Below are 57,671 nucleotides of genomic sequence, written 5' to 3'. Positions count from 1 at the left end.
TCAACTTTTTGATTTAAAACAGGTAGACTTTTTTGGACTTCCTTTTTACGAAATTCCTTATGAAAGACGTGCCGACTCAAGCAAAAAACCGGAATTTTTAAACTTTAAAACAAATATTTTTGAATTTTTAAGTTTAGATACAAAAAATGAAATTCTAAAAAATGAAACATTAAGAAAAGATTTAGAAACTGTAATAGATTCAAAATTTATTGCTGAATTTGTATTGTATAATAACTCAACACCTTTAATTGCAAAAGAACAATTACTTTCAGAAAAACTAGCAAAATTGAAAGAAGAAGTAGAAGGAATTATAAACTCTTCAAAATTACAAGAAAAAATAATAACATTAAAATATAATGGAACAAAATTATCTGAAAGAGTTTTAGCCTCTCTTTCAAAAGAGTGGATTGACAAATACAAAATAAAAGTTAGTATAAAAAATGAAGGAGAAAGTGCAGTTACTCATTCAACATTTAACATTGGAACAACTGATGAAACAGATATAAAATATTATATAAATCATTATTACCAAAATGATGATTTTTCAAAAATGTATGAATCAGTTGAGGACTTACAAAAAGAAAATTTCATTTTCCCACTATATAAACGTTCATTTTCCGTTTTAGTTCACAATAATATACAAGGACTTTATGTAAGCCCAAACGGAACATTACTGATAAAAAATTTATTAAAACAATAATTTTTACATTAAACAAACTTATACGTCATTTTGAGCAAAAAAGAACATAAGTGAATTGCTGTCAATATAGTCCTACTCCTTTATCCACAAATTTTTTCACATTATACATTTAAGTAAAAACATTGTATTTTTTATATTTGTGGTTTATAATATAGCTGATAAAAAAATAAAAAACAGGGGCTTGTTATGAAAAAAATTTTATTAATTTCAACCGGTGGAACAATCGCATCAATGCCAACTGATGAAGGTTTAACACCAAAAATCGACTCAAAAAAATTACTTGAATATTTAAACTTTACAACACTTGATTTTGAAGTTGAAACTATCAATTTATTAAATGTAGATTCAACTGATATGAGACCTGAACATTGGTTAAAGATAAAAGATGAAATAAAAAATAATTATGAAAAATATGACGGTTTTGTTATAACACATGGAACAGATACTATGGCTTATACAGCATCTGCCCTATCATATTTGATACAAAACAGTCAAAAACCTATCGTGTTGACCGGCGCACAAAAATCAATAGATATGCATATAACAGATGCAAAAAATAATCTGTTAAATAGTCTTTTATACGCATCAAAAAGCAAATCAAAAGGTGTAAGTATTGTTTTTGACGGAAAAGTAATTGCAGGAACCAGAGCAAGAAAAGAAAGAACAAAGAGCTTTGATGCATTCGCATCTGTAAACTTCCCCTTCTTAGCAATTATGCAAGATGAAAAGATTTACAGATATATAAACAATGAAGAAACAGAAAAAGAAGTAAAATTTTATGATTTTCTTAACACAAATGTATTTGTCTTAAAGCTAATACCTTCAATGACTGCAAAAATTTTACCTGAAATTTTTAAAAATTATGATGCAATAATAATTGAAAGTTTCGGTGTTGGTGGTATTCCAAAGACAATAGAAACCGAATTAAAAAAGTTAATTGTAGAGTATGACAACAAAAAGACTATCATAATGACAACACAAGTACCACAAGAAGGCTCCGACGTTGGTGTTTATGAGGTCGGAAAGAGAATAAGTTCAATCTCTTACCTTGAATCTCACAATATGACAACAGAGGCAACTGTTACAAAAATAATGTGGATACTTGGAAATTTTGAAAACAACTTCGAAACAGTAAAAAAACTATTCTACACAAAAATAAATAACGATATGATTTTTAACGAAATGTAAAATACAAAAAGCAAAAGAACCCAAAGTAAACTTTGAGTTCTTTTTTTCATAAATTTTATAGGTGAGTTGTGTATACTAAATAATTAAAATATTCCAAGTCCTGTAATAAATATTATGATTAATGCTACCGGTAATATATAAGCTATCGGTTTAAAGAATGCAGGAACTTTAATTCCATTTGCTCCAGCATTAACTTCTTCTCTGAAGTTATCAAATTTCCAAACGAATAATACATAAAGTATTAATGAGATTGCTCCAAGTGGCATCATAATATTTCCTGATAAGTAATCTGCAAAGTCAAATAAGTTCTTTCCTATAATCTTAACTCCACTGTTATGATACAATTGATGTGAGACCAAGGGTACAAAAAAAAGAGAATATCCTGTATAATTATTAAAACAAAAAAATTAACTAGAAAGGAACTCTCTTTTATGAATAATATTATATCACAAAATCAAGAAAATATAAAACACAACCAACGTTATATCCCTCATTTACTTCAAACAAGATACCACGCTGTTAAAACTTACAGAAACGGCAATTCTGTTAGCTTTGTTTGTAGAAGATATAAAATATCCAAAGCCTCTCTTATGCGTTGGAATAAAAGATTTGATGGCTCTATTGAATCCCTTAAGGATAAATCTCATAGACCTTTATCTAAACACCCTAATTCTCATACCGATACTGAAATTTATTGGATTAAAAATCTCATTAGAAGAAATCCTAATATTTCTTTGATTGAACTTTACGCTAAACTTAAACTAAATAAAGGTTATACTAGACACCCTTGCTCTCTTTTTAGGTTTCTTAGAAAACTTGGATTTTTTAAAGACGTTAAACAGCCTTCCAAACCCTATGTTCCTAAACCTTATCATACTCCTACTAAAATTGGTGTTAAAATGCAACTTGATGTTAAATATGTTCCTAATTCTTGTTATGTTGGTAAATATCCCGATAAATTCTACCAATATACGATTATTGACGAAGCTACTCGCGAAAGGTTTATTTATCCTTTTAAGGAACAATCTTCTTATAGTACTGTTACTTTTGTTAAAATGGCTATTAAATACTTTGGTTATATTCCTGAAATTATTCAAACCGATAATGGCTTTGAATTTACACATTTTAAAGATACTAAAAGAGTTCATCCTTTTGACAAACTATGTAACGAATTGGGTATTAAACATCAATTAATCAGACCTAGAACGCCTAGACACAATGGAAAGGTTGAAAGAAGTCATAGAAATGACAATGAAAGATTTTATAGTAATCTATCTTTTTATTCTTATGAAGATTTGATTGTACAAATGAAAAAATATCTCTATAAATCTAATAGATTACCTATGCAAACTTTAAATTGGCTCTCACCTATTGAAAAACGTAAAGAATTATTAGAATTAAAGGAGAATTAATTCTCCTTTAATTCTAACATACAGGTTATATTTTTTTATAATTTTTGGTCTCACATCATTTACAAATGTACAGTTCTTTCCTATAATCTTAACTCCACTCATTACATTTAATCCAAATATTGTAAATAATCCAACTACGAAGATAGATGCTAAAGCATAAACTGCGCCTTTTGCTCTTGATAGTTTTAACATATCTGAGAATGAAGAACTGATTGGTTCTAAGTATCCTAATGCACTTGATAATGCTGCGAAGAACATTAACAAGAAGAACATAAATCCGAATATTTGTCCAAATGGCATGTGCATAAATACATTTGACATTGTAACGAATAATAAGTTTGAACCTGAGTCAGGTTTTAATCCTAATGCAAATACTGCAGGAAATGTTGCAAAACCAGCTATTAATGCAGCTAATGTATCAAAACCAACTACCATTAAACCATCTTCTGGAATGTTAGAGTCTTTTCTTAAATATGAACCATATACGAAAGCTCCACCGCTTGCTATACCAACTGAGAAGAAACATTGTCCTAGTGCAGTAAGGAATGTTTGAGGTGTTACTTTTGAGAAGTCAACATTCAAATACCATTTGATACCTTCACCTGCTCCAGGTAAAGTTATTGACCTTATAACTACTATGATTAACATTATGAATAATGCCGGCATCATAAATTTACAAGCTTTTTCAAGTCCTGAGTTTAAGTTCTTAGCAGCAATTACTCCAATTATAATTGTACAAATTAATGTCCAAATTATAAGTTGTGTAGGATTTGCCATTAATGAATCAAAAGTAGCTGAGAATTCTTTTGCTGTAAACCCTTTCATACTTCCTGATAACATCTTAAACATATACGCCATTATCCAACCCATAATATTGATATAATAAGTTAAAATGAAGAATGCACTTAAAACTCCTAGCCAACCAAAACTTACCCAAGGGCTACCTTTTTTAGTTAATTTTCTCATACCAACAATTGGACTTGCCATTGCTTTTCTACCTAATGTAACTTCCATATAGAATAGAGGAATACCTATAACTATACAGATCGCCAAATAAATTAATACAAATGCTCCACCACCATTAGTTCCAACTAGATACGGAAATCTCCAAACGTTTCCAAGACCTATTGAAAATCCAGCCGCAGCCATTATGTAACCAAATCTACTGTTCCAACTACTTCTATTTTCTTCCATAAATTTATCCTCCTATAAATTTACAACATAAAAATTTAATCATAAATATCTTACTTTAATTAGTAAATATAACATTAAATTTTGGATTATTCCACTTGCAAATTTATTGCAAGTGGAATATTAATTTTTTTCAAATTATACAAAAAGCAATGTAAATTATTTTTTAAAAAAATGTTGCATCTTGTATATCAGTTGCTAAAGAGTCAACTGCTCTTTCAACTAAATCTCTTCTAACTGCATATTCTTTGTCTTTTTCTAAAGCTGCATTACCTACAGGGTAAGGAATTGCAACTGTCGGTACGATTCTGTTAGCTCCAACAGATTTTGAAATTGTAACTATTGTAGCCATATGAACGATTGGAATACCATATCTTTCAATTTCTTTTACTATCGTTGCACCGCAACGTGTACAAGTACCTCAAGTAGAAGTTAAGATAACACCGTCAACTCCGGCTTCTTTTAATTCTTTACCAATTTCAACACCGAATTTTATAGAATTACCAACAGCTGTTCCTGTTCCTGTTGTAGTATAGAAATATTTATAAACTTTTCCAATCTTTCCTTCTTTTTCCATTTCTTTAAGAATATCCACAGGAGCAACTCTATCAGGCATTTCATTTGCATAAACAGGGTCATATCCACCATGGATTGTACAATAATCTTTTCCTAATTCACTTAATCCTGAAACATCATATTTGCCCCATTTTTGTGCAGATGCTGATTGAATCTTATCAGGGTTTCCTAATGGAACAATACCACCTGATGTAACAACTGCGATAGTTGCTTTTGATAAGTCAGCTATTGCCTTTGCAGGTTCAACTTTATCGAAAACCGGCATTGGAAGTTCTGTTTCAAATTCTTCTCCGTTTAATCTCTTCATCAACATTTCAGTTGCTCTAATAGCACCTGTTTTTTCAGAGATAACAGTAAGTCTTTTACCTTGAGCAAAATATCCGTCAACTAAAGGTTTAACTACTTCGCCATTTAATAATTTTAAAGTTAATTTAGCCATAACAGGTAGAGCTTTACCCATAGCACTTGCTACATTGCTTGTAGGAACAACATAAGCTATTGATTTACAAGCATCAAGTCCCGGATTTTCTTCAAACATTCCTGTAACAACCGGAATATTATATTTTTCAGTTACAAATTTTGCAACTCCGGCACAAGCCATACCATATCTACCGGCATTGAAAGCAGGTCCTGCTACAACAATATTCGGTTGAACTTTTTCCATAACTTCTTCTATAAATTTCAAAGAGCTTTCTAAATTTTCATTGAAATAGTTATCTCCACAAATAACAGTTCCAACTACTTTTGAATCTTCTCCTAAACTTCTTTCAAAACCCATTGCAGGTCCAACTGCTTTTTCTTCAAAAGTTGGAGCTACATGAGCCATTTCTTCACCACCAATTTGTCCAAAGAATTGGTTTATATAATATAAAACTTTTTTACTCAAAACTCTCACCTCTCTTAGTATAATTCAACAGTTGCGTTGTGATAACCTATTTCAGAAGTTGCTCCTATAACGGCATTTAATTCACAATCAAGAGTTCCAGTTTCCGGATTATATGCTCCGTCCCAACCGCCGGCTAAATTAGCGATAGCTTCTGAATCTCCTAAAACTTTATCAGCTTTTTCTAAATGAACAACATGGCTTACATTACCTGTTGAAATAACTGCTACTGATTCTTTAGATGTGTCTGTTAATGGTTGACTCATTCCGTCCCAACCTGAACATTCATCTGTTACAAGAACAGTTTTGATACCTTGTTTTTCAAGTCTAGTACAAATCATTACTAAATCTGAATCCGGATTTCCGTAACCTTCTTCACTAACTATTACACCATTAGCTCCCAGTAATTTACAAAGTTTAGCAGTGTAATCACAGCATCTGAATTTTCCAGCTAAAGTTGTAAGTTCCGGAGTTAATACAACTCCTACAAAGTTAATGTCTTTTCCATGTCTGCTATATAAATCTAAGATACAAGCATTGTTTTGATGTTGATAAGTAGTAATCTTATCACAAGCGGCTACACAGTTACCACTTATTACCGCTCCGTCCAATTCTTCATTTGGATGAATTAATGTAGGAAGAGTTTGTCTTGTACAAGTTCCATAAATATATCCATCGTGAAGTAATCCTTGTGAAATCATCATTTCAACATAAACAACTTTTGGTAAATTTGGATATTTTTTAGTTTCTTCGTCATTATCTCCGATATTATATTCAACAGTTTCATCAATTATAGCATTTCTTCCTGCTTCTCCAATCAATTCACTTGCTTTAAGTCCAACAAGTCTAACAACTTCTTCATGTTCATGTGGATGTAATCCGTCAACAACCTTAATGTCAATTACGATATTATATGTCTTTGAAAATGGAGTCCATTTTGCTCCTTCTCCCCACATATCAATAACACCTTCTTGGAACCCAACTATATCTCCAATAGTAACAACTGCTGCACCATAAAGCACATTAACAATTCCTTCTCCTAGTTGAGCAACATCAGTTGTAACTCCTGCAAATCCTTTAGCTCCTTGAATCTTTACCCTTGGTTCAATAACGTCCTTTACAGGTATAATTCTTGCTTTTTCACCGGGTTTTGCAAAATCAATATCAATATCCTTAACCCCTGGTTCCTTCTTTAATTCATTAACGATTTCCTCTTTGTTAATAAATAAAGTATGATTTTCAACTTTAGTTTCTTCACCAAAGGCTAAATCTTTAATGAAGATTCTGTTCATTTGAAGTTTCAAAATACCACCTCCACTTATATTTCTAATTTGCTAAGTGCTTTATATTCTTCCAATGCACTTTCCACAAGCATTAAATCAACAAATTCATAATCTTTAACATTTTTGAAATCAATGTTCCGATTTTTCATAGTAAGATTATATTTGTCAATTGCTTCTTCAATGATTAACACGCTATTTTCATCAAAACTATTTTCATCTTCAATAACAATGCTACGAATTGATGAAAAAACCATTCTGATACTAGCTGGCAAAGGATGACTTATCAAAGAACATCCTTTATGTATTAAATCCCTTGTAGTAGTTAAAACATCTATATAACTTCCTTCAACAAACTCAACACAATCAAATTTTTCTTTTACCAAAGAATTATTAGATACAATTTTTAAACTCAAATAAATCACTTCCTTTGTTAAATGTATTATAATATATTATTTTTTGTTTTTCAAAAGTATTTAATAAGTTTTTTATTTGTTGAAAATGTTTTTTATTGTAAAATAATTAAAAAACTATTAATTTTAAACATTTAAAAAAATATAAAAATTTTTTATGAAAACATACATTTTCACAACAAAAAATTTCAAAAACGAAACAATTGATTTAAAATTTTTTGAGGTAAATTTATTATTTGTTTTTTTAGCAATTAAATTTATTAATGTTAAAAATTATTTATTTGTTCGCGATAAAATACTAAAAATATTTTGATATAAATTAAAAAATAGTTTATAATAAATATGAGGTGATTATATGCTTTATATAATATTTTTATTACTATTAATAGATATTTTTTGCATTGGAATAGTTTTTAAAAAAACTAAGGATTTAAACTTTCTTTTAACCTTTGCTATTGAATTTGCAATAATGTTCCTAATTTTTTATTCTTTAGACAATTTAAGTTTAATAAAATCTTTAGCATGGAGTTTAGGTTTTGTTCCATTTGTGGTAATTGCATCTTTACTATGGTTTAAACATAATAACAACAACAAAAAAAAGTGATTAGCTAGTCTAATCACTTTTACATTTTACAATAATGCTGATTTTATTTTTTCTACAAAGTCCTCAATATGTTCTCTTGCATACTTTTCAGCCATTTCTTCATCTTTCTTTTCAAAAGCCTCTACAATTTTTTTGAAAGTTCTTGTAAAGATTTCCATATCACTAAAATATATATCACAATAATGCCATAATCTTTCTGTTTGACAATGTAAATCTGTTAATATATCTATAAGCCAAGTATTAGCACAAGATTTAGTAACTATTTTATGAAATTCTTCGTCAAGCAAAATTGCCTCTTGATAATTTTTAGTTGTATCATAAGTTTCTAATGTTGAAACAATTTCTTTTAATCTCTTTATATTTTCATCTGTCAATTTTGAAACTGCAAGTTTTGTCGCTAATGGATCTAAAACTTTAGTAACTTCAAAAAGTGATTTTATATTTAAAAAGTTTAGTGTCGCAACCTGTACCCCATATCTTGGAACAATATCCACCAACTTTATGGCCTCTAATTGTTGAAATACAGTTCTTATCGGCGTTCTGCTAACACCAAATTCTTCTGAAAGTTCAATTTCATTTAAAATCTTTCCGGGTTCATATTCCAAAGTTACTATACGTTCTTTTAATATGTTAAAAATTTCTTCTTTAGTTTTTCCTTTTTCCTTCATAAAAAATCTCTCCTACATTAGCTCAGTCATATGTTTTATTATATCCATAGATTCTGTGCCTAAAACAGAAATTTCATACATTTTATTTCTTTTTACATCAATAATTTGACAATTTGTTTCTTCACAATTCATATCATTTTGATTTTCGATAGAAACATATCCATATTCATCGTCCATATTTTCAAATCCCATAAAAAATTTATTTTTATTAGCAGTATCTGAAATTAAAATTTTAAAATCTTTTGAACTATTTTCAGATAAATGTTTTTCGTCAAATTCAAAGTTTTTAAAGTTTTCATATTCACTTAAAAATATCGCATTATCAGTTGTTAAATATCCTTTAACCTTACTATTGTATTCAAACCAACTTGGTATTCTCAAGTTAAAATCTAAATTTTTTAAGAATTTATCGTAAAAATGGTATCCTACTTCATATCTAACTTTTCTGTATGCAAAGTTTGATGATGAGAATTTATCAACACCTAAGTATTTATATATCTCTCTTGAATATTTTTGTGGCAAATGTATTTGTACATTATTTTCAATCAAATTATCGAACATAAACATAACCATAGACAATCTTTCATCAAAATCATCAACCAATGTCAAATCTTTTAAATTATTCCAAACATGGTATAATAAATAATTTTCATCTGAATAAGCATCTTCAACTTTTTCATTAAACAAGAACAATCTTTCGCAAACAGCATCTATTCCCTCTTCATTTAACTTTTCAAACTCTGAAAGAGAAATAACTCCTGTATATGCACAAATATAATCCTCTATTGTTACTGGAAAAGTTTTTTGATTATCCATAAGTATTGACCTTGCTCTAATATCGTCTTTATTATTTAAGATAAATTCTACTCTTTCTTTCATCCAAGTAGTAAATAATACTTTAAGTTTTTCAAAATCATTATCCTTATAAAAACCTGTATCATCTTTAATTTCAAATTTGCAACCTAAAAATGCAAAAAATTCATTTAGAAAATCAACAACTAGACAATGATAACCTGCTCCATAATAGCAAGTTTCCGTTCTCATCTCTATTTCTTCATCAATTTTAAAATTTAAAGAAAGATAAGGTAAAATTTCAAAATTTAAAACTATTGCTCCATCACTCTCTTCTAATGAATATCCATAATTATCGTCCTCTGCAAATTCATCAACTTTTTCTAAAAATCCATCTATATCATATTGAAATTTAACACTTATTCCAAAATTTTCCATAAAACACCCCTGTATATTTAATCACATTTATGATTTATTTTATCACAAATTTCAAACAATATCAAACTGTTAAATAAAGTTATTTTTGTGGTATAATCTATTTAGTATAAAAATATTTTATAAAAGAGGGGCTGTTATGAAAGAAAAATTTTTAAACTTTATGAAAGACAGATATGGTGGAGATATTTTAAACCGAATAATTTTATATTTTGCAATAGGTTTTTCTATTGCTAATCTATTTAAAAGAAGTGATATTTTTACAATTATTTCTATTTTGCTAATTGCTATTGTATTTTTTAGAGCATTTTCAAAAAATAAAAGAAAAAGAGCAATGGAGCAACTAAAATTTTTTAATTTAATTTCTCCGATATATTCAAAACTTTTAAAGTTCGCATCAAAAGATAGAAAAAATTACATATATTTCAAATGTAAAAATTGCAAACAAGAACTAAGAATCCCAAGAGGAAAAGGAAAGATAAAAGTTACTTGTCCACATTGCAAGCACGAAGAAATTAGAAAAAGCTAGGAAAAACCTAGCTTTTTTATACAACTAAAATAAAGCACAAAAACAATGATGTGATTAAATAAAGTACTCAAAATTAAATGTCAAATTTTTTCTTTGGAAATTCATCAAGTTCTTGTAAAAATATGTCTTTAATTAAATTTACAAAAAATTTTTTCATAATCTATTTATTTGTAGCACCTTTACTTTGCAATAATTTTTCCATATTTTTAGTATAATGAACACTTCCGTCTGCAAGTATCCAAAAAGCCTCTGTACCTTCAACTTTTTCTAAAAGTTTTTTCCCTTCTTCAACGTCCATTAAAAATAAACTTGTTGAAATAAAATCGGCAAGTCCTGAGTCTTTGCATAGAATTGTAACACTTTTAATTTTATCTTTAGGATAACCTGTTTGTGGGTCAATAATATGATTATAAGCCTTATCATCTACAAAATAAAATCTTTGGTAATCTCCACTTGTTACGGCACAAGTTTCATCTGTAAAAATAACTTCTTGAATTTCAACCTTTTTTGAATCAAAAGTAGGTGCTTGAATACCGATTCCCCATTTATTTTTATCTTTTTCTAAAGGACTACCGATAGCTTTTACATTTCCTCCAGCTGAAATTATTGCACTTTTAAGTCCCATTTCTTTTAGTTTATTCATAACTTTTTCAACAGAATATCCCTTTGCAATAGCTCCAACATCAAGTCGCATATCTTTATCTTTTAGAAAAACCGTACTTTTTTCTTTATCAATTACAATATTATCAATATTTGTATGTTTCAATCCCTCTTTTATCTTATTTGCATCAGGTAATTTACCTTTAAGATTAACAGCCAAGTCCTTTTCTGCTCTCCAAAGAGTTGTTACACTCCCAAGTCCGATATTAGTTTTATTAGACAACTTCTTATAGTTCTCAATAGAAAATTCCAAAAGCTCTATGATTTCCTTATCCACCTTTACAGGTTCTTTTCCTGCATTATCATTAATCGTCTTTATATTATTTTCATTCGCATTTTCAAAAGAATTATAAAGGTTATGATATCTTTTCATATCCTCTTCTAAAAATTTGAAATATTTATTAAATTCTTTTTCACTCGCACAATATGCACTAAAAGCTATATCCGTATCAAAAACTCCAAAAAATCCCTTTGAAAACTTTTTAAAACTTGCACTTTCATTTTCCTTAACTTCTTTTTTAGTTGTTACCTTTTCAGTATTCTTCGAACAAGCACTAAAAACTAAACAACATAATAACAAAACTATAATACTTTTATTAAATTTCTTCATCTTCCCACAACTTTACTAAAAATTTTTATGTCTTAAATACCAAATAGGATATATACTTGAAAATCCGTCATAAACATCGTTAATCTCTTTTATTTTCTCTGTTATATATTCGTCATCGACATTCTTGTTTTCTACAAAAATATCATATAAATTTTCAATTATAGTATATACTCCTAAAAGTTTAAAAAATGCTCTTGGAACATTATTGTCAAAATATCCATTAACAACACCTGTCAATAAACTGGAATTATTTTCGTGATATAAATTCATATTTCTAAATTCAAAATATGAATCTGACCTTAAAATTTTGTACTCCTCGATTATTTGAAACTTGCCGTCTTTTGAAATTTTTATATCCTCAAGCCCATTAATTCCGATAATGGTTGTACAAGTTCTCTCCTTCAAACAATATCTGTTTCTTTCAAGAAAATCAAAAAGAACATATTCTAAATTTCCCCTGTACTTTCCAAGTCCGTACTTATGCAAAAATTTATTTATTCTATAATTATAATGTTTATTCCACCTACCACAATCCGCTCCTTGAAAGCTCTTGTGGTATTCAAAAATAAATCTTCCTATTTCAAAACCAATCTTATAAGCATCATCATCACTTAAACTATTTTTTTCATCAACAACAAAAGGAATAATTCTATAACAAAACTTATCGTCCAAAATTCCAATATTCTCATAAGAAATATTGGAAAAATTATTTGATAAATTATTTAAACAATCAAAAATTTTATTTATCTTGGAAAATTTTCCATAAGGAAATAAATTCAAAATAAACTTTTCTTTTTCGTTTTCTAAAAAAAATTCCTTGTCATTTATTTTTTCTACTCTTAAATTTTTATTCTTTATAAATTCTATATTTTTAACTAATTCAAGCATAATTTCCCTCTATGTATTAAACTCCAACAGACTTTATAAGAGCCTCATTAACTTTTTTCATAAAGAACTCATCAGTAAAACCGACTTTTTCTCTAAGCCTTTTTTTATCTATCGTTCTTATTTGCTCCAATAACACCACAGAATTTTTAGGAAGTCCAAATTCTGCTGAAACTTCAACATGAGTAGGAAGTTTCACTTTATTCATCTGAGAAGTTATAGCTGCAATAATAACAGTTGGACTATATTTGTTTCCAATATCATTTTGCACGACCAAAACAGGCCTTACTCCCCCTTGTTCTGAACCAACAACGGGACTTAAATCAGCATAAAAAATATCGCCTCTTTTTACCTTCATATATTTTTTCTTTTAGCAAAAACTAAAAGCACTCCCTCTTAAATAATCTTATTTAATTATTATATAGTTTTATGGAAAATAAATCAATACTTAATAATTATTATTGAAAAAAATCACAAAAAAAAGCACCCTTTCGGGTGCTAAAAATATTTTTGTTTATTTATGGCAACAAGGTTTTGATGCTCTGAAGAACCAAATATTTTTTTGTAATTCGCCAATATGTCCTTCTAACATTCCAACGATTATGAAATCTCCAGCTTCATCAGCTTCTTCTCTGATTTTAGTAGCTTCTTCTTTAAGAGCAACTAAGTCATTCATAACTATTTCATTTACTTCGTCAACTGTTACTTTCTTTGATTCTAATTCCTTAATTGTAGCAATTTCAATATATTCTTTTAATGATGCACAAGGGAATCCACCTCTCATTTTGATTGATTCAGCAACTTCATCATACCATTCAAAGAATGTATCATATAATCCTTCTGTGAATGTATGTGTTTGATAGAAGTTTCTTCCTTCTACATTCCAATGTAAGTTATGCAATTTTGTAGTCATAACTGCGATGTTTGATAAATAAACATTTAAACTTTTAAAATCTTTCATTTTTTTATTCCTCCTAAGTGTATTATCATTTACAATAATTATATACCCATTTTTTAAAAAAAATAAAGTTTTTTTTCAAATTTTTTCAAAAAAATTTTTTTATATTTGTGGTAAGTATTTTAGCAAAAAAACTATTTCAAATCACATATTTGGTGTGCTTTTTAAAATTTTTTATGAATTTATTTCTTAAATGGAAAATGATAATTTTATCAAGCAATAATTATCTTAAAAATGGCTAAATTGTAACATTTTTGTAATTGCTTTTATTTTTTTTTCTGTTATAATTTCTAATAGACAAATTTATTAAGGAATGAAGAAAATGAAAAATTTTAACATAGATAATAATAAAAAAAATTTCACTAAAAAAAGAAATTTACAAAATGGTGAAATTAAAAAGACAAATTTAAAAAGCGATGAAAATTTATCTAAAAACAAAGAAGAAAAATTAATACAAAATCCAAATTATATAAAAAGTTTTGACGGACTTCGTGCAATCGCCGTAGTTTTAGTAATGCTTTATCATATAATTCCACATAAAATTGCCGGTGGGTATCTCGGCGTTGTAATCTTTCTAGTTTTAAGTGGATATTTAGTAACCGATAATTTTTTAAAAGAAATGGACGAACATATTCATCTGGATATTTTAAACTTTTGGAAAAAAAGAATTATAAAACTATATACTCCTTTGTTACCGATGCTTAGCATAGTAAGTTTATTAGTATTATGTTTCTTTAATGATATGCTAAATGGATATGTTGGAAATTTATTCAGCTCACTTTTTGGAATAAACAACATTTACCAAATAATACATGGCTTATCTTATTTTGAATCACATGGAAATCCAAATCCATTTACTCATCTTTGGTCTTTGGGTCTTGAAGTGCAATTCTATTTAATATGGCCAATCTTGATTTCAATACTTTATGGAACTTTAAAATTAAAAAGAAAAAATATAGCTATTATAACTTTTATTCTATCTATACTATCTGCTCTAACAATGTATTTACTATATAGTCCAAATACAGATGTTTCAAGAATCTACTATGGAATAGACACTAGAGCATTCAGTTTTTTAATAGGCTCATTGTTTGGCTGTTTATATCCAAGAGAAAAAGTACAAAATTTAGAATTTTCAAAAGGAAGAAATATCGGTATAAATATTTTTTCTGTAATGCTATTTTCTTTTATAATTTATATTTCAATAATACTGGATGCAAAATTAGATATAGTTTATAAATTCGGTATGTATTTTTACTCATTACTTATTGGTCTGTTTTTAGTTTTTATACTTTTAAAAGACAATATAATGAATAAACTTTTAAGTTTAACTCCTTTTACAGTAGTTGGAAGAAGAAGTTATAGCCTTTATTTGTGGCAATACCCTATAACTATATTTATAGGAGATTTTCTAAAGTGGAGTAAAATTTCTGTTATATATTTAGTTTTTATTGAATTTATATTTTCAATTATTTTTGCAGAAATAAGTTATAGAATTTTCGAAGGTAAAAAGAATTATTTAAGGTATATAAATAAAAAATGTGAAGAAGATATAACAAATAAAAATCTTTTTGCATCTGTTGGCATTTTAGCGATTTTTATAATATTTTCTACTTCCATTTTATCTCTTTCACAAAAATCAAATGATATTGATGAGTTAAAGAATAAACTTGAAAATATACAAAAAAATAATGAAGAAAAAGAAAATTATTTAGAAATTCCTGACAAAAAAGTTGCAAGAGAAGTAGCTAAAGATAAAGAAGAAAATAAAGTAGATATTTCAAAAGAAAGTATTACATTTATCGGAGATAGTGTAATGTTATCATCTGCCGATAAAATGAAGGAAGAATTTAAAAATTCTGTTATAGATGCAAAGGTTAGTAGGCAAGCTTGGGATTTACCAAAAGTTTTAGAAGATTTAAATAAAAAGAATAATATAAAAGATATTGTTGTAATCCACTTAGGAACTAATTACAAAATAGACAAAGAAAAGTTTAAAGAATATTTAAAATCTTTAGAAAAAAGACAAATCTTTTTAATTAACTGCGTTGTTCCTGAACCTTGGGAAGAACAAGTAAATATAACGATAAAAGAAATTTCAGATGAAATGGAAAATGTTAAAATGATAGACTGGTATTCTGTTGCTAAAAACAAAAAAGAAATTTTTTACAAAGATGCTACTCACCCAAATGAAAAAGGCGCAAAAGAATACACAGAATTATTAAAAACAGAATTAAGTAAACACATAAAAAAAGGAGCGTAATGCTCCTTTTAAATTACTTTTTTACACTCGCTCCACTTAGTTCAATGCTTTTATTCACAAGAACATTAAGCGCATCAATTGTATTTATTTTTTTATCAATATCTAAAAGACTTAGTTCAGTACAAGCTATTATTCCAATAGTCTCATCATCACAATATCTATTTAAAATTTCAATAAAATCTGTATTTTCTAAATTATTTGTTTCTTTGATATTATAGATTATATCCATAACGGAATTTTTATCTTCCAAAGAAATTTCTTTAACTTCAACTCCATATTTATCGGCATACTTTTCATATACTTTTGAATTTAGTGTCCCAAGTGTTCCAAATACAGCTATTTTTTTTATTCCTCTATCTTTTATTTCTAAAATAGTTTCTTCAATCATATTTATGATTTTTAAATTTGTAAAATTTTTAAATTCATCATAAAAGTAATGACTTGTATTGCAAGGAATAGCAACTGTATTAACTCCAATTTTTTCAAGAGTTTCAAAATCTTTTCTTATTGCATCTAAAAATTCAGTTTTTCTATTTTCAATAATACATTTTGTCCTGTCAGGCATAGTTGAATGATTTAATACAATCAAATTAATATGTTCGTTATCCTTATGTGCATCTGTATTTAAAACTATTTTTTCATAAAAATTAACAGTTGCTAAAGGTCCCATACCTCCAATAACACCCAGTTTATACACTATTTCCTCCTAAATATTTTTCTAAAAACTTTTTCCAATAGAATTTTATTAAAGAAAAACCAAGGTTTCAAATCATAAATAGCAAAAATTGCAGGAGCCCATTTACTTGAAAATGAAATCTTTAAAGATTTTAAAATTCCAACTTGTTTAGTTTTCTTATAACGCCAAATTGCAACCATATCTTCAAAGCCGTAAATAAAAGCATAGTTTGTATCATAGTCGATATATTTACAATCACTTTCTTTTAAATTTCCGGTTAAATCAAGATATGCAATGTAAGGCGTATTTATTCCAATTTTATAAATCAAATTATTAAAATTAGTAGTCCTTGCGTTTATTTCTATCAGATAGATTTCTCCCGTTTTTTCATGCTTTTTAAATTCTATTTCTCCAAAACCTCTATAACCGATTTTTTCTAAAAAAGGCTTTGAAATATCAATTAATTTTTGATTGTACTTTTGAATCGTAAAACAAGATGCTCCAAAGTTTATCGGCCATTGTCTTTGTTTTTGAGCAGTCATATAATGAGTAGTTTTTCCATTTTTATCAATATAACAATCATAAGTCAACATACAATCATCAAAACCCGGAACAATTTCTTGAATAAAAATTTCTATATCATTGTCTTTCGCTTTTTTTATTCCGTTTTCCATTTCTTCAACATTATTACAGATAAAAACTTTATTTCTAAAGACCTTAGTAAACTTTACAGTATCAACAGGCTTGATGATACAAGGAAATCCAACTTCATTTTTTACTTTTTCAACTAATTTTTCATCATTTGCATTAATTGTAGTAGGAATTTTTACTCCGTTTTCTTTGGCAATATCGTATAAAATCCACTTATCCATCAACTTAGTATTAAGACCCCTAACTTGACTAATCAAATAATATTTTTCAAGCTCATCATAATATTTATCTATAAACTCTACATATTTATCATGTGATGGCAATATAACTGGTTTTTCATCTTGCTTTTTACCATATTCAATTAAATCTAAAAAAGTTTGTTCGTCATTCTCATTCAAATCATAAACTTTAAGAAATTCACAAATATATTTTGACTTCGCACCATAAGTTTCAAAATCATAATCGCAAGCAACAACATGAACTCCCTCACGACCCAAACATCTTATCATACTAAGTCCTATATAATAATTACAGCCTAAAACAACCGCTTTATTCATAACTCTACCTCTTAATTAAAATATTGTTCATACCATTTTAAAAATGTATAAATTGTATAAACCTTACGTCCATTATTTTCTACATTATTAAAGTGATTATCCAAAAGTGTATTTATCTTTTCAACGTCAAAAAATTCACCGACAAATTCTTTATTGAAAACTTCTTTAACTATATTATAATATTTTTCTTCTTTAATCCAATTTACAAAAGGAACTAAGAAACCTGCTTTTCTTCTCTTCGCCCAATCCTCCGGCAATTTGTTTTTAGCAGCCTTTCTAAAAGCATATTTTGTAGTTGTTCCGTTTACCTTATGTTTTACAGGGATTGACCTTGCAAGTTCCCACATTTTTTTATCTAACAATGGAACTCTAAGTTCAATAGAATTTGCCATAGTCATTTTGTCTGCCTTTAGCAAAATATCATCAATTATCCACATATTCATATCAAGATACAATCTTTTTGAAACATCGTCCATATCCTTAACTTTATCATAATATTTTTTAGTTAAATCTCTTGAAGTTTCAGAATTTTTATACTTTTCTTTCAAAATTGAATTGGCTTGTTCATCAGACATTATATCAGCTTGTCCAATGTATCTGTCTTCAACCTTTTGTCCGTATTTCATAATAATAGTTTTACCACTAAAATGTTTTTTGTCTTTGAATTTTTTGTATAATTTACTTCTTAAACAAAATGGTAATTTTTTATAAATTCTTTGTGGAAGTGCCTCTTCATATTCATTATATCCTGCAAATAATTCATCAGCACCTTCTCCGGATAAAACTACCTTTACCTGTTCTCTTGCAAGTTTTGATAAAAAGTATAATGGAACAGATGAAAGATTTGCATGTGGTTCATCTGAATAATATTGAACTTTATTTATTCCCTCAAAAAATTCGTCAGGAGTAATTATTTTTGAATAATTTTCTATTCCAAGACTATCAGAAAGCTCCTTTGCATAAACAGTTTCGTCAAATCCTTTGTTGTCAAAGCCGACAGAGAAAGTCTTATTTGGCATCGCAGTCGCAACTACATAACTTGAGTCAACTCCACCTGAAAGGAAAGAACCAACTTCAACATCACTAATCTTATGGTATCTAACTGACTCTTCAACTTCTTTTTCAATCTTACTTACGGCCTCATCAAAAGTCATTTCCTTATAGTCAAGACTTATATTGTAATAACTTTTTATTTCCAACTTTCCATTTTCAAAAATGTAATAATGTCCGGGTCTAAGTTTCTTTACCCCTTTGAAAAAAGTTTCTTCTAAAGGATTGTATTGAAAAACAAGATAATGCTTAAGAGCTTTTTCATTTACTTCTTTTTTGAATTTTGGATATTTCAAAAATGATTTTACTTCAGAGCCAAAAACAAAATCTCCGTCTATCATTGTGTAATAATATGGTTTAATTCCAAAGTGGTCTCTCGCTCCAAAAAGTTTTTCTTTTTTGCTATCCCAGATAGTAAAAGCAAACATACCTCTTAGTTTAGCTAAAATACCTTCTTCGCCATATTCTTCATAACCATGCAAAATTACTTCTGTATCCGTATTTGTTTTAAATTTATATCCTTTTTCTAATAAATCAGCTTTAATTTCTTGGTAGTTGTAAATTTCTCCATTAAAAATTATAGCAATATCATCAGTTTCATTTAAAATTGGTTGAGAGCCCTCATTTAAATCTATTATACTAAGTCTTCTAAAACCAAAATTAATTCCTTTATCAAAATAATAGCCATCACTGTCAGGTCCACGATGAACTATCTGACTATTCATTTCTTTTATTATATTTTCGTCTTTTATATCTTTACTATAAAATCCTACAAATCCGCACATATTTTCTCCTTAAGAATAATTCAAAATTTCTTTTTTACTGTAAATTTTATTGTAACATATTATATCTCATTTTACAAATTTTAAACAATTCTATCCTTTAATGGAAATAAAATTTCCTCTCTATCATAAGAGCTGTTTTTTTCCAAAATATAGTTAAGTCCAATTCTACCTGCCTTATCCATTCCTTGACAACCTGCAAACATAACAACATCATCTTTTTGTGCAAGGTCAATAACCGTTTCAACAGCCTCTTTTAAAGTGTCAAACAAATGAACCTTTATATTGTTTTCATTCATAATTTTCAAAAATATATCTCTTTCTTCGTTGGAAACTTCATCTTTCCAAGTAACCGTATCCTTACTTAAAGTTGCATATATTTCTTTTAATTTTAATTTATCATTCCACTCAATAATTTTTAAAGCATTTTCTTCGTTTAGTTCAACTCCACGATTTCCTCTTATTGCATATAAAAATTTTATATCGTTATACTGCATTTTACAAAGTGTTTCAAGAGTTACATCGATATTAACTTCATTTGCAAAATGGTCATCAATTATTTTAAAATCTTTTTCAAAAATAATTTCAAATCTTCTTTCAACGCCTCTAAATTTTTTCAAAGCACTTTGAATTGTTGAAATACTTATTCCGTCCAAAAGAGCTATTCCTATCGCCACCATTGAATTCATAACAGAGCTAAAACCGGCAGTATTTAATTCAATATGAAATTCACCTTTTTTCAAAATTCCGTTTTTAGTTTCAATATCTCTATTTATGATAAAATCAAATTTACCACGACCTGTTGATAAGTCTAGATTTTTCATTGAAAAATTTTCTTCTAAACTATCCAATGATAAAGAAAAAACTTTAGCCTTAGTTTTTGAGGCTAATTCTTTTATCTCCAAATTATCAAAATTCAAAAGAGCTATTTGATGCTCCTTAGCCTCAGTTATCAGCTTGGACTTTTCTCTTTTATATGCCTCATAGCTACCATGTTGCTCCATATGTTCTTTACTTAAATTATGGAAACTTACAATATTATAATCAACATCCTTTGCTCTATCCAACTCTAAAGCTGCAGAAGAAACTTCCATAATTACCTTATCAGCATTTTTTTCTCTAAAAATACTCAAATACTTTTGTAAATCTAAACTTTCAGGAGTTGTTAAATAAGACGGAATCATAAAATCATCAATTTTTACAAAAACCGTTCCAATAATTCCAACCTTAAGTCCTGCCTCTTCATAAATATTTTTAAGCATAAAACTTGTTGTAGTCTTACCATTTGTAGCAGTAATTCCAATAACATCTAAATCTTTACTCGGCTTACCATAATAATTATGAGAAATTTTTGAAAGAGCGGACCTTGAATTTTTAACTCTAATTTGAATTATATCTGTATCAACAAAGTCCTCAACTATACAAGCATAACAGCCTTTTTCCTTAGCTGAATCTATATAGATATGTCCATCTGTTTTATATCCTTTTATCGCTACAAAAATATCATTTCCTGAAATATTTTTTGAATTATATTCTATTTTTTCAATTTCTTTTTCAATATCTAAATTACCTTTTACTTCTAAAATTTCTAAATCTTCTAAAAGAGTTTTTAATTTCATAACATACTCCTTTCAAAACAAAAAACTAAATAACAAAAAAAGGTCTCATAAGAGACCTTGGAGGCGACATCCAGATTTGAACTGGAGATGAAGGTGTTGCAGACCTCTGCCTTACCACTTGGCTATGTCGCCAAATTGAAATGGAGCGGAAGACGAGATTCGAACTCGCGACCCTCGCCTTGGCAAGGCGATGCTCTACCACTGAGCCACTCCCGCATATTTGGTGCCCAGAGGCGGAATCGAACCACCGACACGAGGATTTTCAGTCCTCTGCTCTACCGACTGAGCTATCTGGGCATATAATATTCAATTTTTTCAAAATTTTTAAAATTTCTGTACTTACTTTTATTTCAATTTTTAGATAGCTCATTCTCTCGTGCTTCGCACTAAACTAAGGCATTGCCTAAAAACAACTTCGTTGTTTTTGCCACTTCCTTATACCGACTTTTCACTATCTGGGCATATAAATTATTCAAATTTTTTCTTTGATAATATTGAAATATAAATCAATAAAAAACAAAATAATCTTAACTCATAAGTACCTTGATATTATACAATATTAATATAACATTGTCAAGTATTTTTCTAAAAATATTGTTGCTATTAATTAATCTCAAATTGCTGTAAATTTAAAATTTTGAACAAAAATAAAATTTTTTTAAAATTTTTTTTATTTTTTGCCGTTTTTTAATTGATTTTTTTTTTTATTGTTGTATAATATATGTTAATATATTTTTTGATAAATTTTAATTTGATTGCTTTTAAAATTTTTCAAAAAAATAATTAGGACAAAAAAATAATTTTATCAGGAGGAGAAAAAATAATATGTGGGAAACAAAATTCCAAAAAGAAGGCTTAACATTTGATGATGTACTTTTAATTCCAGCAAGAAGTGAAGTTTTACCAAAGGATGTTGATTTATCTTCACAACTTACTAAAAAAATCAAATTAAATATTCCGGTTGTTTCTGCTGCAATGGACACTGTAACAGAACATAAAATGGCAATAGCAATGGCAAGAGAAGGTGGTCTTGGGGTAATACATAAAAATATGCCTATCGAACAACAAGCTGAAGAAGTTAGAAAAGTTAAACGTTCAGAAAGTGGCGTTATAAATGACCCATTCTTCTTAACTCCGGAACATAAAGTTCAAGAGGCTGAGGACTTAATGAAAAGATATAGAATTTCCGGTGTACCTATTGTAAATTCTTTAGAAGAAAAAAAATTAGTTGGAATTTTGACTAATAGAGATTTAAGATTTTTAGAAGATTATTCAGTAAAGATTGATACTGTAATGACAAAAGAAAATCTTGTAACAGCTCCTTCAAATACTACTTTAAATGAGGCTGCTCAAATTTTAAGAAATCACAAAATTGAAAAGTTACCTCTTGTAAATGACAAGGGAATTTTAACTGGATTAATAACTATTAAAGATATTGAAAAAGTTGTTAAATATCCAAACTCTGCAAAAGATTCTCAAGGAAGATTACTTGTAGCTGCATCAGTTGGAACAGGTGCTGATACTTTTGAAAGATTAGAGGCTCTTGTAAACGCTGGAGTTGATGCTGTGGTTATCGATACTGCTCATGGTCATTCAATGGGAGTTGTTAAAAAAGTTAAAGAAATCAAAGAAAAATATCCTGAACTTGATATTATCGCAGGTAATGTTGTAACAGCTGATGCAACTAGAACTCTTTTTGAGGCAGGTGCCGATGTTGTTAAAGTTGGTGTAGGTCCAGGTTCAATCTGTACAACAAGAGTTGTTGCAGGAGTTGGTGTTCCTCAAATTACAGCTGTATATGATTGTGCAACTGTTGCTAGAGAAATGGGAAAAACAATCATCGCTGATGGTGGATTAAAATATTCAGGAGATGTTGTTAAAGCACTTGCTGCAGGCGGAAATGTTGTAATGTTAGGTTCAATGCTTGCAGGTACTGACGAATCACCAGGAGAATTTGAAATTTTCCAAGGGAGAAGATTCAAAACTTATAGAGGTATGGGTTCTCTTGCTGCAATGGAAAAAGGTTCAAAAGATAGATACTTCCAAGAAGATGGTAAAAAACTTGTTCCAGAAGGAATTGAAGGAAGAACTCCTTACAAAGGAACATTAGCAGATGCAATTTACCAAATCGTTGGTGGAATTAGAGCAGGTATGGGATATACAGGAGCAAAAGACTTAGAAACTTTAAGAGAAACTGCTCAATTTGTTAGAATGACAGGTGCTGGTCTTATAGAATCTCACCCACATGATGTTCAAATAACAAAAGAAGCTCCAAACTATTCAAAATAGTTATATAGAAAAAGGCTATTCGTTTTAAAGCGAATAGCCTTTATTTTTTTTAATTATTATTGATAAACCGCTCTACTTCCACCAATTAATTTTGGTCTTGAAGTTAATGCTGTTAAATGTGCATTCCCTATTTCTTTTACAGATAATCTTGCCGGTACTTGAACAAATTTTACATGCATACCAATGGAAGTGTCGCCTATGTCAAGTCCTGCTTTTGCAACTATTTTTTCTACAACTACCGGATTTTTAAATAATTCATAAGCTGAGGTTGCGACTCCACCACCCGCATTTTTTTGTGGAACAACATTTACTATTTCAAAATTATTTTTTCTTGCAACACATTTTTCAACAACCAATGCTCTGTTCAAATGCTCACAACATTGAACTGCAAAATTCACATTTATTTTATCCAATTTTTCTTTTATAGTTTCAACAATCAGTTTGCCAACCTCAATATCTGTATCTTTTCCAATATATTTTCCTTTTACTTCACTTGTACTGCAACCCAAAACAAAAATATCGCCCTCTTCAAACTTTGCCTTTTCAATAAGCTCGTCCATACAAATTTGTAAATCTTCTTTGATTTTCATTAAGTCCATAACAAACCTCCTTAAGCCTCTATCTTCCTTAGAGTTCTAAAAAGCAATATAAAACCCGTTACAGCTGAAATAGCATCAACTATTGGATAACTAATCCATGCTCCTAAAACTCCAAATTCACCTACCATAATTATAACTATTGGAATATATAAAAGTGTTTCTCTATAAATCGATAATAAAAAATTGTATCTTTCCTTACCGATAGATTGGAAAAAGTATATACAAATATAATAAAAACTAAGAATTGGAAAAACTAAGATAACATATTTAAAACTTTTAGTAGCTATCTCTAAAAGTCTTTCATCTTTTAAAAATAAATTTATAACAAATTTTACATTGTAAATCATAAATATCCAGATTATCGTAGATAGAGAAAAAACTAATACAAAACCCGTTTTTATAATTTTTTTCATTTTAAAAAAGTTTTTTGCTCCATAATTATAAGAAATTAATGGTTGAATTGAACTACTCACTCCAATCATAGCCACAAACATAAACATAGATACCTTTGTAACTACGCCAACTAAAATAATTGCATCATTTCCACCAACAGGTAAAAGCAAATGATTAAGCACACTAATCAAAATCGCATCCGAAAACTCTATTATGAATGAAGAAAAACCTATCGCTAAAATATTGCAAGAAATTTTTATATCAAATCTTGGAATCAAACTAAAACCATTTTCTCTTTGCAATTTTTTTATATAGAAAAATGCAAATACAAAAGAAATAATTTGACTAAAAACGGTAGCAATTGCTGCACCCTCAACGCCCATATTAAAATGTTTAACTAAAACAAAGTCGATTACTATATTTATAAAAGCTCCGATGCTTGAAGAAAACAACATAACTTTCATATTCCCATAAGCAATATTCATATAACCAAAGACTGTTGTAAATGCTAAAAAAACACTCCCAAACATAACTATTCTTAAATATCCAACTGAATATATGAGTATTTCATCTCTTGCTCCTAAAAACATACAAATATTCTTAATAAACAAAAGAGAGATTGTTGTAACTAAAAAAATTATAATCAAAGTTAGTCCTGTTACAGCCGTTGTATATTTAGTTATTTCTTTTGAACGCTTTTCTCCAAGCCTTCTTGATATTAAATTTGAAACTCCAATTCCAAGACAAATTGAAATTGCAATAACGAGTCTTTGCAAAGGAAAAACAACGCTCAAAGCGCCTATCGAATTTGCTCCAACATATTTTCCAACGAAAAAAGTATCGACCATATTGTATAGCTCTGCAATCAAAATACTCAAAATTCCCGGAATTGCAAAATGCAAAAGCGCTTTAATAATATTATTTTCAGAATAAATACTCTTCGTGTCCATTGTTATAAAACTCCTTAATCCTCATATCCATTTGGATTATTTAATTGCCATCTCCAACTATCTTCACACATTTCTCTTATTCCATATTTAGCTTCCCAACCAAGTTCTTCCTTTGCCTTAGTAGAATCAGCAAAACATTCTGCAATATCTCCGCTTCTTCTCGGAGTAACTACATATTTTATCTTTTTCCCTGTAACTTCTTCAAAATTTTTAATCATATCAAAAACACTATAACCTTCACCTGTTCCAAGATTATAAATTCTAACAGCTTTACTGTCTTCAAATTTTTTAATTGCTTTTATATGACCTAATGCTAAATCCAAAACATGAATATAATCCCTTACACCTGTTCCATCTTTTGTTTCATAGTCATCTCCAAAAACTCTAACATAGTCTAATTTACCAACTGCAACTTGAGTTATATATGGAACTAAATTATTAGGAATTCCATTAGGATTTTCACCTATTCTACCGCTCTTATGAGCTCCAATCGGATTAAAATATCTAAGAAGAACAATATTCCAATCATTATCGGAAATATACAAATCCGTAAAAATTTCTTCTGAAAATAATTTTGTTCTTCCGTAAGGATTTGTAACAGAAAGTGAAAAATCTTCTTTTATAGGAACAGACTTCGGCTTTCCATAAACAGTAGCAGAAGAGCTGAAAATTAAATTTTTTACATTAAATTCTCTCATAACTTCTATAAGTTTTATGCTTCCGTTAATATTATTATCATAATATTCTATAGGTTTTTCAACTGATTCTCCAACAGCCTTAAGTCCTGCAAAATGTATTACCCCATAAATATCATTTTCTGAAAAAATCTTTCTAAGTATTTCTTTATCTCTAACATCACCTTTGTAGAATTTGATTTTTTTGCCACTAAGCTCTTCAATTATCCTTAAAACTTTTTCGCTGGAGTTGTAAAAATTATCAATTATTACTACATCATATCCTTCATTTAAAAGTTCTATACAAGTATGAGAGCCAATATATCCCGCTCCTCCGGTAACTAAAATTTGTTTCATATTTATCTCCTATTTTATATTTTTTATTAATTCTCTACATCTAATTTCATCTTTTTTTAATTGCTCTATCAGTTCATCAACTGAATTGAACTTAATATTATCTCTTAATCTTTTTGAAAAGCAAAGCTCAATATCTTTTCCGTAAATATCTTCATCAAAATCAAAAATATGTGATTCTATTGTAGATTTTTTATTATCAAAAGTTGGATTGTAACCAATACTTGAAAAGCTATAAAGTTCTTTTTCATCAACTATCGTCTTTGTAAAATAAACTCCCTCTTTTGGAATAACATAATTAAAAGAAATATCCAAATTTGCAGTAGGAAAACCTAGATTTCTCCCTCTTTGAAAACCAGAAACAACTTTACCCTTTATAGAATAAAAATTACCAAGCAAATCTTTTACAAGTTCAACATTTCCATTTCTTATGTATTCAATAATTTTTGTACTACTAATTTCCATATTATCTAAACTTATCTTATCAACAATAGTACAAGATAAATTTTTATTATTCATATACGATTTAATAAAATCAGTATTTCCTTCACGATTTTTTGCAAATCTATAATCACTTCCAACAACAATATGCTTTACACTTAAATTTTCAGTTAAAAACTCCAAAAATTCTAATGGAGTTAAATTTTTAATCTTTTTAGAAAACTCAATGCTAAAAACATAATCTATTTTAAAACTTTCAAGCCTTTTTAATTTATCATAAAAGGACATTATCCTACTTGAACTCTGATTAAAAATAAAATCCTTAGTATGGCTTTCAAAAAGAAAAACAACAGTCTTATATCCCTTTTTAATCTTTATATTATTTAATTCAGAAATCAAACTTTGATGACCGATATGAAAACCATCAAAATTTCCCAGAGCTACAACAATATTATCAAATTTAAAATCACTTTCCAAATTCAATTTAAAATGCTCCATAAAAACCCCTTTTTCATTTAATCTTTAAAGTAATTATACAACAAAAAAGAGTAAATTTCAATTTTGATACTAAACACTAATTAAAATTACTAAAGTTAAATAAAGTACCTGCTTGAAGACCTCTCCAAGCACTACGTTTTGTCGAGGTGACGTTTTAGGTGCTTTTTAAAATATTTAGTCAGTATTTATTAGTTATTGAACCTAAAAAAGTGTGTCCGTTAAGAACACACTTTATCTATAATTTTTCTATTGCATCTAATATATCTGTTAAGCAATCTGTATCTAATTTTTCGGCTTCCCCTTCATCAACCATTTCAGGTATTTTTTTATCAAGTGGAATTTTTGCAACATTTGTAAGTCCAAATTTTCTTGATATGTAAGGTAAGTCACTTTCTCCAAATATATTTAATTCTTCGTTACAACAAGGACATTTAAAGTAACTCATATTTTCAACAATTCCTATAATTGGAATATTCATCATTCTTGCCATTTTAACTGCCTTTTCCACAATCATAGAAACCAAATCTTGTGGTGAGGTTACAATTATAATTCCATCAACAGGTAGTGATTGGAAAACTGTTAGTGGCACATCACCTGTTCCTGGTGGCATATCAACGAACATATAATCTACATTTTCCCAAACAACATCTGTCCAAAATTGTTTTATTACTCCTGCGATAACAGGTCCTCTCCAGATAACAGGGTCTGTTTCTTTTTCAAGTAATAAATTTATACTCATTATTTTAATTCCATTTTCAGTTGTTGAAGGAATGATTCCTCTTTCATCTATTCTAGCTTTTCCGTCAATCCCAAAAGATTTTGGTATTGATGGTCCAGTAATATCGGCATCTAAAATACCAACTTCTTTTCCTCTTTTCATCATTCCACTCGCAAGCATAGAAGTGATTAAAGATTTTCCAACTCCACCTTTACCACTAATTACACCTATAACTTTTTTTATGTCGCTAAATTGATTTTGTTCAACCAACAAGCTTTCAAATTCTTCTGATACCCCACAGCTTGATGCACTTGAGCAACCAGAACAACCACCTGAACTACAACCACTACTCATATTGTTCCTCCTATATTTTTAATTCTTCAGAAATATACATTTTATAATATATTCCCTTTTTATTTATCAATTCTAAATGAGTTCCTTGTTCAAGAATAATCCCATTTTCGATTAAAACAATCTTATCACAATCCTTAATCGTTGACAATCTATGCGCAACAATTATAGACGTCTTTCCTTTTAAAATTTCTTTCATCTTATTTTGAATGATTTTTTCCGTTTCAGTATCTATCGAAGAAGTTGCCTCATCTAATATCAATAATTTCGGATTTTTTATCAAAGCTCTTGCAAAAGAGATTAATTGTTTTTGACCGTTGGATATACTATACCCATTTTCGCCAATGATTGTATCAATTCCATTTGGTAACTTATTTATAAAGTCATTTATTCCAAGCAAATCACAAACTTCAAAAATTTCCTCATCACTTGCATTTACATTTCCAAATTTTATATTTTCTTTTATTGAAATGGAAAAAAGTTGTGGCTGTTGCAAAACATATCCAAGATTGTCATACAAAAAAGTTTTATCAACAATTTTATAATCAATTCCGTCAAGATAGATATTTCCGGAAGTTACATCATAAAATTTACAAATCAAATTTACTATTGTAGATTTTCCACTTCCCGTACTTCCTATAAAAGCAACACTTTCACCTTTTTTTATTTCAAAATTAAAATCTTTTAAAATTAATTTTTCATCATCAAAATAATGAAAATTTACATTTTCAAATCTAATATTTCCTTCAAATTCCAAATTGTTTTTCTTTTCTTGTAAAACTTCATCTTCTTCATACAAAATTTGAAAAACTCTTTCAGCTGATGCCTGTGCAGATTTTAAATCTGTAAAAATTTGAGCGAGCATTTTAAAAGGCTCAAATATTTGAAAACTATAAGTTAAAAAACTTAAAAACGCTCCGTATGTCATTACATTTTTCATAACTGAAATTGACGAAAAATTAAATGCAAAACCTACACCAATACTTGCAACAAACATAACTATCGGAACAAAGATTGCAGATATTAATATAGATTTTAAATTATATTTTCTATATTTTTCATTGAAACTTAAAAATTCTCTTCGCTTTTTGTTTTCAATTCCAAGTGCCTTTATCGTCTTTATATAGCTTAAAGACTCTGTATAACTTTTAATGATTTTTGAATTGTAATCTCTTACTTTTCTTTGAAATTTCAAAATGTTTTTTTGAAAAATCATCGTAACTATATAAATTACAGGTAACATTAAAAATAGCATTAGAGTCAATGTGTAACTTAAATAAAGCATAATCGAAACAGAAAACAACAAAACAATAATGCTATGACAAGCATCTATGACTCCCCAACTAAAAACTTCGCTAAGTTTTTGAACGTCTGAAGTCAATCTTGAAATCAATTCACCTGTTTCATATCTCTTTACTGTTGTCAATGAAAATCTTTCAATTTTTTCAAAAACGGATTTTCTAATTTCCTTTGAAACTTTATATTCCAGTTTTCCACCTAAAACATAAAAACTGTAAATTGCAAGAGTTGAAATTATTACAAGCGAAAAAAATGCAATTCCAGCTAAAACAAAACCTCTTAAGTTCTGTCTTGTTATAAAATCATCTGTAAGTAGTTTTATAGACAAAGGAACAACTGCTTGTAAAACACCTGCAATTACAACTACAAACATCAACATATAAAGTTTTTTATATTCAATTTTATAAAATTTTATTAAATCTCTAAAAACATTTATATTTACAATTTTCTTTTTATCCATTATTTACATCATATTCCTTACTTTGAATTTCATTTATCTTGCTATACATTCCATTTTTTTGTATCAATTCATTATGCTTTCCACTTTCAACAATCTTTCCCTCATTAATAACAATTATGTTATCACAATTATTTATCGTTGAAATTCTATGTGAAATAAAAATTGACGTAAATTTTCTATCCATTGATTTTAAAGCATTATTTATCTTCAAATCCGTATTCATATCAACAGCACTTAAACTGTCATCTAAAATCAACACTTCAAACGGTTTTAACAAACTTCTCGCAATGGAAATTCTCTGTTTTTGTCCACCAGAAAGATTTACACCGTTATCCACAACTATAGTTTCATATTTTGAAGAAAAATTCAAAATTTCGTTGTGAATTGAAGAAATATTAGTCGCCCCATAAACAGAGTCTTCCCCTATATTGTCATCAACAATTTTTACATTATCCATAATTGACATATTAAAAAGTTCACTATCTTGCATAATCGCAGAAATTTTTTCTCTAATGTACCTTTTATTTATCTCATTTATATTTATTCCGTCAATTAAAATTTCTCCACTTGTAGCCTCAAAAAGTCCAAGCAAAAGATAGACTATCATACTCTTGCCACTTCCGGTTGCTCCTATGATTCCTAAACTTTCCCCTGCATTTACTACAAAACTTACATCATCTAAAACTAAATTTTCATTAATTTTTAAAGATACATTTTTAAATTCTATTTTTTCAGAAAATGAAACATCACTTATTCCACATTCATAATCTTCCTCAGGTAAATCCAAAACTTCATAAATTCTGGAAATCGAAACACTTGCTTTCGCCATATCACTAAGCAACTGCCCAATCTGTCTAATAGGCCAAACAATCATATTAATATAGATAACAAAAGCAATCAAATCTCCAAAATTCATTTTGCCTGTAATTGTTTCATAACCACCTACAACCAAAACTATCGCCAGTTGTAAAAAAGTTAAAAAGTCATTTACAGCCCTAAACTTTGCAAAAGTCCTCATAAAAGTATTTTGCATAATATTAAAAGTTTCATTTTTTTCTCTAAAAAGATTTAAAATATACTTTTCACGATTAAAAGCCTTAATAACTCTAGTATTAAACAAAACTTCTTTTATGAATACCATAAGTTCACTTTCAGCCTCATCTGTTTTTTTGAAAATTTTTCCAATTTTACCATAAAAAACATAAGACAAAATGGAAATAACAACGCAAAGACTTATACTTATAGTCGCAAGTTTAAAATTAATCAAAGACATAACTATAATTACCAGAATAATTGTTGCAACAGAGCCGAATGCATTTACAAGCTGAGTTGCAAAAAGTTTTCTAACCGTTTCAATATCAGAAGAACTTCTTTGAATCAAATCTCCAGTAGAATAATCATTTAAGCATCTTATATCCAAATTTAAAAATTTATTATACATTTTTTCTTTTAAATTAAAAATCAAATTTTCACAAGCGACATTTGAGTAATAATTCCTTAAAAAAATAAAAATACAGCTAATTCCTGTTAAAATAACTATTACAAAAGCCAATATGTATATATTTTCTCTTAAAAAATCTCTACCACCTATAAAGTCAACAGCTCTCCTTAAAATATCGTACTTATAATCCTTATTTCCGATTATAGAGTCAACTGTAATCATAATAACAATCGGAGTAAGCCCCGAAAAAATTTGTATAAAAATTGTAGAAATCATAGAAAGAAAATAAGTTAATCTATTATTTTTTAAAATTTTCCAAAAAAGTTTAATTTCTTTCAACATATCACCTCATAAAATACATACATATATTTTAATCTAATTTAGAAAAAAAGGCAAATTTATTTGGGTTTGTTCCACTTTTTTGGTATAATACATAGGAGGTGATTTTATGTGCACAACTTTTTCTATTTTTAGAAATGGAGAAACATTGCTCGGGAGAACAATGGACTTAAGAGATTATCACAGATATGAATTTAAATTTTTCCCAAGCAATTATAATTATGAAGAAGATATTTTTGGAAACAAATTATATACAAAATACAAAATTATGGGAACAACATTTAGAGATTACGACCATTTAATAGATGGAATAAATGAAAAAGGTCTTTTGGGTTGCACCAACTCTTTTAGAAATGTAATTAATTTTAAAAAAGAGCCTAACAATACAAGATTAAATTTAACATCAACAAAGATATTAAATGTATTTTTGACAAATTGTGAAACTTTAGAAGATATAAAAGCACTTGCTCCTAAAATACATATCGTAGAAAAATCTCTTGTCGATGAAACGAATTATTCAAGACATTACCACTATATGTTTACAGATAAAGATAATAAAAGTTTGATCATGGAAATAAAAGACGGAAATTTAGAAGTTTATGAAAATGAATATAACATAATGACAAACAGTCCAAGATTTGAAAAACATATAAAAAATTTACAAAAATATTTAGAAAAAAGAGAATTAAAAGGAAATATTCACACGCCGACAAAAAGATTCATAAGAGCATACATAGAGTTGGAAAATTTAAAACAAAATGAATTTTCAAAAAGTAACGAAGATATTTTATTTGATTCACTAAAAAAATTCACAATAACAAAAAAAGATTTGGAGAACATTTCAGAAAGCTCACAAAATATAACATTATACTACTCAATGTCAAACGCAAAAACTTTAAAATATCATTTGAAATATACCGCTTCAAAAAATATAAACATCTTTTCATTTGACGACTTTAAAAATGAAAACAAAAAAGAAATAGTTCAGTTTATTTAGCACAAAAGAGAGACTTTAATATACAAAGTCTCTCTTTTAATTTATTCAAATACTATTTTATAATTTTCTTTTATTTCCTTGGTTGTATTTAACATTTCTATAATAATTTTTTTTGCAACTTCTTTTGACTGCTCAAAAATGCCACTTTCTCTTGCATCCTTTTCAGCGTTTTCCTTACCACCTTGAGTAAACTCTGTATAATCTTCAACTTTAATTGGATTAAATATAGAATTCTTTTCATCATAGACCTTTAAAGATTTAAAATCCAACTCATTAGATAAAATTTTCGATTCAGGTAAAGTAATTTTTATCGTTTTACCGCCCTCATCAACATTTATCTTCGTTTCTGCTAAATCAATCCCAATCTTCAATATTCCAGTATAACTAACTATAAAACTAGATTTAGTAAAAGGCAATTTAACATTAAATAAAGTATTCCAGTCTTCTCTACTCACTATTTCTTTATATTTATATTGAATTGTGGATAATTCTTTTAATTCTTTAATTTGTACTCCAATAGTTTCATTTGTAATTTTAGGTTTTCCATTATCTCTACGATTAAAAAAATAAAATCCTACCCCTAAAACTAAAATCAATGCCAAAGCAATAGATATAGACTTTTTTAAAATTTTTGTCATAAAACAATCCTCCTAAATAAAAATAATATCGTAACCATTATATATATATGTATATATGGAATGTCAATATTTTGTATAAAAAGGCGAATAAATTAAATTTTATTCGCCATATCTATTATCTTTTTGAATCTATGATTTACTCCGGATTTACTTATGTTTAAAATTTCTGCAAGTTCTTTTAATGAAAAAGTTGGATTTTTCAATCTTAATTCACATAAGTCAAGTAAATTTTTATCCAAATTTTCTTTTCCATATTTTTTATAAACTGTATTTATTGCATCAATTTGTGTAAATGAAGTATTTAAAGTTTTATCTAAATTTGCCGTTTCACAATTTGTTAGTCTGTTTGTATTGTTCTTTATTTCTTTTATCATCTTAGTTTCTTCAAATTTGAATAAACTGTTTACCGTTCCCATTAAAGAAAGAAAATCAGAAATCATTGCACTATCTTTTACATATACGATATGTTGCCCCTTTTTTTCAAGACTTTTTGCTTTTATTCCAAATACTTTTAAATATCTTATAACAAGTTTGGATAATTCATCTGAATTTAAAGTAAATTCCAAATGGTAACTCTTGTCGGGATTGGCTATTGAGCCTGCACCTAAAAAAACTCCACATAAAAAGTTTTTAATAAAATCTTTACTTTTTGTAAAATCATCATAAAGCTCATCTTTTAAGAAAAGACTATCAAGGTCTGAAAAGTAAGTATCTTCTAAAAACTTCTTTGAAATTTCTTCATCTTCAATTACAATTTTATATACATTGTTTTTTCTTAAGTTTGAAATTTTTGAAACTATTATCTTTCCGTCATAAGAGTATAGAAATTTAAAAAGCTTAAAAATTCTTCTTATGATTGAATTGTTTGTAGTTTCAAATCTAATCGTAAAAGAAAAATTACTAAAAACAATCGTTCCATTAGTCCTTATAAAAGCAGAAAGTTCAGAAATAGCAGATTTTTTTTCTACTATTTCTCTTCTTGAAAGTTCATTTTTTAAATCAGTTGAAAATGCCATTATTTTATTTTTCTCTTTTCGTAAAAATAATTCGCACTCTTTAACATATTTCTTTCAGCATCATGCTTTACTAATTTTATAGCCTTGTCATAAGGTAAAAATATTGCCTCTACAAAGCCCTCTTCTCTCTGTGGATTTAAATTCAAATCTTCAGGCTCCATATAAAAATAATGAACTGTTTTTTTCACTTTTTCACCGTCATTATGTTGGTAATCATATTTTACAAAACCTAAATACTTTACGATTTTACCAAGTATTCCAGATTCTTCTTGCACTTCTCTAACAGCTGCCACTTCTTTAGTTTCATTATCTTCAAGTCTTCCTTTTGGTAAAACCCATTCATTGCTAAACTTCTTTAACAAAAGAAAATTGCCATTATGAATAACAACTCCACCAGCACTAACCTCTAGCATAAAACCTCCTATTATCATATCACATATCCTCTTAATATTATAACACGAATTAAATATACATTCAAATAATAAAAATTAATTTGTATCCATAGCAACAATATCATAAATATGATATAATAAATGGTAGTTTATATTAAAGGAGATTATAATGAAATTAGGAATAGTTGGATTACCAAATGTTGGTAAAAGTACATTATTTAACGCAATTACAAAAGCCGGAGCCGAATCGGCAAATTATCCTTTCTGTACTATTGACCCGAATGTAGGTCTTGTAAATGTACCTGATGAAAGATTAAATAAATTAACTGAACTTTATAATTCAAAAAAGACAATTCCTGCTGTTATTGAATTTTATGATATTGCAGGTCTTGTAAAAGGTGCAAGTAAAGGTGAAGGTCTTGGAAATAAATTTTTATCTCATATTAGAGAAGTTGATGCAATCGTAGAAGTGATTAGATGTTTTGAAGATGAAAATATCGTTCACGTTGACGGAGAAGTTAATCCACTAAGAGATGTTGAAACTATTAACTTGGAACTTATTCTATCAGATTTAGAACTTGTGGAAAAAAGATTAGAAAAAGCTAGAAAATCTTTAAAGGGAAACAAAAGTTTTAAAGAAGAAGTTGACCTTTTAGAAAAAATATTACCTGTTTTAGAAGAAGGAAAATCTATTAGAACTTTAACTTTTGATGACACTGAAAAAGCAATTTTAAAAAACTTTTCTCTTTTGAGTGTAAAGCCTATAATTTATGTTGCAAATGTAAATGAAGATGATATGATTGATGAAGGAAAGAGTAACGAATATGTAAAAATTTTAGATGATTTTGCTAAAAATGAAAATTCCGGAATCGTAGTTATAAGCGCTCAAATAGAAAAAGAAATTTCTGAACTTGAAGATGATGAACAAGTGGAATTTTTAAATGATTTAGGAATTTCAGAAAGTGGTGTTTCAAAGCTTATAAAAGAAAGCTACAATCTTTTAGGACTTATGAGTTTCTTAACAGCAGGCCCTGAAGAAACAAGAGCTTGGACTATAAAAATCGGAACAAGTGCCGTTAATGCTGCCGGAAAAATTCACTCAGATATTCAAAGAGGTTTCATCAGAGCAGAAATTGTAAATTATGATGATTTAATCTCTCTTGGAAGTATGGTTACCGCAAGAGAAAAAGGTCTTGTAAGACTTGAAGGTAAAGAGTACATTATGCAAGATGGAGATGTAGTTTACTTTAGATTTAATGTTTAAAACGAAAAGACTGTGCAACAAACACAGTCTTTCTTTTTTTACCTACCTAGAATATTTTTTACTTCTTCGTCTTTTAATTCATAATTATAAAATAATTTATAAAATTCTTTTACTTCTTTTTTAATATCATAATTATAAACTTCAGGATAAACTAAATTCCCAAGCCATTTCATTCCAATTACTCTATTAACTGCAGGTGGTCTTCCGAAGAAATTATATGGACCACTAGGAGCATAGGAAACTTTATTTTCCTTTACAGCTTTTAGAGTTTTAAAAGTTTCTTCTCCTTTAATTTGTTCAGCTAATTCTTTTGATTCAAAAATCAAGAAATCAGGATTTACTTCTGATAATTTTTCAAAAGGAATTTCATTTCCTGAACCGCCTTTAACTTTTTCTACGATAATTGGATTTTGAGCACCGATAAATTCAATAATATCAGCGTGGATAGATCCTTTTGCATTTGCAAATAGTCCTGTTTTTCCTCCACCGTAGTAAACTTTTTTAACATCTTTTATCTTTGCCTTATTTTCTTCAATTTCCTTATATGTCTTTTTGATATATTCAGAAAGTTCTTTTCCTCTTTCTTTATTACCTAAAACTTCAGCAAGTCTGTCAAAAGCTTCAGGTAGTTTGTCAAGAGTTAACTCAATGAAAACTACAGGGATTTTTAATTGTTCTTGTAGCTTGTTTAAATCTTCTTCAATTCCTTTTTTCTTTTCACCCATATCAATTATTACATCAGGTTTTGCATTTACAACAGCTTCCATATTAAGATTGGCTTTCTTTCCATAGAACGCTCCAAATTCAGGTAATTTTTTCAACTCATCGGTAATATACTTTTCTGTACTCTTTGAAAATTTTGATGCTACCCCAACAAGTTTATTCGGCTCAAAAATATGCAACATAACTTGTGCAGGATTTCCTGATGGAGCAACTCTTGTAATGTTTTGTTTTAAAGTAACTTCTCTTCCCAAGTCATCTTTAAAAACTCTAGTTTCGTTCTTTGTCTCTGTTTGTTCATTTTTCTTTTCAGCAGGTTTCGAACAAGCTGTAAAAAGAAGTCCGAAAGTTAAACAAAGAGCTAAAATTCTCTTAAATTTTTTCATATTTCCTCCTTCTCCACCACTACAATGGCTGTATTTTTAGGTTTACAATAATATTTTGTAAAAATTTCCCCATTGTAATTGTAATCTATATCTTTTACATTAGATATCAAATTAATTCCTTTTTCGCCATACCATTTATTTAAGTACTTAATAACTTCTTCATCATCTTTTAATGGTTGACCAAATTCAAAAGTTTGTCTGTAAATTTTATAGGGAATTTTTCTATCATCTAAAAACTTACAAATATCTTGAATAGTATTTTTATTCGGATTATGAACAATACTTTTTTCAACATCATTTCGTATTATTATCATCCTTTTAGTAAATAAGTTAAAAAAATTGTAAAAATAATCTTCAACATTTCCAAAATGACTAAATAAAATATTATCACTTACTCCAATTTTTTCAAAAAGTTCTCCATCATAACAATTAGAACAAATTGTCTTGAAATTTTTAATTTTGTTTTTTGCAATATTATCTTCCAAAAGACCTAAAACCTTATCATCATAATCTACCCCAATTATATCACTGAAATAATCAGATAATTTCATAGGCAAAATTCCTAATCCACAACCGAAGTCAATAAGGCTTTCTCCTTTTGGAATGATTTTTTTGATTTCTAAAGTCATATTATCGTGATATTTAGTATATTCTGAAGCAACTAAATACCATTTTATTCTATCTTCATTCCAAAATATAATCGCGTCTAACCTCCTTATAATCAGGAATACAAAATTTTCCGTTTTCAGTTTCAATTAAATTTATAGGAACATTATATAATTTTTCTAAAAGTTCCTTATTCAAAATAGATACATCTCCAAAAAAACTTTCCTTATTTTTTCTAACTATAAGTACCTTATCTGCATAAGTCAAAGCGTGATTAGGATTATGAGTTGTAATTAAAAATCCTATATTTTTTTTCTTCAATGAATTACAAATTTCCATTATCTTTAGCTGATTTCCATAATCTAAATTAGCAACCGGCTCATCCATAAAAATATAGTTATTGGCTTGCAACAATGCTCTTGCAATTAAAACAAGCTGTCTTTCTCCTCCGCTGATTTGCCTGTAGTTTTTATCTTTTAAATAAGAAATCCCTAAAGTTTTTAAAATTTCAACTGATTTTTCATAATCTTCCTTTGTAGTTTTATAGAAAAATCCGTCTTTTTTAGAATAATTCCCCATTAATATAACATCAATAACTTTATAGTCAAATGCAGGAAAATGAATTTGCGGAATATAGGAAATAAATCTTGAAAGTTTTTTGCTGTCCAATATTTTTAAATCATTATCATCAATCAATGCTTTGCCGTTTTTTATAGGAATTAGTTTTAAAAGTGCTTTTAATAAAGTTGATTTACCAGCACCGTTTTCGCCCAAAACACAAATTATTTCTCCTTTGTTTAGAGAAAAACAAATATCTTTTAATATTTCATTTTTCCCATAAAAAACTTGTAAATTTTTAACCTCTATCATAATCTCTACCTTTTTTATAAATTAAATACAAGAATATAGGTGCTCCAATAAAAGAAGTAACAATTCCAATAGGAATTTCAGAAGTAGTAATATTTCTGCATAAAATATCGACAACAAGTAAAAAACTCGCTCCTAAAAGTCCAGATGCGGGAATTACAAATCTATAATCATCTCCGAAGATAAGTCTTGAAAAATGTGGTATTACAAGTCCAATCCATCCAATTATTCCTGTAACTGCAACACTTGAAGCAGTCATTAATGTTGCAAAAAATATTATAATAAATCTTATTTTTTCAGTATTTAATCCAAGTGTTTTAGCCTCTTCTTCCCCCATTGTAAAAATATTTATTTCTATTTTATATAAATTTGAAACTATAAGTCCAATTACAATAGGGAAAAATATAAATTTAAAATCAATCATTTTTACTGATGCCAAAGAGCCCATAAGCCAATATGTTATGCTTGGTAGCTGATTTTCCGTATCTGCAACAAGTTTTACAAAAGAAATTAAAGAAGAAAATAAACTTCCTATCATCATTCCAGTTAAAATAAGTCCTAAAATTCTATCACTTCTAAAAATTTTACTTAAAGTGTATGTTACAAAAACTGAAAGAATCCCTAAACTAAAAGACAAAAGTGTTATTTCAAAAAAATTAAAATACATCAGTATTCCAAAAGCTGAACCAAATGCTGAAGCTTGTGTTGCTCCTAAAATATCAGGACTTACCATTGGATTTTTTAAAAGTCCTTGAAACAATGCACCACTTGTAGAAATACCTGCCCCTACAAGCATAGCACATAATACTCTTGGAATCCTTATATTCCAAATTATTGTACTTTGAACTGAATCACTAACGATTCCATAAAAAATTCTATCTACTATCACTTTTATTACTTCAAAAAATTTAACAGGATAACGACCGATGCTAAATGAAAAAATAAAAGCTAAAACTAAAATAATTGTCAAGACAAAAAATTTTAATCTAATTTTAGTATTAATCATATAAACTCTCTTTTCTTTATTTTTATAAAAATATAACGATAGTATAAAAATTATAAAACATATCAAAATAAAAGTCAATACATTTTATCACACAATCAAAAAGAAACAATATATTTTCCATTAAAAAATTTTTAAAATTAAAATTAACAAAAAAAGTCTAGCTATGAGTTTCCTCAACGCTAGACTTTTATTCTGTAACAACAAAGTTCTAAGGATAATGCTTGATTAGAACCATCGTATTATTGTCTTAAAAATTCTTCTAATGTAATATTTTTCTTAAAAATTTTATTTGCATTTTCTACGCCAACAAAGCGAAAATGCCAAGGCTCAAATTTATAATTAGTCTTATCTTCTTTATTTTCAGGATAACGAAGAATAAAACCATATTTATGAGCATTTTTTATAAGCCATTTAAATTCTTCAGTTTCTTTAAAAGATTCTTTTAAATTTTTTTCTTCATCTTTTCCAATTATATCTAAACTTTGTCCAATTTGTGATTCATTATGACCTGCACTAGAATACATAGCATATTCAATATATTTGTCATTCTTAGGTGCATTTTTATTAAGTTGCTTTTGTTCTTCGTAACTTATAAATCCTTTATGCAAATCTAAAGTTATTCTATCTCTATTTGCATCTACTTTCATTAAATCAAATTGTTTTTCGACAAATTTATCAAAGCCGGGATTAAAATCACTAGGTAATTTATACTCCGTATTTACTAAAAGAATTCCCTTTATAACTTTAAATAATTTATTTTTAGATACATTTTCAATATTACTACTTTTAACAAAATAAAATTTATCTTCAAATTTAACCTTACTTATTCCATCTTTATATCCAAAAACTTCTAAATATTTTTCCTCTTCAACTTTTACTTTCTCTTTTAAAAGCTCCTCTGTTTCATAAAGAGATACTTTTTTCAAAGTTTTTGCATAATTAGTTGCAATATCTGAAAAATCTTTAACTTCCGGCAAAGTTAATGTTTCAAAATTGTATGGCATTTTACTTTCCAATTCAATTTTCTTCATTTTTTGTCGATTATAAAAATAAACCGAAGAAATCAATATTATCAAAAAAATTGTTATTAAAAAAATTATTTTTTTACTTTTTTTCAAAATATAAACCTCTATATAATTATAATATATATAATTAAAGGGATTTAGAAAACTAAATCCCTTAAACTATTTTATTCAACATCTAATACTTTTCTTCCTTTATACATTCCTGTGTCAGGATTAACTCTGTGAGGTACAACTAATTCATTAGTTTCAGGATCTCTAACTAGAGCTACTTTAGGTAGTCTATATGAAGATGCTCTTCTTTTATCTCTTCTTGCTTTAGAAGTTTTTCTCTTAGGTACTGCCATTATAACACCTCCTCTGAATTTTTATAACATATACCCCCGTTTTAAACGGATAACAAAAATATTATACTATAAAAAAATTAATTTGTCAACAATTATTTTACTAAATCCATAGTATCTCTTGCAATCATTAACTCTTCATTTGTAGGAACGATTAAAACTTTAACTCTTGAGTCATCTGCTGAAATAATAGCCTCATCTCTTGTATCATTTTTAGCATCATCAAGTTTAATTCCGTATTCTTCCATTCCTTCTAATATTAATTTACGCATTGAGGCTGAGTTTTCACCAATACCACCGGCAAATGAAATAGCATCAATATGTCCTAATTCAGCCATAAATCCACCAACATATCTTCTTACTCTTGTGATGAACATATCTAAAGCTAATTGTGCTCTGTCATTTCCTTTTTCTGCTGCCTCTTCTAAATCTCTAAAGTCTGAACTTAATCCTGAAACTCCAAGAACACCTGATTTTTTATTTAAAATTTGATTCATTTCATCAGCTGAATATCCTTTTTCGTTCATTAAGAAAGTCATAACAGTTGGGTCAATATCTCCACTTCTTGTTCCCATTAAAAGTCCTTCTAATGGAGTTAATCCCATTGTTGTATCATAACATTTTCCGTTTTTGATTGCAGCGATTGATGAACCGTTTCCTAAGTGAACAGTTATAATATTAAGATTTTCTTTAGCTGTATCTAATAATTCAGCAGTTCTTAAAGTTACATATCTATGGCTTGTTCCATGGAAACCGAATTTTCTAAGTCTGTAATCTTCATAATATTCATAAGGGATTGCATACATAAATGTTCTTGCAGGCATAGTTTGATGGAAAGCTGTATCAAATACTGCTACATTTTTCTTTCCTGGAACTAAGCTTTCACAAGCCTCAATACCCATTAAGTTTGCAGGGTTGTGTAATGGACCAAATTTAATAAATTCTCTAACTTTAGCCTTTACATTTTCATCAATAATAGTTGATGCTGTTAATTTATCTCCACCATGAAGTACTCTGTGTCCGATAGCATTAACTTCATCTAAGCTCTTAACAACTCCGTATTTTTCATCAACAAGAGCATCAAAAACATGTTTAATAGCTGCTGTATGGTCTGCCATAGCTTCTTCAACAACTAATTTTTCACTTCCAACTTTGTGAGTTAATTTTGAACCTTCAATACCAATTCTTTCAACTAATCCTTTACATAATACACTTTCATCAGTCATATCGAATAATTGATATTTTAAAGATGAACTTCCACAGTTAATTACTAAAATTTTCATTAATTTTCCTCCTAAGATTTTTAAAAAAATATATTTTCACATACACTAATATTTTACTATTTTCTTTAAATTAAGTCAATACAAAATGCTAATTATTAAGCATCTAAAATTTTCAAAAAAAAAAAAAAAAATAGAACTAACTTAAATAAAATTAGTTCTAAAAATAATTTTTAATGTTTTTTTGCTCCAAGTTTATTTTCATTACCATTTAAAAGTCTAACTATATTGGCTTTGTGTCTATAAACAGTCAACAATAATAAAAATAAAAATGTGGATAAAACATAAATATTTCTATATCCAAAAAATATATATGATATTGGTAAAACAGATGCTGTTGACAGCATTGACCCTAATGATATATATTTTGTAAATATTACGATTAAAATAAATATACTAATCGCTATAAGTGCTAATCTATAATCTAAAAACACAATAAAACCAAAAGATGATGCTATTCCTTTACCACCCTTAAAATTCAAAAACACAGGCCAATTATGTCCTAAAACTACAAATATTCCACTTAACAATATTCCGTTTAATCCTAAAAATTTCATTCCAATATAACAAGCTAAAATTGATTTTAAAAAGTCAATAATAAAAGTTAAAACGCCTGCCTTAGGGCCAAAGACCCTAAGTGCATTTGTTGTACCAGCGTTTTTACTTCCATAATTTCTAATATCTTTATTAAATAATATTTTTCCAAAAATCATACCACCTGAAATATTTCCTAAAAAGTATGAAATAATTATACAAGCTAAAACTTTAAACATTATCTTCTCCTCTCGCTCTAAGTTCAAAAACTATTGGTGATGAAGTAAAAGAAAAATTCTTTCTAATTTGATTTTCCAAATATCTCAAATAAGAAAAATGCATTAACTCTACCTTATTCACAAATATTACAAACTTTGGTGGTCTAACTGAAACTTGACTTGCATAAAATATTTTTAGTCTTTGTCCTTTATCAGTTGGTGGAGCATTATGAACAACTGCATCATTTATAATGTCGTTCAAAATACCTGTTGAGATTCTTGTACTATAATTTTCATCAGCAATTTTAATTGCATCAAATAATTTATCAATTCTTTGCCCTGTTTTAACTGAAATAAAAACAAGTTGTGCATAAGGAACAAAACTTAATTTAGTTCTTATATCATCTTCAAAAGCCTTATAAGTTTTATTGTCTTTAACAATTAAATCCCATTTATTAACTGCAATAATTAAAGCCTTATTTTGTTCTTTAGCAAAACCGATAACTTTTGTATCTTGCTCAGTAACCCCTTCAGTAGCATCAATTAAAAGCACAGCAATATCTGACCTTTCAACTGCATTCAAAGTTCTAACAACACTATATCTCTCTAAATTTTCAGTTATATTTTTCTTTCTTCTAAGCCCTGCTGTATCTGTAAAAATATAAGTTTTTCCATCAATTTCAACTCTTGAATCAATAGAATCTCTAGTTGTTCCTGCAATATCAGAAACTATCATTCTCTCTTCTCCTAAAATTCTATTCATAAGAGAACTTTTACCTACATTTGGTTTTCCGATTAATGCAACCTTTGTTACTTCTTCCTCTTCACCTGTATATTTATTTTCAGGAAATTCTTTTATGATTTCATCAAGTAAATCTCCAAGTCCAAATCCTTGAGTTGCAGAAATAACATTTAAATTTTCATAACCAAGCTCATAAAATTCATAAATTTCTGCAGGCATTTTATGAGTATCTATTTTATTTATAGCAAGTACGATAGGCTTTTTAGTTCTTCTAAGATAATTTGAAATTTCTCTATCTTCGTCCATCAAACCATTTTTACCATCAACAACAAATAAAATTACATCAGCATTTTCCATAGCCACATCAGCTTGAGCCTTAATTTTTTGTAAAATTATATCATCACTATTAGGCTCTAAACCACCAGTATCACAAAGAATAAAATGTTTATTTTGCCATTCAGCATCTTGATACAATCTATCTCTTGTAACACCCGGAGTGTCCTCAGTAATAGCAATTCTTTTATTTATAAGTTTATTAAAAAGTGTAGATTTCCCAACATTAGGACGTCCAACTACACAAACTAAAGGTCTTTGCATAAATTCACCTCCATATTTCTTAATATATATTCTACCATATTTTCTTTAAAAAAATAAGCTCCTTTAAAGGAGCTTATCATTATACTGGATAAATTGAAACTTGTTTCTTATCTCTACCTTTTCTTTCAAATCTTACAACACCAGAAATTTTAGCAAAAAGTGTATCATCTCCACCTTTACCAACATTTACTCCTGGGTGTATTTTTGTTCCACGTTGTCTAACTAAAATGTTACCAGCAAGAACGAATTGTCCGTCCCCTCTTTTAGCACCTAATCTTTTAGCTCTACTATCACGACCGTTTTTAGTACTACCTAAACCTTTTTTACTAGAAAAAAGTTGTAAATTCATCTTTAACATACTCTACACCTCCTTATAATAAATCTCAATATATTTATTATATTCTTCTTTCAATGATATAATGCCAACTTCAAAAGTTTTCATTATTGTTTGAACATCTCTAATTTTAAATTCATCCAAACTTTCAATGTCTAACATCATTCTCAAATATCCATCTCCTACTTCCAAATCCATATCATTAGAATCTATTGAACAAATTTTTTCAATAGCATTTGGAGTATTTATAGACAAAACAGATAATGATGCACAAAGAATGTCATTCTCTTCACTAAAATCAGCATGTCCTTCCATTTCAAATCCATAATATAAATCTTTTTTCTTAAAAATATAAATATTAGTCATTAAAATGCAATACTTTCGATTTTAACTTTTGTAAATGGTTGACGATGTCCTTTTTTCTTTCTATAATTTTTCTTAGCTTTGAACTTGAAAATTATAACTTTCTTTCCTCTTCCATGTCTTTCAACAGTTCCTTCAACCTTAGCTCCTTCAACTACTGGAGAACCAACTTTAATATCTCCGTCTTTAGAAACTAAAAGAACTCTATCAAAAGATACTTTTGAGCCTTCTTCAACATTTAGTTTTTCAACAAAAATGCTTTGTCCTTCTTCAACTTGGTATTGTTTACCACCTGTTTCAATTATTGCGTACATAGTGCACCTCCTCATTCTTAAGTCTCGCCGAATTAGGTGCTATGCTTTAAAAACCTAATACGTGCGGTAACACAACAAGTAGTATATCATAAAAACAATAAAAAATCAAGATTTTTTTAAATTATTTTTTAATTTGGATTTAAAATTTTAACTTTAAAATGTTAGTATAGAAGTTAAAATATTTATTGTACATTTGTAAATGATGTGAGACCAAAAATTATAAAAAAATATAACCTGTATGTTAGAATTAAAGGAGAATTAATTCTCCTTTAATTCTAATAATTCTTTACGTTTTTCAATAGGTGAGAGCCAATTTAAAGTTTGCATAGGTAATCTATTAGATTTATAGAGATATTTTTTCATTTGTACAATCAAATCTTCATAAGAATAAAAAGATAGATTACTATAAAATCTTTCATTGTCATTTCTATGACTTCTTTCAACCTTTCCATTGTGTCTAGGCGTTCTAGGTCTGATTAATTGATGTTTAATACCCAATTCGTTACATAGTTTGTCAAAAGGATGAACTCTTTTAGTATCTTTAAAATGTGTAAATTCAAAGCCATTATCGGTTTGAATAATTTCAGGAATATAACCAAAGTATTTAATAGCCATTTTAACAAAAGTAACAGTACTATAAGAAGATTGTTCCTTAAAAGGATAAATAAACCTTTCGCGAGTAGCTTCGTCAATAATCGTATATTGGTAGAATTTATCGGGATATTTACCAACATAACAAGAATTAGGAACATATTTAACATCAAGTTGCATTTTAACACCAATTTTAGTAGGAGTATGATAAGGTTTAGGAACATAGGGTTTGGAAGGCTGTTTAACGTCTTTAAAAAATCCAAGTTTTCTAAGAAACCTAAAAAGAGAGCAAGGGTGTCTAGTATAACCTTTATTTAGTTTAAGTTTAGCGTAAAGTTCAATCAAAGAAATATTAGGATTTCTTCTAATGAGATTTTTAATCCAATAAATTTCAGTATCGGTATGAGAATTAGGGTGTTTAGATAAAGGTCTATGAGATTTATCCTTAAGGGATTCAATAGAGCCATCAAATCTTTTATTCCAACGCATAAGAGAGGCTTTGGATATTTTATATCTTCTACAAACAAAGCTAACAGAATTGCCGTTTCTGTAAGTTTTAACAGCGTGGTATCTTGTTTGAAGTAAATGAGGGATATAACGTTGGTTGTGTTTTATATTTTCTTGATTTTGTGATATAATATTATTCATAAAAGAGAGTTCCTTTCTAGTTAATTTTTTTGTTTTAATAATTATACAGGATATTCTCTTTTTTTTGTACCCTTGGTCTCACATCAATTGTATCATAACAGTTAGTATAGAAGTTAAAATATTTATATTATTTTAAAATCAAAGAATTTGTGATATAATATGTTTAACTTTATACAAATTTAATTATATTAAATGTAATAAATAAAATTATAAAAAATAAAAAAATGATTGTTATTTGAGGAGGTTTTTTATGTTACAAAAAAAGGTAGAGAATAAACAATCTAAAACTAAAAAAGGAGATAAAAGTTTTTTAAAATCTTTTTTTAAATTCGTAAGCATATTCATTCTATCAATATTTATGATTGGTGCAGGAATTACAGGAATTTTTGCAACTACATTTATAGATATTATGAAAGATGCTCCAATCATTAATGCGTCAAAGATGAATGAGCTTATGATTCAATCATCAACCATTCTTGATAGAAATGAAAATTTAGTTGAAAAAATTGAAAACTTAGAGAATAGAACTATTGTAAAGCTAAGTGATGTTCCGGAACATTTAATAAATGCTTTCATTTCAACTGAAGATGAAAGATTTTATTCTCATAAAGGTGTTGACCCAATAGGTATAGCAAAAAGTCTTATCGATACAGCAAGAGGTAGAATTCGTGGTGGGTCAACAATCGCTCAACAATTAGCAAGAAATATGTATCTTTCAAATGAAAGAAAAATTGAAAGAAAGTTAAAAGAGGCATATCTTGCAATTAAAATTACAGATAGTATTAAAAGAGAAGGTGTTCTTGAGGCATATCTTAATAGAGTTTTCTTAGGACAACATTCTTATGGTGTTCAATCAGCGAGTCAAGGTTACTTTTCAAAAGATGTTAAAGATTTAACCATAGCTGAATCTGCACTTCTTGCAGCAATAGTTCAAAGTCCTACAAACTACTCTCTATATAAAACTATAAAGCCTGAAAATGTTAGTGATGAATCTGCTGTTATAAAAGATTTAAATATCGGTGGTCAAGTTTATAAGGCAGTATATAATCCAAAAGTTTTAGATAGACAAAAATATGTTTTGAAAAAAATGTATGAACTTAAAAAAATAACTAAAGAAGAATATGATAATGCTGTTAATGAAGATGTATTTTCTGCTATAAATCCAAACAAAGGCTTTGAAAGGGAAGTTTCAACTTACTTCACTGAATATGTTAAGTATCAAGTTGCTGAAAAATTAATGAAAAAATTTAATTATACTAAAGAAGAGGCTTGGGACAAGATATATAACGGTGGACTTACAATTCATTCTACAATGGACCAAAACATACAAAAGAATTTAGAAAAACTTTATGCAGATTTTGCAAATGCAATGAATGCTCCAAGATATGGAGGTCCTTCATTTGCAGCTTTTAAAAGAGATAGAGCAAGTAATATAACTGATGAAAAAGGTAATATAATCTTGTATAAAAAAGCTAATCTTTTAGATGAAAATAACAATGTTATAATTCCAAAAGGAGAGTTTTCTATTGACTCAGATAATTCTTTAAAAATAAATAGTCCTAGAGTTTCAATATATCAAAATGTTTTGTCAATGGCTAGTTTTTATACAGTTAATGACCAAAACAACTTAGTTACCCATGGAATTGGAAATTTCCAACTTCCTGAGCAAGGAGTAACAGTTGAAAATGAAAAATCTTTTAAAATTTCTGCATCTGTTTTTGAAAATTACAAAGATTTTTATAGTGTAAATGAAAATGGAAATTTAGTTTTAAATTCAAAATATTTCCAAGTTGATGAAAAAGGAACTGTTCAACCTCAATCTTCATCAGTCGTATTAGACCATAAAACAGGTCAGTTAATCGCAATAATTGGTGGTAGAGAAACAACAGGACACCCTCTAAATAGAGCTTATAGAGTTCCTAGACAACCGGGTTCTACTATGAAACCTTTGGGAGTATATATTCCTGCATTGGATAACGGATATACTGCTGCTACCGCAATAGAAGATGCTCCTCATTATAATGATAAAAAAGAACTTTGGCCAAAGAACTGGTATAATGGATATAGAGGATTACAAACTCTTAGAGAAAGTTTAGTACAATCTATCAACGTAAATGCTGTTAAGACTCTGGAAGATATAGGAATAGAAAAATCTAAAGAATATTTCAAAAAATTCGGTTTAATAAACGAAGATAATGAATTAGATGATACTTATATTTCAAGGTCTGAAAGTGTGGACCATAATGATGAAAACTTATCAAGTATGGCTCTTGGTGGTATGACAAGAGGTATGACCAACTTAAAAATGACTGGAGCTTATGCAGCAATAGCAAATGACGGAAAGTATCTTGAACCTATTTCATTTACAAAAGTTGTTGACTCAACAGGAAAAACTATTTTAGAACCTGAACAAAAGCAAAGACAAGTTACGTCTAAAGAAAATGCTTTTATAATGAGAGATATTTTAAAAGGTGTTCCTGACGTAATGGCTCAAGGTGCAAAGCACCCAACTATTGAAGTTTCAGGTAAAACAGGTACAACTGATGATATACAAGACTCTTGGTTTGTAGGTTTTACTCCATATTATACAATTGGAACTTGGATAGGTTTTGACAATCAACATATAAAACTTAATAACAATAACTCAATGGCAGCCACTCTTTGGGGGAAAGTTAATAGAATAGTTTTAGAAGGCAAAGAACCTAAAAAATTTGATGGTCCAAGTGAAAATATAATAAGAAAGTATGTTTCAATAAGAACTGGTCTATTAGCTACCGAAGGCACTGAAAAAGCAATTTATGAATATTTTGTAAAAGGTACAGAGCCTACAAAATATGAAGAAATTTACTATATAGCTTATAAAATAGATAAAAGAAACGGAAAGTTGGCCACAGATAAAACTCCTGAAGAATTTATTGAAGAAAAGAAGTTTTATATAAAACCGAATGTATATAAACCGGAAAAAACTGATTATGGCCCTAGTGATTTTATAAACCCACCACCAACTGAAGAATCAGATATAGTAGATAAACCTAAGGAAGAAGAAAAACCAAAGACTAATACTAAACCAAAAACAAATGATACTTCTAATAAAAATGATAAAGATAAAGATAAAGATAAAGATAAAAATACAGAAAAAGATAAAAATAAAAATCCTTAAAAAGGAGTTGCTCTTGCAACTCCTTTTAATATACTTCTTCTATTATTCCTCCTCCGACTACAATATCATCAGAGTAAAATACAGCTGACTGCCCTTTGTTTGGTGCTCTAACAGGCTTTTCAAATTCAACAAATAATTCATTATCTTTATAAAATAATAATCCTTTTGTTTCGTTTTGTCCATGTCTAACCTTAACACTCACTTCCAACGGTTTTTCTAAAACTTCAAAAGGTATAAAGTTTTCATCTCTTATTTTTATTTTATTTTTATATAAAGAATCTTCGTCAGACAATGTGACAGTATTATCTCTTGCATTTATCTTAGAAACAAAAACTCTCTTTCCAAGTGCAATTCCAAGACCTTTTCTCTGTCCGACAGTATAATACACTATCCCATTATGTTTTCCTAATTTATTTCCATTTTCATCAATAAAAAAACCCTCTTTTATTAACTCAGGATTTCTCTGTTTTATAAACATACCATGGTCTCTATTTTGAACAAAACAAATTTCTTCGCTATCTTTTTTTGAATAAGTCAAAATATCTTCATCTTTTGCAATTTGTCTTACTTCGTCTTTTATCAAATCAGCAAGAGGAAATAAAGTCTTTGCTAAAACTTCTTGACTTGTATTATACAAAAAATATGTCTGGTCTTTTTTAGAATCTTTTGCCCTTTTTAATAAATATCTATTATAATTATTATCAAATTCAACTTTTGCATAATGTCCGGTTGAAATAAAATCTGCTTTTAAAGGTTTTATTTTATCTACAAAACTATTAAACTTTATATATTTATTACAAGCAACACAAGGGTTTGGAGTATATCCTAAAGAATACTCCCTAACAAAATTTTCAATAATTTTTCTATCAAATTCTTCTCTAAAACTCATTGTATAATGTTTCACGCCCATTGCCTCTGCAACTATTTTAGCGTCCATAACGGAAGATAATGAGCAACAACCTTTTTCTTCATCATACAAATGTCCTTTAGGTACTAAATTCATAGTAACCCCGATTACTTCGTATCCTTCTTTCAATAACAAATGGCAGGCAACACAACTGTCAACCCCGCCACTCATTCCTAAAATTACTCTTTTATTCAAAATTACCTCACTAATAACTGATAATTATTCCACCCTCATTTTCATAAGTAGAGGACAATCCTCTCGCAGGAACAATTAAAATTTCTTTAAAATTATATTTTTCAATAATTTTATTTCTTATTTCCTTAGCTCTTTCTAAACAATTACAATGAGTTATTACCAACTTTTTATCTTCAATATTTGAACAATTTTCAGATATAGAATCTACAAGTTCAGCATAAGCCTTCTTTAATCCTCTAACTTTTTTGTAAACCTCGATTTCTCCATCAACACCATACATAACAGGTTTAATGGAAAAAGCAGATACTATCATAGCTTTAAGTTTAGAAATTCTACCATTTTTAATTAAATTATCAAGGTTTTCTAAAACAAAAAATATTTTCATATCAGCAATATAATTTGTAACAGTATCTACTATTTCTTGAAATGACATTTTATTATTAATACATTCTTGAATTTTCAAAGCAACTAAAGTTTCACTTGCGGCAGCAGATTTTGTATCAAAAATATGAATCAATTTTTCTCCTTTTTCAAGTACCATTGTTCTAGCTAAACAAGCATTTGAATAAGTTGCGCTTAATTTTCCTGATAAAGTAATGCAAAAAACTTCCTTTGCTTGTTCAAATTTATCCATAAAAAGTTTTGGAGATGGAGCAGCTGTCTTTACAGAACTAGCCTTTTTCATATTTTCTATATATTCATTTACATTCAAGTTTTCATCATCTAAATAATCTACATCATCAAGTTGTAAAGTCAAAGGTACCAACTCAATATCTAATTTATTCTTTAACTCTTCGGTTAAATCACAACAACTATCAGCAACTATAAGTCTTTCCTTCATATTACCCTAACCTCTCTTCAATAATTTTTGCAAGTTTTTTTGCCTCTATTTCTAATTCTTCTTGATTTTCTCCTTCAATCATAACTCTAACTAAAGGCTCTGTACCTGAAGGTCTTATCAAAACTCTGCCATTTCCGGAAAATCTTTGCTCTATCTTCTTTATTTCTTCTACAATTTCTCTATCTTGTAAATAAGAATTTCTATTTTCCAACTTAACTTTCGCATTAACTAACACTTGTGGATAAGAAACCATAAGTTCATTGAAATATGATAGATTATTTATACTACTTGCAACCAATTCACAAATTTTAAGTGCTGTAAAAGTTCCATCCCCTGTCGTGCTATCATTTAAGAAAATTACATGTCCGGATTGTTCTGCTCCTAAAATATAATTATTTTCCAACATATTTTCAAGCACAAATCTATCTCCAACTTTTGCTGGAATAAAATCAACTCCTATTGAATCTAAATACTTTTTAAGTCCGATATTACTCATAACAGTTCCTACTACTGCATTATTTGTAAGCTCATCTTTTTCTTTATATGACTTAGCCATAGCAGCTAAAATATGGTCTCCGTCCATAATATTTCCTTTTTCATCAACTGCTAAGCATCTGTCAGCATCTCCGTCAAAAGAAAATCCCATATCAACATCATTTTCTAAAACTGCTTGTCTAATAACTTCCATATTTGTACTACCACAGTTTAAGTTTATATTTTTTCCGTCTGGAGCAGTATTTAAAGAAATAACTTCCATACCTAAATCTTCAAATAATTTTCTTGCAATTTTATAAGCAGCGCCATTTCCAAAGTCAACTGCAATTTTCAAATTAGAAAAATCTGCATCTACTCTTGATTTTAAATAATCTGCATAAATAGAAACAGCATCAGTTTCTTCTGTGAAGATTCCTTCTTGTACTTCTCCAAAATCAAAATCTTCATCATCTAAAATACTTTCAACTTTAAATTCAATCTCATCTGAAATTTTAAAACCATTTTCATTAAAAATCTTGATTCCATTATATTTAAAAGGATTATGCGATGCTGAAATAACAGCGCCTCCAACTGCCTTAAAATATTTTATTAAGCAAGCAACTGTTGGTGTAGGAGCAATTCCTATACTAACAACATTAAAGCCCATTTCCAATAAGCCTTTTGCCAAACTGTTTTCAAGGCTCTTTCCACTTTCTCTAGTATCTCTACCTATTATAAATAATTTTTCTTCTTCATTTTTTAAAATATATCCGACAGATTTTCCAAGTTTATATGCAAGTTCATCAGTTAAATTTTCTCCATAAACTCCACGAACACCATCTGTTCCAAAATAATTACCCATTCTTTCTCCTAATTAATTTTTATATTCACATAATAATTATCGTAACCACGATTAAATTAAACAACCTTATAAACATAAAGTTGCTCTTATTATATCATAAAAGAAAAAAAAAATCATTAATTAAAAGAAAAAACAGTGTATTTAAAAACACACTGTCCTTTAAGCATTTTCTTTTATTTTAAATTGTGCCATTAATATACTTATCAAAGTTATTCCAACCACTATTAAGTAAATTGATTTATTTTGTTCAAAGCCAAGTATTCCATTCGGTATTAGCTTTGAAATCCAAAGATACACTCTATCTCCAAAGTAAACTCCCATAGCGAAAAATAATTGGAATATTCCCATACTAACATTTCTATCCTCTTTTTCAAAATATTGCATAGCCATTGAAATCAAACAAGTATATGCAATTCCATATCCAAAACCGTTAAACATATATCCTAAAAATGCAGGTAAATAACTTCTAGTTAATAAAATTATTATATAAAAAACTAAATTCGAACCCAAACCTAAAACTAAAGTCTTTTCAATTCCAAATTTTTTAGCAAAATAAGTTCCTGCAAGTACACTTGCAACAAGTTGTGGAAAAGCAAACAAGACGTCAATATAGGCCAAAAAAAGTGGTGGCATATTAAGATTAACTTTTGCATAGGCAATCATATTTGCCCCTGAAGTTGAAAATTTTATAAATGAAACTAAAATTGCAATTAAACAAATATATAAATATCCTTTAAATTCAAAAACTTTTTTAACCTTTGCAAAACTAAATCTCTTCGCCGAATAAGAAACGTCTTTAACAAAAAAAGTCAAAACAAAAGCTATAACAGAAATAATTGCAGAAAGTGTCCAAAGCAATTTAAAATTTTTATATGAGCCATAAGTTGACAAATATTGAATAGGTGCTGCTATAAATTCTGCTAAAAGTGGTGCTATTGATAATATAGATGCCGAAATCGCAGCTTTTTCTTTAGAAAAAGTCTCTGAAAACAATACATTGAACACCGCAAGCATTGACGCACATATACCCATAGCTACTGATGAGAAATATAAAGTATTGTAACTTGGTTTTAAAACCACAATAAATGATGCCAATGTTAAAACAAAAAGTGCAATTTGTATAAATATTTTTTTCCTATTAAAAATATCACTAAGTATAAAAATCGGTAGCCTTATAAAGCAACTGATAAGCCCATAAGCAGAAGTTATCTGTGTAGCCATAATAATTGAAAAACCAAGTCCTCCCTCTTCCATAGGACTTATTGCATAAAGTTTTCTATATGCTCTAACAACAGTTATTCCACTCCAAAAAAGTACAAATAACCAAAAGATTATTTTTTGATTTCTATCTAAATCATACTTCTTTGAAATAAAAAATATAATTGCAAAAGTTAAAATAATCATAAAAATTGATGAATAAAGTTTATACATTTTTTCTCCTTAATTTTCTGGTTTAAATGCTAAAATTTTACCACGTCTTATATGTTCTCTTAAATTTAATTTATGTCCCCATTTTGCAAGATATTCTTCAGTCAATTCTTCCTCAATTATTGTGTAAAGTTCAAAACCTACTTTTTTCAAAATACCCTTTAACTTCACTGAAGTTATTGAACCGGCAACTCAAGTTGCATGAAAAATAGGTTCATCTTTAACCCAAGTAGGAAGTTCATTGAATTGAACAATATCTGAAATTGAAATTCTTCCACCCGGTTTTAAAACTCTAAAAATTTCAGAATAGACCTTTTCCTTATCTTCACAAAGATTTATAACACAATTTGAAATTACACAGTCAACCGTATTGTCTTCAACTTTAAGATTATCAATATCTGAAACCCTGAAATCCGTATTAAAAAGTTTTTTCTTTTCTCTTATGTAATTTGCCTTTTCAACCATTTCAGGAAGTCTATCAACACCGATAACAAGACCTGTTTCTCCAACAATTTTACAAGCCTTAAAAACGTCCATTCCCTTACCACAACCTAAATCTAAAACAGTTTCTCCCTCTTTTAAATTTGCATTTTGAATCGGATTTCCACAACCAAGCCCAAGATTTGCTCCACTTTCTAAATCTTCCAAAGTGTAACCTAAACTTAAAGCAATCTTTGTTTCAATCTCTTTGCTATCTTCACTTTCTCTTAATCTATCATTTATAGCAATGTTTTTATACAACTCATCTATAACTTTCTTATTATCACAACACTTCATAATAATCCTCCTTTCAACCTCATTATTCTATCACAATTTAATAAATTAGTCCAATTAAAAAAATTTTTGTAATATAAATATTTTTTAATTTTTACATAATACAATATACCCAAATTGATAAATAAATTTAAGTTTTAACGACAAATATATCTTGATTTTTTTTGAAATTCAATGTATTATATGGGTATAAGATAATTATAATTCACATAATTTAATTAAAGTAAATTATCTTGAATCAAAATTATATTATTAGGATATTTAGGAGGTGTGTTATGAAAATAACAAAAGATATGTTAATCGGAGACATTATTCAAATCCATCCGGACGCAGTAGAAATTTTATTTAATTTTGGACTTTCTTGCGTTGGCTGTCCTGCAAGCCAAATGGAGACTCTTGAAGAAGCTACTATGGTTCATGGACTAAACTTAGACTTACTTCTTGATGTCTTAAATGAAAATTCTTCAATCTAAAGAACGAATCCCTCACCCAACACAAAAGTGTTCGGTGAGTAGTACATATTTAAACAAAAATCACGAGCTAGTAGCTCGTGATTTTTTTATAAATATTAAAGATTTTCTAATAAAGTTTTTACAAATTCAAAAGTTCTTTGTGTTGAAGGAATATTTAATCTTTCAACCGGACTGTGAACGTCTTTCATTGTAGGTCCTATTGATATCATTTCCATATCAGGGAATGTATCAACGAAAACTGCAGGTTCTAAAGCTGCATGAACAACTTCAACCTTCATTTCTTTTCCAGTTAAATTTTTATAAACTTCTAATGCAGTATCTCTTAATTTTGAAACTTTTGCAAATTCCCAAGGTTTATAGTAATCTTCTAAAGTATATTCAACAGAATTTTCTTCATAAACTTTTTTTACGATATTTGTATATTCTTCAAAAGTTTTAGGATTTGAACTTCTAAGTGAAAGTGTAAATCTAATAATATCTCCGTCAAATTTAATCATCGCAAAATTATCTGAGCATTCAACGATTGATGGATATTCTTCCATCATTGAGTAAACTCCATGAGGAATATTTCTAATTACATTTTCCAACTTTTCTTGACAGCCTTTGCATAAAACTTCTTTTTCATTTTCTATTTTTTCTATACTAACTCTCATATCCTTATCAAGTGGATATTCGCTAATCAATTTAGAAAAATCAATATTAAATTCTTCTGCATCACTTGTGAAAACAACCTTAGCATCTCTAGGAATTGCATTGTGTTTTGTTCCACCTTCAAGACTAACCAATCTGTAATCAGCGATTTCTCTTACCATATCCAAAGCTCTAAGAGTAAATTTCAAAGAATTTCCTCTTTGTTGATGAATTTCCATTCCTGAATGTCCACCAAGCATATTATTTACAGATAAAACAAAAGTATTTTTCTTATCATTTTCTTCGAATTTAACTTTTAAAGTACCCATAACATTATGTCCACCTGAACAACCTGAAAGTAAAATACCTTCTTCTTCAGCATCAATATTTAAAAGTTTTCTTCCGTTTAATAATTCTTTTTTAACAGCTCTTGCTCCTGCCATTGTTCTTTCCTCATCAGTAGTTACTAAAAGCTCTAATGCCGGGTGTTTTGCATCTTTATCTTCTAAAATAGCAAGACCCATAGCAACAGCAATTCCATCATCCGCACCTAAAGTTGTGCCTTTAGTCTTAACCCATTCTCCATCTACAATAACAGGAATCGGGTCTTTTAAAAAGTCGTGGCAAACTCCGTCAGCTTTTTCAGCAACCATATCCATATGTCCTTGAATTACAACAGGTTCATGGTCAATATAATCTTTATGAGCAGGTTTTCTTATAACAATGTTATTACTTTCATCTTGGATTGTTTCATATCCAAATGATTTTCCAACGCTGTATAAATAATCACTTACAGCTTGTTCATTTCCAGACTCTCTTGGAATCTTAGTTAGTTCTTCAAAATAATGAAAAACTCTTTC

The 57,671-nt window shown here is 28.2% G+C and carries 56 protein-coding genes, 3 tRNA genes and 1 other annotated feature (2 of these 60 cut by a window edge); of the genes, 11 read left to right on the top strand and 48 right to left on the bottom strand.

Annotation, left to right across the window (positions count from 1 at the left end):
- A protein-coding gene (locus ACKTSI_RS02380; RefSeq protein WP_407863031.1) for an ABC transporter substrate-binding protein crosses the window boundary here: on the top strand, positions 1-700 show its end. The gene continues 740 nt to the left of window position 1, outside the view; 700 of the gene's 1,440 nt are visible here — the last part of the coding sequence; the start codon falls outside the window, past its left edge; it ends in the stop codon at positions 698-700.
- A gap of 186 nt (positions 701-886) precedes the next feature.
- On the top strand, positions 887-1,888 hold the full coding sequence (locus ACKTSI_RS02375; protein WP_201275227.1) for an asparaginase: 1,002 nt from the start codon (positions 887-889) through the stop codon (positions 1,886-1,888).
- Positions 1,889-1,971: 83 nt separating this feature from the next.
- Here ACKTSI_RS02375 and ACKTSI_RS02370 read toward each other — a convergent pair whose 3' ends face one another.
- Positions 1,972-2,232 (bottom strand): hypothetical protein, encoded by a 261-nt coding sequence (locus tag ACKTSI_RS02370; RefSeq protein WP_407863030.1) that lies wholly within the window; start codon positions 2,230-2,232, stop codon positions 1,972-1,974.
- Positions 2,233-2,319: 87 nt separating this feature from the next.
- Here ACKTSI_RS02370 and ACKTSI_RS02365 point away from each other — a divergent pair, with 87 nt between their 5' ends.
- Positions 2,320-3,300 carry a DDE-type integrase/transposase/recombinase gene (locus ACKTSI_RS02365; RefSeq protein ID WP_407862668.1) on the top strand — a complete coding sequence of 327 codons (981 nt, stop codon included), beginning with the start codon at positions 2,320-2,322 and terminating at the stop codon, positions 3,298-3,300.
- On the opposite strand, the gene ACKTSI_RS02360 is transcribed toward ACKTSI_RS02365, so the two are convergent.
- From ACKTSI_RS02360 to ACKTSI_RS02345, 4 genes are all read right to left on the bottom strand, one after another.
- Complete coding sequence (locus tag ACKTSI_RS02360; protein WP_407863029.1) at positions 3,286-4,494, bottom strand: sodium-dependent transporter; 1,209 nt, start codon at positions 4,492-4,494, stop codon at positions 3,286-3,288. The two genes, ACKTSI_RS02365 and ACKTSI_RS02360, sit on opposite strands and share 15 nt — an antisense overlap.
- A 163-nt stretch (positions 4,495-4,657) precedes the next feature.
- Positions 4,658-5,953, bottom strand: a complete 1,296-nt coding sequence (locus tag ACKTSI_RS02355; protein ID WP_288979676.1) for a glycine/betaine/sarcosine/D-proline family reductase selenoprotein B — start codon at positions 5,951-5,953, stop codon at positions 4,658-4,660.
- A 14-nt stretch (positions 5,954-5,967) separates the two neighbouring features.
- Positions 5,968-7,254, bottom strand: a complete 1,287-nt coding sequence (locus tag ACKTSI_RS02350; protein ID WP_407863028.1) for a glycine/sarcosine/betaine reductase component B subunit — start codon at positions 7,252-7,254, stop codon at positions 5,968-5,970.
- A 14-nt stretch (positions 7,255-7,268) separates the two neighbouring features.
- On the bottom strand, positions 7,269-7,646 hold the full coding sequence (locus ACKTSI_RS02345) for a GrdX family protein (RefSeq protein ID WP_311526117.1): 378 nt from the start codon (positions 7,644-7,646) through the stop codon (positions 7,269-7,271).
- Between the two features lie 352 nt (positions 7,647-7,998).
- On the opposite strand from ACKTSI_RS02345, the gene ACKTSI_RS02340 reads away from it, so the two are divergent.
- Entirely contained in the window at positions 7,999-8,247 is a 249-nt protein-coding gene (locus ACKTSI_RS02340; protein ID WP_407863027.1) for a hypothetical protein, read from the top strand.
- A 26-nt stretch (positions 8,248-8,273) separates the two neighbouring features.
- On the opposite strand, the gene ACKTSI_RS02335 is transcribed toward ACKTSI_RS02340, so the two are convergent.
- Both ACKTSI_RS02335 and ACKTSI_RS02330 read right to left on the bottom strand, forming a co-directional pair.
- Positions 8,274-8,915: a GntR family transcriptional regulator gene (locus tag ACKTSI_RS02335; RefSeq protein WP_068473886.1), complete on the bottom strand. Its 642-nt coding sequence runs from the start codon at positions 8,913-8,915 to the stop codon at positions 8,274-8,276.
- Positions 8,916-8,927: 12 nt separating this feature from the next.
- Positions 8,928-10,145: a hypothetical protein gene (locus tag ACKTSI_RS02330; protein ID WP_407863025.1), complete on the bottom strand. Its 1,218-nt coding sequence runs from the start codon at positions 10,143-10,145 to the stop codon at positions 8,928-8,930.
- Positions 10,146-10,281: 136 nt separating this feature from the next.
- Between ACKTSI_RS02330 and ACKTSI_RS02325 the strand changes: the two genes are divergently transcribed.
- The gene (locus tag ACKTSI_RS02325; protein ID WP_068473892.1) at positions 10,282-10,671 is read left to right on the top strand and encodes a hypothetical protein; all 390 of its coding nucleotides are present in this window, start codon (positions 10,282-10,284) and stop codon (positions 10,669-10,671) included.
- Positions 10,672-10,831: 160 nt separating this feature from the next.
- Here ACKTSI_RS02325 and ACKTSI_RS02320 read toward each other — a convergent pair whose 3' ends face one another.
- The 4 genes from ACKTSI_RS02320 to ACKTSI_RS02305 all read right to left on the bottom strand — a co-directional run bounded on the left by ACKTSI_RS02320 (position 10,832) and on the right by ACKTSI_RS02305 (position 13,787).
- Complete coding sequence (locus ACKTSI_RS02320) at positions 10,832-11,941, bottom strand: FAD:protein FMN transferase (RefSeq protein WP_407863024.1); 1,110 nt, start codon at positions 11,939-11,941, stop codon at positions 10,832-10,834.
- A gap of 15 nt (positions 11,942-11,956) precedes the next feature.
- Positions 11,957-12,829: a hypothetical protein gene (locus ACKTSI_RS02315; RefSeq protein ID WP_201275231.1), complete on the bottom strand. Its 873-nt coding sequence runs from the start codon at positions 12,827-12,829 to the stop codon at positions 11,957-11,959.
- Between the two features lie 16 nt (positions 12,830-12,845).
- On the bottom strand, positions 12,846-13,184 hold the full coding sequence (locus ACKTSI_RS02310) for a type II toxin-antitoxin system PemK/MazF family toxin (RefSeq protein ID WP_311526114.1): 339 nt from the start codon (positions 13,182-13,184) through the stop codon (positions 12,846-12,848).
- A 156-nt stretch (positions 13,185-13,340) separates the two neighbouring features.
- Positions 13,341-13,787 carry a Dps family protein gene (locus ACKTSI_RS02305; RefSeq protein ID WP_407863023.1) on the bottom strand — a complete coding sequence of 149 codons (447 nt, stop codon included), beginning with the start codon at positions 13,785-13,787 and terminating at the stop codon, positions 13,341-13,343.
- Positions 13,788-14,106: 319 nt separating this feature from the next.
- Here ACKTSI_RS02305 and ACKTSI_RS02300 point away from each other — a divergent pair, with 319 nt between their 5' ends.
- Positions 14,107-16,047 carry an acyltransferase family protein gene (locus tag ACKTSI_RS02300; protein ID WP_407863021.1) on the top strand — a complete coding sequence of 647 codons (1,941 nt, stop codon included), beginning with the start codon at positions 14,107-14,109 and terminating at the stop codon, positions 16,045-16,047.
- Between the two features lie 13 nt (positions 16,048-16,060).
- Here ACKTSI_RS02300 and ACKTSI_RS02295 read toward each other — a convergent pair whose 3' ends face one another.
- The 7 genes from ACKTSI_RS02295 to ACKTSI_RS02265 form a co-directional block, all read right to left on the bottom strand.
- Positions 16,061-16,744, bottom strand: a complete 684-nt coding sequence (locus ACKTSI_RS02295) for an aspartate/glutamate racemase family protein (protein WP_068473911.1) — start codon at positions 16,742-16,744, stop codon at positions 16,061-16,063.
- On the bottom strand, positions 16,744-17,931 hold the full coding sequence (locus ACKTSI_RS02290) for a D-alanine--D-alanine ligase (RefSeq protein WP_407863020.1): 1,188 nt from the start codon (positions 17,929-17,931) through the stop codon (positions 16,744-16,746). The genes ACKTSI_RS02295 and ACKTSI_RS02290 overlap by 1 nt, the downstream gene beginning before the upstream one ends.
- 11 nt (positions 17,932-17,942) lie before the next feature.
- Positions 17,943-19,766, bottom strand: a complete 1,824-nt coding sequence (gene asnB, locus ACKTSI_RS02285) for an asparagine synthase (glutamine-hydrolyzing) (RefSeq protein ID WP_308577961.1) — start codon at positions 19,764-19,766, stop codon at positions 17,943-17,945.
- Positions 19,767-19,846: 80 nt separating this feature from the next.
- Positions 19,847-21,382 (bottom strand): Mur ligase family protein, encoded by a 1,536-nt coding sequence (locus ACKTSI_RS02280; RefSeq protein ID WP_201275238.1) that lies wholly within the window; start codon positions 21,380-21,382, stop codon positions 19,847-19,849.
- A gap of 58 nt (positions 21,383-21,440) precedes the next feature.
- A tRNA-Cys gene (locus tag ACKTSI_RS02275) sits at positions 21,441-21,514 on the bottom strand.
- 9 nt (positions 21,515-21,523) lie between these two features.
- A tRNA-Gly gene (locus ACKTSI_RS02270) sits at positions 21,524-21,598 on the bottom strand.
- A 5-nt stretch (positions 21,599-21,603) separates the two neighbouring features.
- Positions 21,604-21,679: transfer RNA gene (locus ACKTSI_RS02265), tRNA-Phe, on the bottom strand.
- Between the two features lie 528 nt (positions 21,680-22,207).
- Between ACKTSI_RS02265 and guaB the strand changes: the two genes are divergently transcribed.
- The gene (guaB, locus tag ACKTSI_RS02260) at positions 22,208-23,671 is read left to right on the top strand and encodes an IMP dehydrogenase (protein ID WP_288980760.1); all 1,464 of its coding nucleotides are present in this window, start codon (positions 22,208-22,210) and stop codon (positions 23,669-23,671) included.
- 56 nt (positions 23,672-23,727) lie between these two features.
- On the opposite strand, the gene ACKTSI_RS02255 is transcribed toward guaB, so the two are convergent.
- From ACKTSI_RS02255 to ACKTSI_RS02225, 7 genes are all read right to left on the bottom strand, one after another.
- Complete coding sequence (locus tag ACKTSI_RS02255) at positions 23,728-24,270, bottom strand: TIGR01440 family protein (RefSeq protein WP_288980757.1); 543 nt, start codon at positions 24,268-24,270, stop codon at positions 23,728-23,730.
- Between the two features lie 11 nt (positions 24,271-24,281).
- Positions 24,282-25,613, bottom strand: a complete 1,332-nt coding sequence (locus ACKTSI_RS02250; RefSeq protein WP_407863019.1) for an MATE family efflux transporter — start codon at positions 25,611-25,613, stop codon at positions 24,282-24,284.
- Between the two features lie 14 nt (positions 25,614-25,627).
- The gene (gene galE / locus ACKTSI_RS02245) at positions 25,628-26,644 is read right to left on the bottom strand and encodes a UDP-glucose 4-epimerase GalE (protein WP_407863017.1); all 1,017 of its coding nucleotides are present in this window, start codon (positions 26,642-26,644) and stop codon (positions 25,628-25,630) included.
- A gap of 9 nt (positions 26,645-26,653) precedes the next feature.
- Positions 26,654-27,580: a bifunctional riboflavin kinase/FAD synthetase gene (locus ACKTSI_RS02240; protein WP_407863016.1), complete on the bottom strand. Its 927-nt coding sequence runs from the start codon at positions 27,578-27,580 to the stop codon at positions 26,654-26,656.
- Between the two features lie 235 nt (positions 27,581-27,815).
- Positions 27,816-28,652 carry an Mrp/NBP35 family ATP-binding protein gene (locus ACKTSI_RS02235; RefSeq protein ID WP_288980750.1) on the bottom strand — a complete coding sequence of 279 codons (837 nt, stop codon included), beginning with the start codon at positions 28,650-28,652 and terminating at the stop codon, positions 27,816-27,818.
- Between the two features lie 10 nt (positions 28,653-28,662).
- Complete coding sequence (locus ACKTSI_RS02230) at positions 28,663-30,408, bottom strand: ABC transporter ATP-binding protein (protein WP_407863015.1); 1,746 nt, start codon at positions 30,406-30,408, stop codon at positions 28,663-28,665.
- Positions 30,401-32,191 (bottom strand): ABC transporter ATP-binding protein, encoded by a 1,791-nt coding sequence (locus tag ACKTSI_RS02225; RefSeq protein ID WP_407863014.1) that lies wholly within the window; start codon positions 32,189-32,191, stop codon positions 30,401-30,403. The genes ACKTSI_RS02230 and ACKTSI_RS02225 overlap by 8 nt, the downstream gene beginning before the upstream one ends.
- A gap of 106 nt (positions 32,192-32,297) precedes the next feature.
- Between ACKTSI_RS02225 and ACKTSI_RS02220 the strand changes: the two genes are divergently transcribed.
- Positions 32,298-33,185, top strand: a complete 888-nt coding sequence (locus ACKTSI_RS02220; RefSeq protein WP_407863013.1) for a linear amide C-N hydrolase — start codon at positions 32,298-32,300, stop codon at positions 33,183-33,185.
- 41 nt (positions 33,186-33,226) lie between these two features.
- On the opposite strand, the gene ACKTSI_RS02215 is transcribed toward ACKTSI_RS02220, so the two are convergent.
- The 3 genes from ACKTSI_RS02215 to ACKTSI_RS02205 all read right to left on the bottom strand — a co-directional run bounded on the left by ACKTSI_RS02215 (position 33,227) and on the right by ACKTSI_RS02205 (position 35,252).
- Positions 33,227-33,823 (bottom strand): DUF4230 domain-containing protein, encoded by a 597-nt coding sequence (locus tag ACKTSI_RS02215; RefSeq protein WP_407863012.1) that lies wholly within the window; start codon positions 33,821-33,823, stop codon positions 33,227-33,229.
- A 92-nt stretch (positions 33,824-33,915) separates the two neighbouring features.
- Positions 33,916-34,839, bottom strand: coding sequence for a DNA-binding protein WhiA (whiA, locus tag ACKTSI_RS02210; protein ID WP_407863011.1), 924 nt, complete (start codon positions 34,837-34,839; stop codon positions 33,916-33,918).
- The gene (locus ACKTSI_RS02205; RefSeq protein WP_288980740.1) at positions 34,839-35,252 is read right to left on the bottom strand and encodes an NUDIX hydrolase; all 414 of its coding nucleotides are present in this window, start codon (positions 35,250-35,252) and stop codon (positions 34,839-34,841) included. Before ACKTSI_RS02205 ends, whiA begins: the two co-directional genes overlap by 1 nt.
- Before the next feature lie 148 nt (positions 35,253-35,400).
- On the opposite strand from ACKTSI_RS02205, the gene ychF reads away from it, so the two are divergent.
- Positions 35,401-36,495, top strand: a complete 1,095-nt coding sequence (gene ychF / locus ACKTSI_RS02200) for a redox-regulated ATPase YchF (protein WP_407863010.1) — start codon at positions 35,401-35,403, stop codon at positions 36,493-36,495.
- A gap of 38 nt (positions 36,496-36,533) precedes the next feature.
- Here ychF and ACKTSI_RS02195 read toward each other — a convergent pair whose 3' ends face one another.
- The 13 genes from ACKTSI_RS02195 to ACKTSI_RS02135 all read right to left on the bottom strand — a co-directional run bounded on the left by ACKTSI_RS02195 (position 36,534) and on the right by ACKTSI_RS02135 (position 47,067).
- A complete protein-coding gene (locus ACKTSI_RS02195; RefSeq protein WP_407863009.1) occupies positions 36,534-37,601 on the bottom strand; it encodes an ABC transporter substrate-binding protein in 1,068 nt (355 codons plus the stop codon).
- On the bottom strand, positions 37,598-38,230 hold the full coding sequence (locus ACKTSI_RS02190; protein ID WP_407863008.1) for a methyltransferase domain-containing protein: 633 nt from the start codon (positions 38,228-38,230) through the stop codon (positions 37,598-37,600). Before ACKTSI_RS02190 ends, ACKTSI_RS02195 begins: the two co-directional genes overlap by 4 nt.
- A 55-nt stretch (positions 38,231-38,285) precedes the next feature.
- Positions 38,286-39,077, bottom strand: coding sequence for an ABC transporter ATP-binding protein (locus tag ACKTSI_RS02185; RefSeq protein WP_407863007.1), 792 nt, complete (start codon positions 39,075-39,077; stop codon positions 38,286-38,288).
- Positions 39,064-40,080 (bottom strand): iron ABC transporter permease, encoded by a 1,017-nt coding sequence (locus tag ACKTSI_RS02180; RefSeq protein ID WP_068473965.1) that lies wholly within the window; start codon positions 40,078-40,080, stop codon positions 39,064-39,066. Before ACKTSI_RS02180 ends, ACKTSI_RS02185 begins: the two co-directional genes overlap by 14 nt.
- A gap of 239 nt (positions 40,081-40,319) precedes the next feature.
- Positions 40,320-41,111, bottom strand: a complete 792-nt coding sequence (locus tag ACKTSI_RS02175) for a D-alanyl-D-alanine carboxypeptidase family protein (RefSeq protein ID WP_231698849.1) — start codon at positions 41,109-41,111, stop codon at positions 40,320-40,322.
- A gap of 158 nt (positions 41,112-41,269) precedes the next feature.
- Complete coding sequence (gene rpmF, locus ACKTSI_RS02170) at positions 41,270-41,449, bottom strand: 50S ribosomal protein L32 (protein WP_004832204.1); 180 nt, start codon at positions 41,447-41,449, stop codon at positions 41,270-41,272.
- A gap of 92 nt (positions 41,450-41,541) precedes the next feature.
- Complete coding sequence (locus tag ACKTSI_RS02165; protein WP_407863006.1) at positions 41,542-42,729, bottom strand: acetate kinase; 1,188 nt, start codon at positions 42,727-42,729, stop codon at positions 41,542-41,544.
- Between the two features lie 170 nt (positions 42,730-42,899).
- Positions 42,900-43,499, bottom strand: a complete 600-nt coding sequence (gene plsY / locus ACKTSI_RS02160; RefSeq protein ID WP_407863005.1) for a glycerol-3-phosphate 1-O-acyltransferase PlsY — start codon at positions 43,497-43,499, stop codon at positions 42,900-42,902.
- Positions 43,492-44,817: a ribosome biogenesis GTPase Der gene (der, locus tag ACKTSI_RS02155; RefSeq protein WP_288980723.1), complete on the bottom strand. Its 1,326-nt coding sequence runs from the start codon at positions 44,815-44,817 to the stop codon at positions 43,492-43,494. Before der ends, plsY begins: the two co-directional genes overlap by 8 nt.
- Before the next feature lie 79 nt (positions 44,818-44,896).
- Complete coding sequence (rpmA, locus tag ACKTSI_RS02150) at positions 44,897-45,175, bottom strand: 50S ribosomal protein L27 (protein WP_068473980.1); 279 nt, start codon at positions 45,173-45,175, stop codon at positions 44,897-44,899.
- 3 nt (positions 45,176-45,178) lie between these two features.
- On the bottom strand, positions 45,179-45,517 hold the full coding sequence (locus ACKTSI_RS02145) for a ribosomal-processing cysteine protease Prp (protein WP_201275243.1): 339 nt from the start codon (positions 45,515-45,517) through the stop codon (positions 45,179-45,181).
- The gene (gene rplU, locus ACKTSI_RS02140) at positions 45,517-45,828 is read right to left on the bottom strand and encodes a 50S ribosomal protein L21 (RefSeq protein ID WP_068473986.1); all 312 of its coding nucleotides are present in this window, start codon (positions 45,826-45,828) and stop codon (positions 45,517-45,519) included. The genes ACKTSI_RS02145 and rplU overlap by 1 nt, the downstream gene beginning before the upstream one ends.
- 10 nt (positions 45,829-45,838) lie before the next feature.
- Positions 45,839-45,907 (bottom strand) — a sequence feature (ribosomal protein L21 leader region).
- A 179-nt stretch (positions 45,908-46,086) separates the two neighbouring features.
- Positions 46,087-47,067 (bottom strand): DDE-type integrase/transposase/recombinase, encoded by a 981-nt coding sequence (locus ACKTSI_RS02135; protein WP_407862668.1) that lies wholly within the window; start codon positions 47,065-47,067, stop codon positions 46,087-46,089.
- A 250-nt stretch (positions 47,068-47,317) separates the two neighbouring features.
- Here ACKTSI_RS02135 and ACKTSI_RS02130 point away from each other — a divergent pair, with 250 nt between their 5' ends.
- Complete coding sequence (locus tag ACKTSI_RS02130) at positions 47,318-50,227, top strand: transglycosylase domain-containing protein (RefSeq protein WP_407863004.1); 2,910 nt, start codon at positions 47,318-47,320, stop codon at positions 50,225-50,227.
- A 25-nt stretch (positions 50,228-50,252) separates the two neighbouring features.
- On the opposite strand, the gene mnmA is transcribed toward ACKTSI_RS02130, so the two are convergent.
- The 6 genes from mnmA to ACKTSI_RS02100 all read right to left on the bottom strand — a co-directional run bounded on the left by mnmA (position 50,253) and on the right by ACKTSI_RS02100 (position 55,711).
- Complete coding sequence (gene mnmA, locus ACKTSI_RS02125; protein ID WP_068474004.1) at positions 50,253-51,329, bottom strand: tRNA 2-thiouridine(34) synthase MnmA; 1,077 nt, start codon at positions 51,327-51,329, stop codon at positions 50,253-50,255.
- Positions 51,330-51,339: 10 nt separating this feature from the next.
- Positions 51,340-52,170: a DegV family protein gene (locus ACKTSI_RS02120; RefSeq protein ID WP_308577893.1), complete on the bottom strand. Its 831-nt coding sequence runs from the start codon at positions 52,168-52,170 to the stop codon at positions 51,340-51,342.
- 1 nt (position 52,171) lies between these two features.
- Positions 52,172-53,506, bottom strand: coding sequence for a phosphoglucosamine mutase (gene glmM, locus ACKTSI_RS02115; protein ID WP_407863003.1), 1,335 nt, complete (start codon positions 53,504-53,506; stop codon positions 52,172-52,174).
- A 159-nt stretch (positions 53,507-53,665) separates the two neighbouring features.
- Positions 53,666-54,937 (bottom strand): MFS transporter, encoded by a 1,272-nt coding sequence (locus ACKTSI_RS02110; protein ID WP_407863002.1) that lies wholly within the window; start codon positions 54,935-54,937, stop codon positions 53,666-53,668.
- 9 nt (positions 54,938-54,946) lie between these two features.
- Complete coding sequence (locus ACKTSI_RS02105; protein WP_156435999.1) at positions 54,947-55,087, bottom strand: hypothetical protein; 141 nt, start codon at positions 55,085-55,087, stop codon at positions 54,947-54,949.
- A 39-nt stretch (positions 55,088-55,126) separates the two neighbouring features.
- Positions 55,127-55,711 carry a methyltransferase domain-containing protein gene (locus ACKTSI_RS02100; protein ID WP_201275249.1) on the bottom strand — a complete coding sequence of 195 codons (585 nt, stop codon included), beginning with the start codon at positions 55,709-55,711 and terminating at the stop codon, positions 55,127-55,129.
- Positions 55,712-55,983: 272 nt separating this feature from the next.
- On the opposite strand from ACKTSI_RS02100, the gene ACKTSI_RS02095 reads away from it, so the two are divergent.
- Positions 55,984-56,181, top strand: a complete 198-nt coding sequence (locus ACKTSI_RS02095; protein ID WP_288867955.1) for a DUF1858 domain-containing protein — start codon at positions 55,984-55,986, stop codon at positions 56,179-56,181.
- Positions 56,182-56,276: 95 nt separating this feature from the next.
- Here the strand turns inward: ACKTSI_RS02095 and pepD are convergent, their stop codons facing one another.
- Positions 56,277-57,671 carry the 3' portion of a beta-Ala-His dipeptidase gene (pepD, locus tag ACKTSI_RS02090; protein WP_201275250.1) on the bottom strand. Its footprint extends 21 nt past the window's final position, so the window shows 1,395 of its 1,416 coding nt (coding positions 22-1,416); the start codon falls outside the window, past its right edge; its stop codon occupies positions 56,277-56,279.

It is taken from the genome of Parvimonas parva (assembly GCF_045866535.1).
Lineage (GTDB): Bacteria > Bacillota > Clostridia > Tissierellales > Peptoniphilaceae > Parvimonas > Parvimonas parva.
Note: the sequence above shows the minus strand (reverse complement) of the source record. Positions and strands in the feature narration are given on the sequence as shown.

Bases quoted from the DNA above. Each gene is read 5' to 3' on its own strand.
- guaB (WP_288980760.1), top strand. From the start codon at position 22,208: ATGTGGGAAACAAAATTCCAAAAAGAAGGCTTAACATTTGATGATGTA.
- ACKTSI_RS02145 (WP_201275243.1), bottom strand. From the start codon at position 45,517: ATGACTAATATTTATATTTTTAAGAAAAAAGATTTATATTATGGATTT.
- ACKTSI_RS02135 (WP_407862668.1), bottom strand. From the start codon at position 47,067: ATGAATAATATTATATCACAAAATCAAGAAAATATAAAACACAACCAA.
- ACKTSI_RS02235 (WP_288980750.1), bottom strand. From the start codon at position 28,652: ATGAGTAGTGGTTGTAGTTCAGGTGGTTGTTCTGGTTGCTCAAGTGCA.
- ACKTSI_RS02120 (WP_308577893.1), bottom strand. From the start codon at position 52,170: ATGAAGGAAAGACTTATAGTTGCTGATAGTTGTTGTGATTTAACCGAA.
- ACKTSI_RS02190 (WP_407863008.1), bottom strand. From the start codon at position 38,230: ATGACTTTAGAAATCAAAAAAATCATTCCAAAAGGAGAAAGCCTTATT.
- ACKTSI_RS02240 (WP_407863016.1), bottom strand. From the start codon at position 27,580: ATGGAGCATTTTAAATTGAATTTGGAAAGTGATTTTAAATTTGATAAT.
- plsY (WP_407863005.1), bottom strand. From the start codon at position 43,499: ATGTTTAAAGTTTTAGCTTGTATAATTATTTCATACTTTTTAGGAAAT.
- asnB (WP_308577961.1), bottom strand. From the start codon at position 19,766: ATGTGCGGATTTGTAGGATTTTATAGTAAAGATATAAAAGACGAAAAT.
- ACKTSI_RS02165 (WP_407863006.1), bottom strand. From the start codon at position 42,729: ATGAAAATTTTAGTAATTAACTGTGGAAGTTCATCTTTAAAATATCAA.
- ACKTSI_RS02290 (WP_407863020.1), bottom strand. From the start codon at position 17,931: ATGAATAAAGCGGTTGTTTTAGGCTGTAATTATTATATAGGACTTAGT.
- ychF (WP_407863010.1), top strand. From the start codon at position 35,401: ATGAAATTAGGAATAGTTGGATTACCAAATGTTGGTAAAAGTACATTA.
- ACKTSI_RS02195 (WP_407863009.1), bottom strand. From the start codon at position 37,601: ATGAAAAAATTTAAGAGAATTTTAGCTCTTTGTTTAACTTTCGGACTT.
- whiA (WP_407863011.1), bottom strand. From the start codon at position 34,839: ATGGCATTTTCAACTGATTTAAAAAATGAACTTTCAAGAAGAGAAATA.
- ACKTSI_RS02375 (WP_201275227.1), top strand. From the start codon at position 887: ATGAAAAAAATTTTATTAATTTCAACCGGTGGAACAATCGCATCAATG.
- ACKTSI_RS02180 (WP_068473965.1), bottom strand. From the start codon at position 40,080: ATGATTAATACTAAAATTAGATTAAAATTTTTTGTCTTGACAATTATT.
- ACKTSI_RS02220 (WP_407863013.1), top strand. From the start codon at position 32,298: ATGTGCACAACTTTTTCTATTTTTAGAAATGGAGAAACATTGCTCGGG.
- ACKTSI_RS02325 (WP_068473892.1), top strand. From the start codon at position 10,282: ATGAAAGAAAAATTTTTAAACTTTATGAAAGACAGATATGGTGGAGAT.
- ACKTSI_RS02110 (WP_407863002.1), bottom strand. From the start codon at position 54,937: ATGTATAAACTTTATTCATCAATTTTTATGATTATTTTAACTTTTGCA.
- ACKTSI_RS02335 (WP_068473886.1), bottom strand. From the start codon at position 8,915: ATGAAGGAAAAAGGAAAAACTAAAGAAGAAATTTTTAACATATTAAAA.
- ACKTSI_RS02175 (WP_231698849.1), bottom strand. From the start codon at position 41,111: ATGAAGAAAATTGAATTGGAAAGTAAAATGCCATACAATTTTGAAACA.
- ACKTSI_RS02225 (WP_407863014.1), bottom strand. From the start codon at position 32,191: ATGTTGAAAGAAATTAAACTTTTTTGGAAAATTTTAAAAAATAATAGA.
- der (WP_288980723.1), bottom strand. From the start codon at position 44,817: ATGCAAAGACCTTTAGTTTGTGTAGTTGGACGTCCTAATGTTGGGAAA.
- ACKTSI_RS02305 (WP_407863023.1), bottom strand. From the start codon at position 13,787: ATGAAAGATTTTAAAAGTTTAAATGTTTATTTATCAAACATCGCAGTT.
- ACKTSI_RS02365 (WP_407862668.1), top strand. From the start codon at position 2,320: ATGAATAATATTATATCACAAAATCAAGAAAATATAAAACACAACCAA.
- ACKTSI_RS02340 (WP_407863027.1), top strand. From the start codon at position 7,999: ATGCTTTATATAATATTTTTATTACTATTAATAGATATTTTTTGCATT.
- ACKTSI_RS02330 (WP_407863025.1), bottom strand. From the start codon at position 10,145: ATGGAAAATTTTGGAATAAGTGTTAAATTTCAATATGATATAGATGGA.
- ACKTSI_RS02320 (WP_407863024.1), bottom strand. From the start codon at position 11,941: ATGAAGAAATTTAATAAAAGTATTATAGTTTTGTTATTATGTTGTTTA.
- rpmF (WP_004832204.1), bottom strand. From the start codon at position 41,449: ATGGCAGTACCTAAGAGAAAAACTTCTAAAGCAAGAAGAGATAAAAGA.
- glmM (WP_407863003.1), bottom strand. From the start codon at position 53,506: ATGGGTAATTATTTTGGAACAGATGGTGTTCGTGGAGTTTATGGAGAA.
- galE (WP_407863017.1), bottom strand. From the start codon at position 26,644: ATGAAACAAATTTTAGTTACCGGAGGAGCGGGATATATTGGCTCTCAT.
- rpmA (WP_068473980.1), bottom strand. From the start codon at position 45,175: ATGTTAAAGATGAATTTACAACTTTTTTCTAGTAAAAAAGGTTTAGGT.
- rplU (WP_068473986.1), bottom strand. From the start codon at position 45,828: ATGTACGCAATAATTGAAACAGGTGGTAAACAATACCAAGTTGAAGAA.
- ACKTSI_RS02095 (WP_288867955.1), top strand. From the start codon at position 55,984: ATGAAAATAACAAAAGATATGTTAATCGGAGACATTATTCAAATCCAT.
- ACKTSI_RS02230 (WP_407863015.1), bottom strand. From the start codon at position 30,408: ATGGATAAAAAGAAAATTGTAAATATAAATGTTTTTAGAGATTTAATA.
- ACKTSI_RS02215 (WP_407863012.1), bottom strand. From the start codon at position 33,823: ATGACAAAAATTTTAAAAAAGTCTATATCTATTGCTTTGGCATTGATT.
- ACKTSI_RS02130 (WP_407863004.1), top strand. From the start codon at position 47,318: ATGTTACAAAAAAAGGTAGAGAATAAACAATCTAAAACTAAAAAAGGA.
- ACKTSI_RS02300 (WP_407863021.1), top strand. From the start codon at position 14,107: ATGAAAAATTTTAACATAGATAATAATAAAAAAAATTTCACTAAAAAA.
- ACKTSI_RS02280 (WP_201275238.1), bottom strand. From the start codon at position 21,382: ATGAAATTAAAAACTCTTTTAGAAGATTTAGAAATTTTAGAAGTAAAA.
- ACKTSI_RS02310 (WP_311526114.1), bottom strand. From the start codon at position 13,184: ATGAAGGTAAAAAGAGGCGATATTTTTTATGCTGATTTAAGTCCCGTT.
- ACKTSI_RS02315 (WP_201275231.1), bottom strand. From the start codon at position 12,829: ATGCTTGAATTAGTTAAAAATATAGAATTTATAAAGAATAAAAATTTA.
- ACKTSI_RS02250 (WP_407863019.1), bottom strand. From the start codon at position 25,613: ATGGACACGAAGAGTATTTATTCTGAAAATAATATTATTAAAGCGCTT.
- ACKTSI_RS02255 (WP_288980757.1), bottom strand. From the start codon at position 24,270: ATGGACTTAATGAAAATCAAAGAAGATTTACAAATTTGTATGGACGAG.
- ACKTSI_RS02360 (WP_407863029.1), bottom strand. From the start codon at position 4,494: ATGGAAGAAAATAGAAGTAGTTGGAACAGTAGATTTGGTTACATAATG.
- ACKTSI_RS02205 (WP_288980740.1), bottom strand. From the start codon at position 35,252: ATGCTAGAGGTTAGTGCTGGTGGAGTTGTTATTCATAATGGCAATTTT.
- ACKTSI_RS02100 (WP_201275249.1), bottom strand. From the start codon at position 55,711: ATGAAGTGTTGTGATAATAAGAAAGTTATAGATGAGTTGTATAAAAAC.
- ACKTSI_RS02185 (WP_407863007.1), bottom strand. From the start codon at position 39,077: ATGATAGAGGTTAAAAATTTACAAGTTTTTTATGGGAAAAATGAAATA.